The 56,559-nt window shown below is 61.7% G+C and carries 56 protein-coding genes and 3 pseudogenes (2 of these 59 running past the window's edge); 35 read left to right on the forward strand and 24 right to left on the reverse strand.

The features are described from left to right. From P0D73_RS09380 to P0D73_RS09445, 14 genes are all read left to right on the forward strand, one after another. A protein-coding gene (locus P0D73_RS09380) for a bifunctional salicylyl-CoA 5-hydroxylase/oxidoreductase (protein WP_408431053.1) crosses the window boundary here: on the forward strand, positions 1–342 show its final stretch. The gene continues 2,031 nt to the left of window position 1, outside the view; 342 of the gene's 2,373 nt are visible here — the last part of the coding sequence; its start codon lies beyond the left edge, outside the window; its stop codon occupies positions 340–342. Beyond that, positions 339–1,112 carry an SDR family NAD(P)-dependent oxidoreductase gene (locus P0D73_RS09385; protein WP_408431055.1) on the forward strand — a complete coding sequence of 258 codons (774 nt, stop codon included), beginning with the start codon at positions 339–341 and terminating at the stop codon, positions 1,110–1,112. The genes P0D73_RS09380 and P0D73_RS09385 overlap by 4 nt, the downstream gene beginning before the upstream one ends. Then, on the forward strand, positions 1,109–1,669 hold the full coding sequence (locus P0D73_RS09390; RefSeq protein ID WP_408177394.1) for a MarR family winged helix-turn-helix transcriptional regulator: 561 nt from the start codon (positions 1,109–1,111) through the stop codon (positions 1,667–1,669). Before P0D73_RS09385 ends, P0D73_RS09390 begins: the two co-directional genes overlap by 4 nt. A 34-nt stretch (positions 1,670–1,703) precedes the next feature. After that, positions 1,704–2,555 (forward strand): enoyl-CoA hydratase family protein, encoded by an 852-nt coding sequence (locus P0D73_RS09395; RefSeq protein WP_310817080.1) that lies wholly within the window; start codon positions 1,704–1,706, stop codon positions 2,553–2,555. A gap of 1 nt (position 2,556) precedes the next feature. Further along, positions 2,557–3,765, forward strand: a complete 1,209-nt coding sequence (locus tag P0D73_RS09400; protein WP_408431059.1) for an acyl-CoA dehydrogenase family protein — start codon at positions 2,557–2,559, stop codon at positions 3,763–3,765. Beyond that, on the forward strand, positions 3,762–4,205 hold the full coding sequence (locus P0D73_RS09405) for an acyl-CoA thioesterase (protein ID WP_408177396.1): 444 nt from the start codon (positions 3,762–3,764) through the stop codon (positions 4,203–4,205). Before P0D73_RS09400 ends, P0D73_RS09405 begins: the two co-directional genes overlap by 4 nt. Further along, positions 4,202–4,597, forward strand: a complete 396-nt coding sequence (locus P0D73_RS09410) for a RidA family protein (RefSeq protein WP_408177397.1) — start codon at positions 4,202–4,204, stop codon at positions 4,595–4,597. The genes P0D73_RS09405 and P0D73_RS09410 overlap by 4 nt, the downstream gene beginning before the upstream one ends. Before the next feature lie 77 nt (positions 4,598–4,674). Next, complete coding sequence (locus P0D73_RS09415; RefSeq protein ID WP_408286262.1) at positions 4,675–6,315, forward strand: AMP-binding protein; 1,641 nt, start codon at positions 4,675–4,677, stop codon at positions 6,313–6,315. 42 nt (positions 6,316–6,357) lie between these two features. Further along, on the forward strand, positions 6,358–7,581 hold the full coding sequence (locus P0D73_RS09420) for a dienelactone hydrolase family protein (protein WP_408286260.1): 1,224 nt from the start codon (positions 6,358–6,360) through the stop codon (positions 7,579–7,581). A 73-nt stretch (positions 7,582–7,654) separates the two neighbouring features. Continuing rightward, the gene (locus P0D73_RS09425) at positions 7,655–8,332 is read left to right on the forward strand and encodes a glutathione S-transferase (RefSeq protein ID WP_408431062.1); all 678 of its coding nucleotides are present in this window, start codon (positions 7,655–7,657) and stop codon (positions 8,330–8,332) included. Positions 8,333–8,524: 192 nt separating this feature from the next. Beyond that, positions 8,525–10,030: a DHA2 family efflux MFS transporter permease subunit gene (locus P0D73_RS09430; RefSeq protein WP_408286257.1), complete on the forward strand. Its 1,506-nt coding sequence runs from the start codon at positions 8,525–8,527 to the stop codon at positions 10,028–10,030. Between the two features lie 86 nt (positions 10,031–10,116). Continuing rightward, entirely contained in the window at positions 10,117–10,950 is an 834-nt protein-coding gene (locus P0D73_RS09435) for an AraC family transcriptional regulator (protein WP_408431065.1), read from the forward strand. A gap of 479 nt (positions 10,951–11,429) precedes the next feature. Next, complete coding sequence (locus P0D73_RS09440; RefSeq protein ID WP_408431067.1) at positions 11,430–13,823, forward strand: SdiA-regulated domain-containing protein; 2,394 nt, start codon at positions 11,430–11,432, stop codon at positions 13,821–13,823. A gap of 534 nt (positions 13,824–14,357) precedes the next feature. Then, positions 14,358–15,809: a hypothetical protein gene (locus P0D73_RS09445; RefSeq protein ID WP_408286253.1), complete on the forward strand. Its 1,452-nt coding sequence runs from the start codon at positions 14,358–14,360 to the stop codon at positions 15,807–15,809. 422 nt (positions 15,810–16,231) lie between these two features. Here P0D73_RS09445 and P0D73_RS09450 read toward each other — a convergent pair. The 4 genes and pseudogenes from P0D73_RS09450 to P0D73_RS09465 all read right to left on the reverse strand — a co-directional run bounded on the left by P0D73_RS09450 (position 16,232) and on the right by P0D73_RS09465 (position 20,407). Continuing rightward, positions 16,232–16,677: pseudogene (locus tag P0D73_RS09450) on the reverse strand (VOC family protein). A 421-nt stretch (positions 16,678–17,098) separates the two neighbouring features. After that, on the reverse strand, positions 17,099–17,401 hold the full coding sequence (locus P0D73_RS09455; protein WP_408431070.1) for a hypothetical protein: 303 nt from the start codon (positions 17,399–17,401) through the stop codon (positions 17,099–17,101). Positions 17,402–17,620: 219 nt separating this feature from the next. Next, positions 17,621–19,879, reverse strand: a complete 2,259-nt coding sequence (locus P0D73_RS09460) for a xanthine dehydrogenase family protein molybdopterin-binding subunit (protein ID WP_408313486.1) — start codon at positions 19,877–19,879, stop codon at positions 17,621–17,623. Beyond that, entirely contained in the window at positions 19,880–20,407 is a 528-nt protein-coding gene (locus P0D73_RS09465) for a (2Fe-2S)-binding protein (RefSeq protein WP_408313488.1), read from the reverse strand. Between the two features lie 148 nt (positions 20,408–20,555). Between P0D73_RS09465 and P0D73_RS09470 the strand changes: the two genes are divergently transcribed. Continuing rightward, the gene (locus P0D73_RS09470; protein ID WP_408313490.1) at positions 20,556–21,452 is read left to right on the forward strand and encodes a LysR substrate-binding domain-containing protein; all 897 of its coding nucleotides are present in this window, start codon (positions 20,556–20,558) and stop codon (positions 21,450–21,452) included. Here the strand turns inward: P0D73_RS09470 and P0D73_RS09475 are convergent. Further along, positions 21,439–22,326 carry a LysR substrate-binding domain-containing protein gene (locus P0D73_RS09475; protein ID WP_408431073.1) on the reverse strand — a complete coding sequence of 296 codons (888 nt, stop codon included), beginning with the start codon at positions 22,324–22,326 and terminating at the stop codon, positions 21,439–21,441. The two genes, P0D73_RS09470 and P0D73_RS09475, sit on opposite strands and share 14 nt — an antisense overlap. A 241-nt stretch (positions 22,327–22,567) precedes the next feature. On the opposite strand from P0D73_RS09475, the gene P0D73_RS09480 reads away from it, so the two are divergent. The 8 genes from P0D73_RS09480 to P0D73_RS09515 all read left to right on the forward strand — a co-directional run bounded on the left by P0D73_RS09480 (position 22,568) and on the right by P0D73_RS09515 (position 31,282). Then, positions 22,568–23,524, forward strand: a complete 957-nt coding sequence (locus P0D73_RS09480) for an amidohydrolase family protein (RefSeq protein WP_408431076.1) — start codon at positions 22,568–22,570, stop codon at positions 23,522–23,524. Further along, positions 23,524–24,450, forward strand: coding sequence for an amidohydrolase family protein (locus P0D73_RS09485; RefSeq protein WP_012428924.1), 927 nt, complete (start codon positions 23,524–23,526; stop codon positions 24,448–24,450). The genes P0D73_RS09480 and P0D73_RS09485 overlap by 1 nt, the downstream gene beginning before the upstream one ends. A gap of 75 nt (positions 24,451–24,525) precedes the next feature. Next, positions 24,526–25,920: a UbiD family decarboxylase gene (locus tag P0D73_RS09490; RefSeq protein WP_408431078.1), complete on the forward strand. Its 1,395-nt coding sequence runs from the start codon at positions 24,526–24,528 to the stop codon at positions 25,918–25,920. Then, positions 25,917–26,507, forward strand: coding sequence for a UbiX family flavin prenyltransferase (locus P0D73_RS09495; protein WP_408286238.1), 591 nt, complete (start codon positions 25,917–25,919; stop codon positions 26,505–26,507). Before P0D73_RS09490 ends, P0D73_RS09495 begins: the two co-directional genes overlap by 4 nt. Positions 26,508–26,547: 40 nt before the next feature. Beyond that, positions 26,548–27,636 carry a CobW family GTP-binding protein gene (locus P0D73_RS09500; RefSeq protein ID WP_408431081.1) on the forward strand — a complete coding sequence of 363 codons (1,089 nt, stop codon included), beginning with the start codon at positions 26,548–26,550 and terminating at the stop codon, positions 27,634–27,636. Between the two features lie 89 nt (positions 27,637–27,725). Beyond that, positions 27,726–29,066 (forward strand): nucleobase:cation symporter-2 family protein, encoded by a 1,341-nt coding sequence (locus tag P0D73_RS09505; RefSeq protein ID WP_408431084.1) that lies wholly within the window; start codon positions 27,726–27,728, stop codon positions 29,064–29,066. Positions 29,067–29,146: 80 nt separating this feature from the next. Then, complete coding sequence (locus tag P0D73_RS09510; RefSeq protein WP_408431308.1) at positions 29,147–30,526, forward strand: isoxanthopterin deaminase; 1,380 nt, start codon at positions 29,147–29,149, stop codon at positions 30,524–30,526. A gap of 24 nt (positions 30,527–30,550) precedes the next feature. Further along, on the forward strand, positions 30,551–31,282 hold the full coding sequence (locus P0D73_RS09515) for a maleate cis-trans isomerase family protein (protein ID WP_408431087.1): 732 nt from the start codon (positions 30,551–30,553) through the stop codon (positions 31,280–31,282). Positions 31,283–31,487: 205 nt separating this feature from the next. On the opposite strand, the gene P0D73_RS09520 is transcribed toward P0D73_RS09515, so the two are convergent. Next, a complete protein-coding gene (locus P0D73_RS09520) occupies positions 31,488–31,820 on the reverse strand; it encodes a hypothetical protein (RefSeq protein WP_408431089.1) in 333 nt (110 codons plus the stop codon). Between the two features lie 8 nt (positions 31,821–31,828). Then, a complete protein-coding gene (gene thrS / locus P0D73_RS09525) occupies positions 31,829–33,043 on the reverse strand; it encodes a threonine--tRNA ligase (RefSeq protein WP_408431092.1) in 1,215 nt (404 codons plus the stop codon). A gap of 366 nt (positions 33,044–33,409) precedes the next feature. Here thrS and P0D73_RS09530 point away from each other — a divergent pair, with 366 nt between their 5' ends. Together P0D73_RS09530 and P0D73_RS09535 are read left to right on the forward strand one after the other, a co-directional pair. Beyond that, positions 33,410–33,895 (forward strand): GNAT family N-acetyltransferase, encoded by a 486-nt coding sequence (locus P0D73_RS09530; protein WP_408431095.1) that lies wholly within the window; start codon positions 33,410–33,412, stop codon positions 33,893–33,895. A 7-nt stretch (positions 33,896–33,902) separates the two neighbouring features. Beyond that, positions 33,903–33,989 (forward strand): annotated as a pseudogene (locus P0D73_RS09535) (phosphotyrosine protein phosphatase); the annotation flags it as partial. A gap of 16 nt (positions 33,990–34,005) precedes the next feature. Here the strand turns inward: P0D73_RS09535 and P0D73_RS09540 are convergent. Further along, positions 34,006–34,593, reverse strand: a complete 588-nt coding sequence (locus P0D73_RS09540) for a flavin reductase family protein (protein WP_132379140.1) — start codon at positions 34,591–34,593, stop codon at positions 34,006–34,008. Between the two features lie 186 nt (positions 34,594–34,779). On the opposite strand from P0D73_RS09540, the gene P0D73_RS09545 reads away from it, so the two are divergent. Continuing rightward, entirely contained in the window at positions 34,780–35,586 is an 807-nt protein-coding gene (locus tag P0D73_RS09545) for an aminoglycoside phosphotransferase family protein (protein ID WP_408431098.1), read from the forward strand. Positions 35,587–35,635: 49 nt separating this feature from the next. On the opposite strand, the gene P0D73_RS09550 is transcribed toward P0D73_RS09545, so the two are convergent. Both P0D73_RS09550 and pdxR read right to left on the reverse strand, forming a co-directional pair. Further along, a complete protein-coding gene (locus P0D73_RS09550; protein WP_408286362.1) occupies positions 35,636–35,968 on the reverse strand; it encodes a hypothetical protein in 333 nt (110 codons plus the stop codon). A gap of 227 nt (positions 35,969–36,195) precedes the next feature. Further along, on the reverse strand, positions 36,196–37,719 hold the full coding sequence (gene pdxR / locus P0D73_RS09555) for a MocR-like pyridoxine biosynthesis transcription factor PdxR (RefSeq protein WP_408431101.1): 1,524 nt from the start codon (positions 37,717–37,719) through the stop codon (positions 36,196–36,198). A 108-nt stretch (positions 37,720–37,827) separates the two neighbouring features. Between pdxR and P0D73_RS09560 the strand changes: the two genes are divergently transcribed. Beyond that, positions 37,828–38,568 (forward strand): GNAT family N-acetyltransferase, encoded by a 741-nt coding sequence (locus P0D73_RS09560; RefSeq protein ID WP_408431104.1) that lies wholly within the window; start codon positions 37,828–37,830, stop codon positions 38,566–38,568. A 75-nt stretch (positions 38,569–38,643) separates the two neighbouring features. Here the strand turns inward: P0D73_RS09560 and P0D73_RS09565 are convergent, their stop codons facing one another. Next, positions 38,644–39,177 carry a GNAT family N-acetyltransferase gene (locus P0D73_RS09565; RefSeq protein ID WP_408177423.1) on the reverse strand — a complete coding sequence of 178 codons (534 nt, stop codon included), beginning with the start codon at positions 39,175–39,177 and terminating at the stop codon, positions 38,644–38,646. 191 nt (positions 39,178–39,368) lie between these two features. On the opposite strand from P0D73_RS09565, the gene P0D73_RS09570 reads away from it, so the two are divergent. Further along, positions 39,369–40,037, forward strand: coding sequence for a VC0807 family protein (locus P0D73_RS09570; protein ID WP_408313514.1), 669 nt, complete (start codon positions 39,369–39,371; stop codon positions 40,035–40,037). A gap of 9 nt (positions 40,038–40,046) precedes the next feature. On the opposite strand, the gene P0D73_RS09575 is transcribed toward P0D73_RS09570, so the two are convergent. Next, complete coding sequence (locus P0D73_RS09575; protein ID WP_408313516.1) at positions 40,047–40,913, reverse strand: LysR family transcriptional regulator; 867 nt, start codon at positions 40,911–40,913, stop codon at positions 40,047–40,049. A gap of 137 nt (positions 40,914–41,050) precedes the next feature. On the opposite strand from P0D73_RS09575, the gene P0D73_RS09580 reads away from it, so the two are divergent. From P0D73_RS09580 to P0D73_RS09600, 5 genes are all read left to right on the forward strand, one after another. Then, positions 41,051–41,995 (forward strand): AEC family transporter, encoded by a 945-nt coding sequence (locus P0D73_RS09580; RefSeq protein ID WP_408313518.1) that lies wholly within the window; start codon positions 41,051–41,053, stop codon positions 41,993–41,995. A 145-nt stretch (positions 41,996–42,140) separates the two neighbouring features. Further along, complete coding sequence (locus P0D73_RS09585; protein WP_408177425.1) at positions 42,141–42,971, forward strand: AraC family transcriptional regulator; 831 nt, start codon at positions 42,141–42,143, stop codon at positions 42,969–42,971. Between the two features lie 146 nt (positions 42,972–43,117). Then, complete coding sequence (locus P0D73_RS09590; RefSeq protein ID WP_408431108.1) at positions 43,118–44,083, forward strand: quinone oxidoreductase family protein; 966 nt, start codon at positions 43,118–43,120, stop codon at positions 44,081–44,083. Between the two features lie 55 nt (positions 44,084–44,138). Next, on the forward strand, positions 44,139–44,315 hold the full coding sequence (locus P0D73_RS09595) for a DUF1427 family protein (RefSeq protein ID WP_132379154.1): 177 nt from the start codon (positions 44,139–44,141) through the stop codon (positions 44,313–44,315). Between the two features lie 182 nt (positions 44,316–44,497). After that, on the forward strand, positions 44,498–45,076 hold the full coding sequence (locus P0D73_RS09600; protein ID WP_132379156.1) for a DUF4337 domain-containing protein: 579 nt from the start codon (positions 44,498–44,500) through the stop codon (positions 45,074–45,076). Between the two features lie 119 nt (positions 45,077–45,195). Here P0D73_RS09600 and P0D73_RS09605 read toward each other — a convergent pair whose 3' ends face one another. From P0D73_RS09605 to P0D73_RS09645, 9 genes are all read right to left on the reverse strand, one after another. Continuing rightward, a complete protein-coding gene (locus P0D73_RS09605) occupies positions 45,196–46,470 on the reverse strand; it encodes an RNA polymerase sigma factor (RefSeq protein ID WP_408431111.1) in 1,275 nt (424 codons plus the stop codon). A gap of 4 nt (positions 46,471–46,474) precedes the next feature. Then, the gene (locus P0D73_RS09610) at positions 46,475–46,882 is read right to left on the reverse strand and encodes a VOC family protein (protein ID WP_408431114.1); all 408 of its coding nucleotides are present in this window, start codon (positions 46,880–46,882) and stop codon (positions 46,475–46,477) included. 93 nt (positions 46,883–46,975) lie between these two features. Beyond that, positions 46,976–47,503 carry an SRPBCC family protein gene (locus tag P0D73_RS09615; RefSeq protein WP_408431117.1) on the reverse strand — a complete coding sequence of 176 codons (528 nt, stop codon included), beginning with the start codon at positions 47,501–47,503 and terminating at the stop codon, positions 46,976–46,978. A 43-nt stretch (positions 47,504–47,546) separates the two neighbouring features. Further along, positions 47,547–47,960: a YciI family protein gene (locus P0D73_RS09620; protein WP_408286207.1), complete on the reverse strand. Its 414-nt coding sequence runs from the start codon at positions 47,958–47,960 to the stop codon at positions 47,547–47,549. 150 nt (positions 47,961–48,110) lie between these two features. Next, on the reverse strand, positions 48,111–48,464 hold the full coding sequence (locus P0D73_RS09625; protein ID WP_132379166.1) for a YciI family protein: 354 nt from the start codon (positions 48,462–48,464) through the stop codon (positions 48,111–48,113). Positions 48,465–48,771: 307 nt separating this feature from the next. Further along, positions 48,772–49,053 (reverse strand): hypothetical protein, encoded by a 282-nt coding sequence (locus P0D73_RS09630; RefSeq protein WP_408431120.1) that lies wholly within the window; start codon positions 49,051–49,053, stop codon positions 48,772–48,774. Between the two features lie 166 nt (positions 49,054–49,219). Further along, positions 49,220–49,693, reverse strand: coding sequence for a hypothetical protein (locus P0D73_RS09635; RefSeq protein ID WP_132379168.1), 474 nt, complete (start codon positions 49,691–49,693; stop codon positions 49,220–49,222). A 1,028-nt stretch (positions 49,694–50,721) separates the two neighbouring features. Then, positions 50,722–50,994, reverse strand: a complete 273-nt coding sequence (locus P0D73_RS09640; RefSeq protein WP_095421882.1) for a DUF1488 family protein — start codon at positions 50,992–50,994, stop codon at positions 50,722–50,724. Positions 50,995–51,138: 144 nt separating this feature from the next. After that, the gene (locus P0D73_RS09645) at positions 51,139–51,423 is read right to left on the reverse strand and encodes a hypothetical protein (RefSeq protein ID WP_408431123.1); all 285 of its coding nucleotides are present in this window, start codon (positions 51,421–51,423) and stop codon (positions 51,139–51,141) included. A 377-nt stretch (positions 51,424–51,800) separates the two neighbouring features. On the opposite strand from P0D73_RS09645, the pseudogene P0D73_RS09650 reads away from it, so the two are divergent. Together P0D73_RS09650 and P0D73_RS09655 are read left to right on the forward strand one after the other, a co-directional pair. Next, positions 51,801–52,257: pseudogene (locus P0D73_RS09650) on the forward strand (GNAT family N-acetyltransferase). A 35-nt stretch (positions 52,258–52,292) separates the two neighbouring features. Beyond that, positions 52,293–52,643 carry a DOPA 4,5-dioxygenase family protein gene (locus tag P0D73_RS09655; RefSeq protein ID WP_132379172.1) on the forward strand — a complete coding sequence of 117 codons (351 nt, stop codon included), beginning with the start codon at positions 52,293–52,295 and terminating at the stop codon, positions 52,641–52,643. Between the two features lie 35 nt (positions 52,644–52,678). On the opposite strand, the gene P0D73_RS09660 is transcribed toward P0D73_RS09655, so the two are convergent. The 3 genes from P0D73_RS09660 to P0D73_RS09670 form a co-directional block, all read right to left on the reverse strand. Further along, on the reverse strand, positions 52,679–52,990 hold the full coding sequence (locus P0D73_RS09660; RefSeq protein ID WP_408431310.1) for a high-potential iron-sulfur protein: 312 nt from the start codon (positions 52,988–52,990) through the stop codon (positions 52,679–52,681). 51 nt (positions 52,991–53,041) lie between these two features. Next, positions 53,042–53,731, reverse strand: coding sequence for a nitroreductase (locus P0D73_RS09665; protein ID WP_408286202.1), 690 nt, complete (start codon positions 53,729–53,731; stop codon positions 53,042–53,044). Positions 53,732–53,837: 106 nt separating this feature from the next. Continuing rightward, positions 53,838–56,559: the 3' portion of a response regulator gene (locus P0D73_RS09670; RefSeq protein ID WP_408431126.1), read on the reverse strand. Its footprint extends 2,222 nt past the window's final position; 2,722 of the gene's 4,944 nt are visible here — the last part of the coding sequence; its start codon lies beyond the right edge, outside the window; the stop codon is at positions 53,838–53,840.

Genomic DNA, 56,559 nt, shown 5'->3' on the forward strand with positions numbered 1-56,559 from the left:
TTCGGCCGCATGTTCCAGACGCCGTTCGCCGACCGGGTGCGCAACGAAGCCGGCATTGCGACCATCGCGGTCGGCGCGATCTCCGAAGCGGATCACGTGAACAGCATCATCGCGGCAGGCCGTGCGGATCTGTGCGCGATTGCTCGCCCGCATCTGGCGAATCCTTCGTGGACGTTGAACGAAGCGGCCAAGATCGGCTATTTCGATGTGATGTGGCCGAAGCCCTACACGGCGGCGAAGTCCCAACTGGAACGCAACCTCGAACGCGAGCGTGCTCAAGCCGCCGCGAACGCCGGTCTGTCGCCGCAAGAACGCGCGCAACGCGCTGAAGGAACCGTGTGAACACGCTCAATTCCACCCTCGCGGGACAGCACGCGGTCGTCACCGGTGGCGGCAGCGGCATCGGCGCGGCAGTCGCGGAAAGCTTGCTGCGCGCCGGCGCGCGCGTGACCTTGATGGGCCGCAATGCGGAACGTCTCGACATGCAGCGCGAAAAGTGCCGCGCGCTGGGCGACGTGGCGTGCATCAGCGTCGACGTCACGCAGGAAGACTCCGTCGCGAACGCGTTTCATGAGGCTGGCGCAGTCGACATCCTCGTCAACAACGCGGGTCAGGCGCAAGCCGCGCCGTTCACACACACCGACACGGCGCTCTGGCAGCGCATGCTGGACGTGAACCTCACCGGCGTCTTTCTCGGCACGCGCGCGGTATTGCCCGGCATGCTCGAGCGCGGCCATGGACGCATCATCAACGTGGCCAGCACGGCGGGACAGATCGGCTACGCGTACGTCGCTGCCTATTGCGCCGCGAAACATGGCGTGATCGGTCTCACGCGTTCGCTCGCGTTGGAAGTCGCGACGAAAGGCATCACCGTGAACGCCGTGTGTCCAGGCTATACGGAAACGGAACTGCTGCACGCATCGCTTGAACAGATCACCAGCAAGACCTCGCGCACCGAACAACAAGCGCGCGAGACCCTGCTTCGCTCGAATCCGCAACATCGCTTCGTGAGTCCAGCACAGGTCGCCAATGCGGTGCTCTGGCTCTGCCAACCCGGCTCGGACGCCATCACGGGGCAATCCATTTCCATCTCTGGTGGAGAAGTGATGTGACCAAGTCATTGAACATCAAGAAGCCCGCGGCGGCGGCTGAAACGAAACCGCAGCGCAAAGGCGTCCCCAAACCCGCGGAGAACGTCGTGGACCTCGAAATGAGCACCGGCGCGGATAGTCACATGGGCTTGCGGCTATGGCTGCGCATGCTGACCACGACCAACCTCGTGCAAGCCGAATTGCGCAAGCGTCTGCGCAACGAATTCGATACCACGTTGCCGCGTTTCGATCTGATGGCCCAATTAGAGCGACATCCTGAAGGCCTGAAAATGACCGAACTGTCGCGCCGTTTGATGGTGACGGGCGGCAACATCACCGGCATTACGGATCAGCTTGAAAAAGAAGGACTGGTCTTGCGCGACAACGATCCGAACGACCGCCGCTCGATCAGCGTGTGTCTGACACCGGCGGGTCGCAAGGCGTTCGACAAGATGGCGGTCGCGCACGAGCAATGGGTAGTCGAACTGTTCGGCGGTTTGAGCCTCGATGAAAAATCGCGCACCCATCAACGCCTCGGCAAACTCAAGCAACATCTGCTCGACAGTCTGAAAGACTGATCGGCATCGAAACGAGCGGACATAGGAGACATTCATGACACGATCCAACGCCGATGCCCTGCTGGCCGGCAATCGCCTCACGCTAGCCGGCTACGAAGCGCGGCACTTCGGCTGGTCGGTCGCCGACAAGGTCGCGACGATCACGCTGAACCGCCCGGAGCGCAAGAATCCGCTGACTTTCGAGTCGTATGCCGAGTTGCGCGATCTGTTCCGGCAATTGACCTATGCGACCGACGTCAAGGCAGTGGTGATTCACGGCGCCGGCGACAACTTCTGTTCCGGCGGCGACGTGCACGACATCATAGCGCCGCTGATTGATCTGCCGATGCCGGAACTGCTGCTCTTCACGCGCATGACCGGCGATCTGGTCAAAGCCATGCGCCATTGCCCACAACCGGTGATTGCGGCCGTCGACGGCGTCTGCGCCGGCGCCGGTGCGATTCTCGCGATGTCGTCCGACATGCGGCTCGGCACCGCGCGCAGCAAGCTCGCTTTCCTGTTCTCACGCGTCGGTCTCGCGGGCTGCGATATGGGCGCTTGCGCGATTCTGCCGCGCATCATCGGCCAGGGGCGCGCCGCCGAATTGCTCTTCACCGGACGCTCGGCAAGCGGCGACGAAGGCCACGCATGGGGCTTCTACAACCGGCTGTGCGAACCCGCAGCGCTCCTTGAAGAAGCGCACAAGCTCGCCGCCGACCTCGTCGCCGGTCCGACTTTCGCGCACGGCATCACGAAGAAGATGCTGCATCAGGAATGGAGCATGAGCATCGACGAAGCGATCGAGTCCGAGGCGCAAGCCCAAGCGATCTGCATGAGCACACGCGATTTCGAGCGCGCCTACAGTGCGTTTGCCGCGAAGTCGCGTCCGGTGTTCGAAGGAGACTGAGTTGAGCGCCAACACCGAACTGGATCTGCATAGCGCGCTGGCGTGGCCGTTCTTCGAGCCGCGTCATCGCGAACTGGCCGCGGGCATCGAAGCATGGTGCCGCGAGAACCTCTCGCACGAAGACCACAAGGACGTGGATGCGACCTGCCGTCATCTGGTGCGTGAACTCGGCGCCGCGGGCTGGCTGAAGTACGGCGTGGGCGGCGTTGCGTACGGCGGCCACGGCGATACGATCGATACGCGCGCCGTTTGCCTGCTGCGCGAAACGCTGGCCAAACACTCGGGACTCGCGGACTTCGCTTTGGCGATGCAGGGGCTTGGTTCGGGCGCCATCTCGCTCGGCGGCACGCACGAACAGAAGACACGTTACCTGCCGCGCGTCGCCAACGGCACGGTCATCGCAGCGTTCGCGCTGTCCGAGCCTGAGGCGGGCTCAGACGTTGCCGCCATGGCGCTTTCCGCCCGCGAAGACGGCGACGCCTACGTGCTCGACGGCGACAAGACGTGGATCTCCAATGGCGGCATCGCCGATTTCTACGTGGTGTTCGCGAGAACCGGCGAAGCGCCGGGTGCGCGCGGCATTAGCGCATTTATTGTCGATGCGGAAACGCCGGGCCTGGAGATCGCCGAACGCATCGACGTGATCGCGCCGCATCCGCTCGCGCGCCTGCACTTTGCCGGCGCTCGCGTGCCGCGCAGCCAGATGCTCGGCGCGCCCGGTGAAGGGTTCAAGCTCGCCATGCGGACGCTGGATATTTTCCGCACTTCCGTGGCGGCCGCGTCGCTCGGGTTCGCGCGTCATGCAATGGCAGAAGGTCTCGCGCGTGCCGCGTCGCGCAAGATGTTCGGGCAGACGCTCGGCGATTTTCAACTGACGCAGGCCAAACTCGCGCAGATGGCCTTGACCATCGATAGCAGCGCGTTGCTGGTTTATCGCGCCGCGTGGTTGCGCGATCAAGGCGAAAACGTCACGCGTGAAGCCGCAATGGCGAAGTGGCACGCAAGCGAAGGCGCACAACAGGTGATCGACGCCGCGGTGCAACTCTACGGCGGCATGGGCGTGCAAAGCGGTACGGCCGTCGAGATGTTGTATCGCGAGATTCGCGCGCTGCGCATTTACGAAGGCGCGACCGAAGTGCAGCAATTGATTGTTGGACGCGATCTGTTGAAAGCGCATGCTGCCGCGACTGCCGGAGCGAACCTCAAATGAGCGCGTCTTTCGAACGGCCCGTACGCATCCGCTTCTCGCACTGCGATCCGGCGGGCATCGTGTTCTTTCCGCAATATCTGGTGATGACCAACGCGCTGGTCGAAGACTGGTTCAACGAAGGCCTGCATATCGATTACGCGCACATGATCTCGCAACGCCGCCTCGGCTTGCCGATCGTCAAACTCGACTGCGAGTTTTCGCGGCCGAGCCAGATGGGCGAAACGATCACGCTGACACTTAATGTTGCGGCGATCGGGCGGCGCTCGATCAGCATCGAGATCGTCGGCCATTGCAACGGCGAAACCCGTTTCCGCGCGAAACAGGTGCTCGTCACGACGTCGCTCGAACGCGGCACATCCATCGACATTCCCGCCGACATCGCGAGCGCGCTCGCGGCGTTCGCTCCAAAGCCCGACTCCATTGAGGCGCATCGCTCATGAAAAAAGCTCTTCTTCCCGCCGGCTGGGTCAAGCCGCGTGGCTACGCGAACGGCGTCGCGGCAAACGGTACGCAAGTGTTCATTGCCGGCCAGATCGGCTGGGACGAACAGGCGCGTTTCCAGACGACCGACTTCGCCGCGCAAGCCATCCAGGCGCTCAAGAATGTGCTCGCCGTATTGCACGAAGCGGGCGGCAAGCCCGAGCACCTGGTGCGATTGACGTGGTACGTCACCGACAAACGCGAGTACCTCGCTTCGTTGAAAGACATCGGCCGCGCGTTTCGCGAGCTGATCGGCGACTACGACATCGCGATGAGCGCGGTGCAGGTCGTCGCGCTGATTGAAGACGAAGCGAAAGTCGAAATCGAAGGAACCGCTGTGGTCCCGCAGTAACGCACACGCGAAAAAGTCCACGAAACCACCAAGCCAACCGAAGCGCATTTAGCCGGCTCAACGCCCGGGAGACCATGATGGAACCGTCAGCACACGTCGATACCTTCGCGCGCGACAATCTTCCGCCGCAGGATCAATGGCCCGTCTTTCTGCTCGACAACCCCGACGTCGCGTACCCGGCGCGCTTGAACTGCGCGACGGAATTGCTCGATAGAACCATCGATGCAGGCCACCGCGATCATCCCGCGATCTGGTCCGATGTCGACGGCACACCACGCGCCACCACTTACGGTGAACTGCTGGCGCTCGTGAATCGCAGCGCGCACGTGCTGGTCGACGAAATGGGACTGCAGCCCGGCAACCGCGTTTTACTACGCGGTCCGAACACGCTGCACATGGCCGTGACCGCGCTCGCGGCGCTGAAAGTCGGACTCGTCGTGGTGCCGACCATGCCGCTACTGCGAGCCAAGGAACTGAAGCAGATCATCGAAAAAGCGCAGGTCGGCGCGGCGTTGTGCGACGCTCGCCTGACCGCCGAACTGGCACGCTGCACCGATCCAGAAGACGAGTTCTATTGCGCGGGTCTGAAGCAAACGCGACTCTTCCACGACGACGCCGCCGATTCGCTCGATACGCTCGCGATCAACAAGCCCGACCACTTCACCGCGTGCGACACCGCCGCCGACGACGTTTGCCTGATCGCCTTCACCAGCGGCACGACCGGCGCGCCGAAAGGCTGCATGCACTTTCATCGCGATGTCGTGGCCATGTGCGATCTGTTCCCGCGCCACGTGCTCAAGCCCACATCGAGCGATATTTTTTGCGGCACGCCGCCGCTCGCGTTCACGTTCGGGCTCGGCGGCCTGCTGTGTTTTCCGTTGCGATTTGGCGCCTCCACGGTGTTGATCGAGAAGCTCACGCCCGAGACGTTGCTGCAGACCGTCGAGCGTTTTCACGCGACTGTCATGTTCACCGCGCCGACTTTCTATCGGCAAATGGCGCCGCTGGTTGCGCACCACGACGTCTCTTCGCTGAAGAAAACCGTGTCGGCGGGTGAAGCATTGCCGGATTCGACGCGGCGTCTGTGGCGCGACGCGACCGGCATCGACATGATCGACGGCATCGGCGGCACCGAGTTGATCCACATCTTCATTTCGGCGCAAGGCGACGAGATTCGCCCGAACGCCATCGGCCGCGCGGTGCCGGGTTACGTCGTGCAGGCCGTGGATGACGACATGCGACCGGTCGCGCCCGGCACGATCGGCAAACTCGCGGTGCGCGGCCCGACCGGCTGCCGCTATCTCGCCGACGAGCGGCAGAAGAAGTTCGTGCGCGACGGCTGGAACCTGCCCGGGGATTCCGTCTATCTCGACGAAGACGGCTACGTGTTCTACCAGGCACGCGCCGACGACATGATCGTCTCCGCCGGCTACAACATCTCCGGCCCCGAAGTGGAGAGCGTCCTGCTGCAACACGACGCGGTGTCCGAATGCGGCGTGATAGGTGTGCCGGACGAAACCCGCGGACAGATCGTCAAAGCGTTCGTCGTGGTCAATCCCGGTCACGAGCGCGACGACAAATTGGTCGCGCAACTGCAGGATTTCGTGAAAAATAGCGTGGCGCCGTACAAATATCCACGCGTCATCGTTTTCGTCGATTCACTGCCGCGCACCGAAACCGGCAAGCTCAAACGCTTCGAGTTGCGTACGATGGCCTAGCCCACATTTGTCGATCAACGATCGACACAGGAGACACACCGCATGGCCGCCTCTTTCATCGAAGTCGTCGCCCAGGATGGCGGCCGTTTCAATGCGTACGTCGCGCGCCCCGCGCAAGGGTCGGGGCCGGGACTCGTGCTCCTGCAGGAAATTTTCGGCATCAACGACACCATGAAGGCGACGGCGGACCGCTTCGCTGAGGAAGGTTATGTGGTGCTGGTGCCGGATCTGTTCTGGCGGATCAAACCGGGCATCGTGCTCGGATATGGCGAAGCCGACATGAAACAGGCGCTCGCCTATCTCGGCCAGTTCGACACGGACCTCGCGATCGACGATATCGCGGCCACCGTCGCCGCATTGCGCGCCATGCCCGAACAGGCCGGCAAGGTGGGCACAGTGGGTTACTGCCTCGGCGGCAAGCTCGCATTCCTGAGCGGCGCGCGAACCGATGTCGATTGCGCAGTCAGCTACTACGGCGTGGGCCTCGAAGCGTATCTGGACGAAGTGCCCGCGATTCGCTGCCCGATGGTGTTCCACTTCCCCGAAAACGACTCGCATTGTCCGCCGGAAACCCGCGAACGGATCAGCGCAGCGTTGCGCACGCGGCCGCAGATCGAGCAACACGTGTACCCCGGTTGCGATCATGCGTTTGCCGCGCCGTCGCGTCCGCAATACGACAAACCCGCCGCGATGATGGCGTATTCGCGCACGCTCGCGCTGCTGCGCAAGGTGCTGGGTCCGGTCTACGATCTCAACGCGCTGTGGGAAGCGCATTGCTACCACGAGTTCGCCACGCGTGACGTGGATGCGGTCATGCCGACCATGGTCGCGCAACCCTACGTCAATCACGTTCCGACCATGACCGGCGGAGTCGGTCATGACAACCTCAAGCGTTTCTATACGCATCACTTCGTCAACTCGAATCCTGTCGATACGAAGCTGATTCCGATTTCGCGCACCATCGGCGCGGATCGCATCGTCGACGAATTCATTTTCAGCTGCACGCATAGCTGCGAGATCGACTGGTTGCTGCCCGGCGTCGCGCCGACCGGTAAGTATTTCGAGGTGCCGATGCTCGCGGTCGTGTGTTTCCGCGGCGACAAGCTTTATAACGAGCACATCTATTGGGATCAGGCATCCGTGCTGGTGCAGGTGGGCTTGCTGAACCCAGAGGGGCTGCCTGTGGCCGGTATCGAAAGCGCGCGCAAGCTGCTCGACGAAACGCTGCCGTCGAATCAATTGATGGGCGGCAAATCACGCGTGTGAGGTGCGACTAGAGGCCCGCCTCTGCACAACAACCTTATGATGTGACACTCCATTGGCCACCGTCCCTCGACCCATGCTGACCGTCCATCATCTGAACAACTCGCGCTCGCAACGTGTGCTGTGGCTCCTCGAAGAACTCGGCGTTCCTTACGAGATCAAGCGTTACCAGCGCGATCCGAACACGATGCTCGCGCCGCCCGAGTTGCGCGCGGTGCATCCGCTCGGCAAGTCGCCCGTGATTACCGATGACGGCCAGACTGTCGCGGAGTCGGGCGCGATCATTGAGTATCTGATCGGCAAATACGGGCAGGGACGGTTTGCACCGGCGTCGGGCACGCCGGAGCGGCTGCGTTACACGTACTGGCTGCATTACGCGGAAGGTTCCGCGATGCCGCCGCTGCTGCTCAAGCTCGTGGCGCTGCGCATTGCCAGCGCGCCGATGCCGTTCTTCGCCAAGCCGATCGCGCGCAAGATTGCCGGCACGTTGCAGTCGAGCTTCATCGATCCGCAGTTGAAGCTGCACCTCGGCTACATCAACAAGGAACTGAGCGCGACCGGCTGGTTCGTCGGTGACGATTTCACGGCGGCTGACGTGCAGATGAGCTTCCCGCTCGAAGCCGCCACGGCGCGCGGCGGCATGGAAGGCCAGATTCCGGCGGTGGTCGATTTCCTCAAGCGTATTCACGCGAGGCCGGCTTATCAGCGAGCGCTGGAGCGCGGCGGCAAGTACGAATTGCTCGGCGGCGATTGAGGTTTGCGCGGCCCTGGAAATCGTAGTTGTGGGTCCAAACCCGCGGGTGCTAGACTGAAAAATCCCATTGTCGTCAACGAGTTGACAACCGGTTGGACGGTGTTGCGGCCGGTTGCGTTTCTTTCGGCGCAGCGCCTGTTTCAGCGGCGGCGCGTCCGGCATCCGATAGACCGTGCCTAAGGAGCCGCCTGCATGACCCATTCCATCCACGGCAACAAACGCTGGCTCGCACTGATCGTGCTGTGCCTCGGCGTGCTCATGATCGTGCTCGATACGACGATCGTGAACGTTGCGCTGCCGTCCATTGCGGCGGATCTCGGTTTTACCGAGACATCGCTCGTGTGGGTGGTCAATGCGTATATGCTCACCTTCGGCGGTTGCCTGCTGCTTGGCGGGCGGCTCGGCGACCTGTATGGGCATCGCAAGCTGTTTCTTATCGGCATCACGTTGTTTACTCTGGCGTCGCTTGCTTGCGGCATTTCGAACTCGCAAGGGTTGCTGGTGTGCGCGCGGGCCGTTCAGGGCGTGGCGGGTGCCATCGTCTCGGCGGTTTCGTTGTCCCTCATCATGAATCTGTTCACAGAGCCCGGCGAGCGTGCCAAAGCGATGGGCGTGTATGGTTTCGTGTGCGCGGGTGGCGGCAGCATCGGCGTGTTGCTCGGCGGGCTGCTGACCAATCTGCTGAGCTGGCATTGGATCTTTCTCGTCAATCTGCCGATCGGTATTGCCGTGTACGCGCTGTGTGTCGCACTGTTGCCGTCCGCGCGCGGGCATGCGCACGGCGAGCGGCTCGATGTGGCCGGCGCGGTGTCTGTCACTGTTTCGCTGATGCTGGCGGTCTATGCGGTGGTGAATGGCAATGAGGCTGGCTGGACTTCGGCGCAGACGCTCGGTTTGCTGTTTGCCGCGTTGGCGCTGCTTGTCGTGTTCCTTGTGATCGAAGCGCGCGTTCAGCATCCATTGATGCCGCTTGGTCTGTTCCGCTTGCGCAATGTGGCGACGGCGAATGTGGTCGGCGTGTTGTGGGCGGCGGCGATGTTTGCCTGGTTCTTCATCTCTGCGCTGTATTTGCAGCGTGTGCTTGGCTATCGACCGTTGCAGGTCGGGCTTGCATTCCTGCCCGCCAATCTGATCATGGGGTTCTTTTCGCTCGGGCTGTCGGCGCGGGTGGTGATGCGCTTTGGTCTGCGGCTTCCGCTGGCCGTCGGTCTGCTGGTCGCGGCGTGCGGTCTTGCTTTGTTCGCTCGCGCGCCGGTGGGCGGCAGCTTTGTGCTCGATGTCATGCCCGGCATGATTCTGCTCGGCTTCGGCGCCGGTATCGCCTTCAATCCGATGCTGCTCGCCGCCATGAGCGATGTCGATCCGAGTGATTCGGGGCTCGCGTCGGGTATCGTCAATACGTCGTTCATGATGGGTGGCGCGCTTGGGCTTGCGGTGCTGGCGAGTCTTGCCGCGGCGCGGAGTGAGGCGATGCAGGCGTCTGGTGATGCGGTCGCGGCGCTGAACAGTGGGTATCACGTCGCGTTTTTGTTTGGGGCGATCTTTGCGGCAGTGGCGGGGGTGCTTGGGGGGCTGTTGTTGCGGCCGGGGCACGCGGTTGCGGCTGGGGCGCAGGAAGGGGCTCACGGTCACAACGTGACGGCAGCGGATGGACACTCCCCCGCCACGGGCAACAAAGCCGCGACCGAAAACTACTAAACGCCGCCCCCCCAAAACCGCAATCCCGATCAAACGCCCCGGATCGGCGCTCGCTAAGCTGGTTCCATGCTGACATGAGAGCCCATATGAACCCGGTTGGAAAAGCGCTGTGGTTTATCGAAAGCCACTTTGCCCACGAGTTGACGCTCGACGACATCGCCAACTGCGGATGCGTGTCGCGCTTTCACCTGGCGCGCGCCTTCGAAGCGGCCACGGGGTTTTCGGTGATGCGCTATGTGCGCGGGCGGCGCTTGAGCGAGGCGGCACGCCGTCTAGCGAGTGGTGCACCGGACATCCTCGCGGTCGCCATCGACGCCGGCTACGGTTCTCACGAGGCATTCACGCGCGCGTTTCGCGAGCAATTTGGGCTCACGCCCGACGCGCTGCGCGCGCGTGGCCATCTCGACAATCTCGCCCTCGTGGAGCCAATCAAAATGGACGAAACCCTGCTTACCCATCTCGAACCGCCGCGCTTTGAAGACGGCAAAGCGTTTCTTGTTGCGGGCTTGAGCGAGCGCTATACCAGCGAAACCTGCGCTGCAATTCCGTCGCAGTGGCAGCGCTTTGGTGACTACTTCGGCAAAGTGCCTGGGCAGATCGGCAATGTGGCGTATGGCGTCTGCTATAACGCTGACGATGCTGGCAACATTGACTATCTGTGCGGTGTCGAAGTCAGTGACTTTTCAGCATTGCCTGCTGAGTTGAGCCGCTTGCGGATTTCGCCGCAGCGGTATGCGGTGTTTAGCCATCGCGAACATATTTCGACTATCCGGCGTACCTGGAACACGACCTGGAATCAGTGGCTGCCGGCATCGGGACATATTCCTGCTGATGCGCCGAATTTTGAGCGGTATGACCAGAAGTTTGATCCTGTCAGTGGGATGGGCGGGCTTGAGATATGGTTGCCGTTGAAGAGCTGAGGAGCCTCCATTCTCGGTGCGGCGATGCGTGTGGCGGGTGCGTTTCCGGTGACATTGAATAATCACCTGCACAAACGCACGAAGCGCCAGATCTTCGCCATGTGCATTCTTGAATGAGAATGCACACATATCAATCGCGAGATTACCTTGCTCGCGCTGAACGTCTTGATCGAGGCGGCTCATCGCCTTCAACACACGCGTACCGTAGCCGCAGAAGCACCGGCCCCGCGCCTCCTATTGGCCATGCGTCACGGAAGTCCAGGTAGGCTTCGCTACGTCCTTTGGTTTGACCGAGTAACAACGAACCATGTGATCGCAGTAGTCGCACACCGTGTGAACGACAAGCGCACCACTCTCAAGTTTCTCGTTATCACGCGATTCGCCACGTCCCGGATGTCGTCAGGCAATCTGTCGTACTCGTTGCGCTTGAAATCAGGCGGTGGGGCAGCCTGAAAACCGGTCGCAAAATGCATCTCCGGTTGGACAGCGTCGACCGCCAAACCAAAGTTATCGGCTATTCCTGCCCGAGCGCGCTCTCGTACAGTTTTATCGGTCATGAAAATGCAATACACGTCCGATATGGTCGCGAATTCTTCAACCTTTCAAATACTTACCGTACCGTGAAAATAAAACTTTTAATTTCTGCGATTCTCGCAGCCGGTCTTAGTGCATGTGGCGGGGGCGATAATAGCAGCAGCACTGCTGGTGACAATGGCGGCAATGTAGCGCCTGTAGTAGATAGCAAAATTCCTACGCTTGCATTTGCCAATCCGCAAAGCACCTATGATTTGAATAGCTACACGCAGACAGCAATGTTTCCTCTGCAGTTCGCTACGACCGGCACCAATCTGCTGAATGCAGAGGCGTCCGGCGTGACCTATGACAAGGATACCGATTCGCTGTTTGTCATTGGCGACGGTGCGACCTCAGTGGTGCAGGTTGCAAAGAGCGATGGTCACGTTATCGATTCCATGACGCTCAATGCCGGCGACTTCGAGGACACTGAAGGCATCACCTATGTCGGTGGCGGCAAGTTCGTATTGGTGGAAGAGCGTCTCCGTCAAGTCGATCTGTTCACTTACGTTCCTGGTGGAATACTGCACAGAGCAGACGTACAGTCCGTCAAACTGGGGACGACGGTTGCCAACGTCGGTATTGAGGGTGTTACTTTCGATACCAAAACAGGTGGCTACATTGCCGTGCGCCAGTCGCAACCCACCATCATCTTCCAGGCCGCAATCAATTTTGCGAGCGGGTCGGCGACAGCATCGAACGGTACGCCCATCTTGCCGACGACAGACAATCCGCCGGTGCTGTTCGATGCGGCCGTGACGGGCCTTTCTGCGTTCAATGACGTTTTCTCGTTGTCGAATATCGTACCGAGCAGCGCTCCGGATTACGGCAACATCATCATCATCGGCGCGCCGGATGGCAAGATCGTCGAGATGGATCGTACCGGCAAGTTGCTGAGCAGCTTGTATATGAGTGCCACTGCTCAGAACGAGGGTGTGACGATGGGCCCGGACGGGACCATTTATGCGGTTGGTGAACAGGCCGCGGGGCCGAGCCTGCCAGGCCTGACCATCTTCAAGCCAACCACCAGCACAAACAATGTCGGCATTGGCAGCAACCTCTACCTGACGTTCGATCAATCGGTGAAGGCGGGTGCGGGTAATATCGTTCTCAGTAACGGCGCTGACGATACGCGGTCGATTCCCGTAACCGACGCATCGCAAGTGACGTTCAGCGGTAATGTGATGAAGATTCATCCGAAGTTCTACATGGTTGCCGGCACCACCTACCACATCACGTATCCAACGGGGGCGATCAAGACGGCAGCGGGGAACGACACCTCTGCCGTGTCCGACTTATCGACGTTCTCGTTCAAGGCGATTGGTACCGTTGACCACACAGCCCCGACATTGACCAGCACTGCGCCGGTCGATGGCGCGACAGGCATCATCGGCAACCACATGACACTGTCGTTCAGCGAAGTCGTGCAGGCCGGCACAGGTAACATTGTTATCAGCAACGGCTCTGATACGCGTAATGTGTCCGTTGACGACACGACCCAGGTCAAATTCAACGGCGGTCGGGTGAGCATCACCTTGACGACACCATTGCAGGATAGTTCTCGCTACACCGTGCAATTGGCCGGTGGCGTTATCACTGACCTGTATGGCAATGCGTATGCAGGCACGACGCAGAGCTTCACGACTGCAGCAGCAGGTGCGCCAGCGCCGACCGTGCTGATCTCGGAGGTGAACTCGAACGCAGACGGCGGTCAGGATTTCTTTGAAATCTATAACTATGGCAGCACGGCAATTGATCTGACCGGCTGGAAGTGGGGCGACAATCATGCTGACGTCAACGATGCCAACAATAGCGCGGCATTTGTGGCCGGTACGATGCTTGCACCGGGTGAACATCTGGTCGTTGTGCCGGGTGTGCCCGGAACGGACGAAAATACGTTCCGCACAACCTGGGGCCTCGCTGGCACGGTTCCGGTCGTTGCGATGTTGAACGTCAATAACGATGCAGCGAATCCGATCGGTTTGGGTAAAGGCGATGCGGTGGTCGTCTATGATGCGAACGGTAATGTCGCGGCTGCAATGAACTACGGCACACCGATCAATGCAGCGCAGGGAGACGGCACGACGAAAGCGATTCCAACGGCCTCGGGTGCAGATGCCAGCCTCGTTGCCGCCGGAAATCATGCTGGTGCCGTCTTCGCCGGTGGCAATGCGAAGGTTTCCGCAGTATGGGATACGGTTTCGACAACGACGCCAAACTATGTTGAGGCAGTGATTGGCGTGCACGGCGGCATAGCCGAACCGCTCAAACCTGCGTCGATTGGTTCGCCTGGACAGTAATTTCACGTCGCTTTGCGGCATGAGTATGGCGAAGAACCGTCCGACTATGTCGGGCGGTTTTTTTATGGTCTACGAGCCCGAACTCGCACCGAATGTCGGCTGCGGGGTGAATTGAATCACGCCCACGGAGGTCCGCTCGTGGGCGACCTGAGCCGAACGACGATGGGCGCAGTTCGACCCACAAGGGACAGTCACCTTTCCGGATAGCGGCCGCTCAGCTCGGCCGTGAAAACGCTGCGACGTAGATGGGAGTCCTCGGGTGGCAGTTGTAGAGTGCATTACGAGGTCACAACCGTATGCGATGGTCAATGCTTGTAGAGTCGTCGGGTGCTATCGCCTGCCGTCCGCCAGAGGCTTCGGGCGTGAAGCCGATGTCCTCGACTTTGAACTTGAATATTATTTGAAACCCGCGCCACAATACAACCGACCTCGAACAACGCCTTCTCGAAGACATCTTCAGCAGTGCGTTTATTCAAGTGACGAACTCTCTACGGAGCGCACCAGCATCCGTCGTCTTCACCTTATTGGTCTGCCATGATCTTTATCTGTCAAAAAAAACTGATCGCGTCGTTGTTAATGCTCGGTATAAATGCGGCAGTAATGGCACAAACCACACCGAACCCGCTACCAGCCCTCAAGGCCGCCAGATGGCATGAAGCGACACGCGAGATCCTGTTGGAGGCGCGCGAAAATGACCCGAACGAGCCCATGCTCCCGAAGGAGATGGCGTTTGACGGCTTCACGTCGGATGCCCTGGATAGCGCACGGATGCTATGTCGCGCGTGCCAATCCGCTGCCCTTGTCACTGTAGTTTCCGCGCCCTCCAGCATGTCGGTCGAAGAGAAGGAGCATATTCTCAATGAAGCACTTGCAATCTTGCGCAGTGGCTCGCGAGAACCCGTGTGGAGCACCGACACTCTCACCAATGCCGCCTTAATATACTCAGATTTGGGCCTTAAAGCGCAGGCACATTCCATATTTGACGAAGCAATTACCTCGGCAACTTCTGACCCAGCGTCACCTTCCGATTTTGACCGTGCCGCCTTTGCGCTCGCCAACGCGGCTCCCGGCGGCGTTCCGGATTGGATGGTCTCATCGCTTGAAGAGGCTACCCGCAGATGGCCGCCTTCTGCCGACACCGCGTTGGCGTACCGGGATCTGGCGATAATCCGTTTCCAAAAGTCACAGCCGACAGCCGCGCTGGACCTCATGGACAAAGCTTTAGGCGCCTGCAGTTCGATTGCCAACAAAGGTCAAGCGCAGGCGATTCGGGCATCGGTCGGGAGACTTGCACTTGACTCGAATCAGCTCGACTTTGCTCGACATCGGATTCCTGCACCGTTGATAATCGATGCGTATGCGAGTTTTGAAGCGCGTAACGGAAATAAAGATGCGGCTCTAGATTTCCTTCAAGAGTTGCCGGGACCTACGCTTTACGTTGATGTTCGAGATGAGACGTTGAGCCAAATAATCCGTGACGCATCGAATCGCGGAGACTTCTCAACCGCCAAGTTCTTCGCCGGAAAGATAGATCCTCAGAAGACCCATATGCAGATTGAGTTGTGGACATACATCGCTCGGGAGGAACATCTGAAGGGCGACTTGAAGGCGTCTGAGGAGGATTTTCGAAGAATATTGAACATCGTTGATGTTATGCCGATTGAGCAACGTCAGTCATTGATCAGCGAGAAAGGTGTATTGGCTGAGGCGATGGCAAAGTCGGAGATGAGCGCAGAAAGTCTGCGCCTTTCGCGCAGCAACAAGACCTCGGCTCTGATGCTTTCTGAAAGACAGAAAGCAATGAATCTTGATGGCTTGCTCTCGCTCGCCAAGGCGTTTCACGTTGCCGGCGATGAAAGTGAAGCGAAGGAAACTTTAACTATGGCGTATCAAATCGCACATGACTATCAACCGCCCAATCAATATGCAACGACGAAGTCTCAGTTGTTAATGAAGGTCGCATCGACCGCGGCGGCCTTCCAGTAACAGACCGCACTCAGTTGACGTACCGGATAGTTGGAAAAGAAACGAACAGTTGCCTAAATTTGTGTCTATAAGCACGGATATCGATGCAACGTCACGCGCAATATAGAATGCACTGTCCCTAGCCGATCATAGAAACCATGATCTTCGGTGAACGAACAGGCTCAATCTCATCTTGCGTTAAACGATGTCTCCGCTCCCACGCTTCGACCTTTGACGCCAGCCGGTTAGATCCTACTCGAGCACAGTGACACGGAAGTTGATTGTCGACGATTCGCGGCACTTCGCCGAGTGTCCCTTAGTGGCCGCGCGCAGCCCGAGAGCGACCAGGCCGATCGTAACGCTGGAAACCCTTAGCGCTCGAGCAGCGCTCCGAATTTCTCTAGCGGGAAGCAGCGGTCGCTAACGTCCACTCGATGGAAGGGTTAGGCGCCATGCCCAAGCTCTTGAGCGAGCCCGATGAGGATTCCTTCGGGGCCCCGGTTGTAGCAGAGCCGATACGTGTTTTCGTACTGAGCCACTTTGCCGACGAGTTCCGCGCCGCGTTTACCGAGACGGGCGAGCGTATCGTCGATGTCCTCCACGGTAAACATGACGCGTAGGTAACCAAGGGCGTTCACCAGGTGCGACGGTGATCGGCGACCACAGGTGGCGCAAGGAAGCGGGACAGCTCGAGCCGGCTGTGACCGTCCGGCGTACGCATCATGGCAATTTCGACGCGCATGCCGCGCAATCCAGTGACGCCATCTGCCCAGTCTCCTTCGATTGGGGCGCGCCCCTCGAGCTCAAGGCCAAGTTCGGCAAAAAACTCAATGGCGGCATCCATGTCTTCAACCACAATGCCGACGTTGTCCATACGCTTCACCGTCATGATGTCTCCTTGGCGCCTGGCTGAAGCGCCGATCGTAACGCTGCCGACCTGAGCTACCGCTCAAGCCCAGGGGTATCCGCGCGAGTAGCTGCGCGAGAGATTCAGACCACACCAGGCGCACAGGATAGCTGCCATCCGCGATCGTCCGCCCCTATCCGGACCCGATATGACGTCGCACCGGCGTAGTGCTCCGCCGTTGACCGGTCTCCGGAGGGAGGGGCGGTATCCATTCCATCTCGACCCGTTGCAGTCAATTGACCCGCTCGAAACTCGTCACTCAGCGAAACAAGCCCCGCGGCGGATTCCTGAAAGCGAAAACGCGCAGATTTATCTGCGCGTCTCTACGTTATTCCCTCAACAGACCAAGGACGTCTTGGCACCACTCAATCAACGACACAAGGCTGCAATCAATGCGGTCAATTTATGCGCCGCCGAAAAACACGGGCTTCATTCCATCATTCGGGTCCGGGCGAATAGAGCCTTGGATTTTATGTCCCAAGTGGGCGACGGCGGTGCCGAACGAACGCAGTTGATGATGGCTACCCGACGCTGAAGTCCCGTCAGCGACGCCGCCCAAATCGGTCGCAGCGCCACTTCCTGGATTCACGCTAGTTTGTGCGGCCTGAACATTGGTCGGAGCGACCGCTTCGTTCGATTGAGCAAAAGATGAGGCAGCCGGAATTGCAAGAGCAGCTACGACGATGAGCGATTGAACGAGTTTCATGATGCTTACCTCCAGACTTCGTTTGTCCGCAAACGCCCGTTTGCGTTTCAGTACTTGCAGTCTAGGCTGTGGCCTGCTCGCAATTAAGTACTTGCAGAACAAAACAATGTTGAAGAAATAAGTACAAACCCTTGGAACCAAACGCCATGCACGCAGCATCGAAACGGTGCCAAAAAAAGCAGCCCTTGAGATACCACAATGTGACCGCGCACCCGCAGTTCAAGCTTTCCCTTTCCCACCCACCTTCGCGAGATCGAAGGGCGTCTCTCTCAACCGTCGCCCAGCAAGCCTAAACACCGCATTAGCAATCGCCGGCGCCACCGAAGGACTAGACAACTCCCCCACCCCACCAGGCTTCGACGTATCCCCCTGCACAATCAAAATATCAATCTCCGGCATATCACTCATCCGCATCACCCGATACGTATCAAAGTTCTTCTGTTCGACCTGCCCATGCCGAATATCGATGCGATCCGCCGTCGCATGCCCTAACCCCCACATCAACCCGCCATAAAGCTGCTCCTCGACCCCACCCGGCGAAACAGCCAACCCACAATCCGCGACACAGGTCAGCTTCTCGATTACAACACCATCGCCTTTCCGAGCAACACGCGCCACAACAGCAACATAACTGCTATAAGCCTGATTAGTCGCCACGCCCAAAGCAGTCCCAGCAGGCAACGCCTTCCCCCACCCAGCCCGTTTCGCCGCCTCCCGCAAAACAGCCTGATGCCGCGGATCCTTCATATGCGCGAGCCGAAACTCAACCGGATCCCGACGTCCCGCATGCGCGGCCTCATCCATAAACGACTCAACAGCAAACACATTCGGTATATAACTCACCGCCCGATACCACCCAGTCGGCACACCGGTCTCATGCCGAACCCAACCAATATCCACATGCGGCGCCCCATAAGCGAACTCATACTTACTGATCGCTTCAGTCGTGCTGTAGTCCATCCGGTCCGGCCGATCGAAGTACCCGGGCTCCCACTGTTCCGGCGAAGCAGGCATCACCGCCCGCAACTGCAACGTCGCCAGATTCCCGCGCTTATCGAGCCCAGCCTTCGCCCGATGAAAACTCGCCGAGTGGTAATAAAGCGCCCGCATTTCATCTTGACGGCTATTCATCAACTTAACCGGCTTCCCAACTTTCAACGCCAGCCAGGTCACTTCAAAAAGCCAGTACTTCGACTCACGCGACCCAAAGCTGCCACCTGAAACAAGCTCATGCAGCACCACACGATTCGCCGGGATACCGCCGATCACCTCAGCCGCCTCCTGCACCGTTGAAGGCACTTGCAGCCCACCCCAATACTCAATTGCACCGTCCTTCTTAGCCCACGCAGTCACGTTAATCGGCTCAAGCGGACACTGCGCCTTATAAGGCATTGAATAAGAAGCCTCAATCACCCGCGCCCCGTGCGCAAACGCAGTCTTCAAATCCCCACTCTGAACAGTCGGCACCACCCGCGCCGCAGGATCATCGAGCCACGCCGCCTGACGCGCGACCAGCGTGCTGCTATCAAACGTCTCCAGCGGACTGTCTTCCCACTCCACATGCAACTCTGCCTGTCCCTTATGCGCCGACCAATAGTCATCGGCCAACACAGCCACGCCGGCCTGATTGCCACCGAGAATGTCGGGCCGCCCAGGAATCTGCAAAACCTGCCGCACGCCCGGCACGGCCAACGCCGCTTTAGCATCCACGCTGCGCACGCGCGCATCGATCACCGGCGCGCGCGTGACGACAGCGACCAACATGTCCGGCAACGACACGTCGATGCTGTACGGAAACGCGCCTCGCGCCTTCTCCGCAGCGCCGCGTTTCTTCCGTAATTTGCCGATGTATTTGAACTGCGACGGATCTTTCAACGCGACATCTTTCGGCGCGGGCATTTGCGCCGCGACCTGCGCAAGCGATCCATAGTTCGCACGCTTACCGCTAGCCTGATTGACCACGAAGCCGTTCTCCGTTGAACACGTCGCCGGCGCCACATTCCATTGTTTCGCCGCAGCGGCGATCAACATCGCGCGCGCCGTCGCGCCCGCACGTCGCAAGCGCTCGTATTCCAGCGACACGCTCGTACTCCCGCCCGTCGAAAACACCTTCCACAATGGATGAATGTAATCGCCGTAGAACGGATTCTCCGGCGTGATCACATCGACGCGAAACAGATCGACGTCCAGTTCTTCCGCGACCATCGCAGCGAGCGCGGTACGCGTGCCCGTGCCGGAGTCATGTTTGTGGACGACCAGCTTGATCGTATCGTCCGGCAGCACGCGCACCCACGCATTCGGTTCGAACTCACCGGCCTGCGGTTTGGGATCACCGCTTTTGTTGTCGCCCTTGCCGAAGGCATCGGGCAACTGGAAGCCGATCGCGAGACCCGAGGCCAACAGCGCCGAACTCTGCTTGATGAAGCGACGGCGAGCAGCGCCGCGAACGCTGGTCAGCGCTTCTTTGTCGTTGCGCATTCAAGCCTCCTCGTTCGTAACGTGAGACGAGCAGGCGGACGCGCAAGCAGGCATCTCCACAGCCGCCAGCGCAGGATCACCCGACGCCGCCCGCTTGATCGCCTTGCGAATCCGCGAGTACGTGCCGCATCGACAGATGTTGCCGGACATCGCCGTCGTGATGGTTTCGTCGTTGACGGTCGGCTTGTCCTGGAGAAACGCGGCCGCCTGCATCAACTGACCGGACTGGCAGTAGCCGCATTGCGGCACATCCTCGGCGACCCACGCGAGTTGCAGTGGATGCCGGCCGTCCTTCGACAACCCTTCGATCGTCGTGATGCGTTTGCCGGCAACGGCCACAGCAGGCAGCAAACAGGAGCGCACTGCCTCACCTTCCAGATGTACCGTGCACGCGCCGCAAAAGCCGCCGCCGCAGCCAAATTTCGTGCCGGTCAATTTGAGCCGGTCGCGCAATACCCACAACAGGGGCATGTCTTCCGGTACATTGTCGAGCGAGTGCCGCGTGTCGTTGACCACGATCTCGATCATGCGCTGTCTCCTGAATATCGTTGTGCAGCGCGGCGCATTGCAGGAGTGGATACGTGACAAGGGCCGCGTGCTTGCGGTCATTATTGAAAGCCGTTAAGCACAACGCCAGCGACCATTTCTTCTATCATCCGTAAGTCCGGCTAACACCATGTTGAAGCGCTATCCGTCTATCCAGTCGATGCAGGCCTTCCTGCAAGCAGCGCGCGTCGGCAGTTTTTCGAGCGCCGCACGGCAGTTGTCGCTCACGCATAGCGCGATCAGCCAGCAGATCCGCACGCTCGAAGAGTTCGTCGGCCAGCCGCTCTTCGTGCGCGAAAGCGGCCGCGTGGTATTGACCGATGCGGGCGTGCTGTTCGCGAATCAGTTGGCGGATGGCTTCGAGCAAATCGATCGCGCGTTGTCGTCGGTAAAAGAGCGCACGGTCAAGCAGTCCATCACGCTCGACGTCGATCCCGAACTCGCGCAGAGCTGGCTGGTGGCGCGTTTGCCGGCCTTGCTCGGCGCGTTGAGCGGGACATCGCTCACGGTGCTGTCCACACCGCGTCGTGACCGCAGCGCGTTCGAGCGCGTGGATATTGCGTTGCGATATGGGTATGGAGAATGGGACGGCTTCGAAAACGCGCTGATTTGCGGCGACCGTTTGACTGCTGTGGGCGCGCCCTCGCTGTTGCAGGCACGCGGGCTCAGCGTGCCGCTCACGCCCGAGCAGCTACTGGAGCTGCCATTGCTCGGCTATACGAAGCGTTCGTGGATTCCCTGGCTCGCCGCTGCGGGGCTGCCCGAGGTCGAGCCCGACGCCGTCGCGGTTTTCGACAACGCCGCGGGCTTGATCGCCGCCGCCAGCGCAGGCGTGGGGGCGGGTTTGGCGCGTGGCCTGCTCGCCGCCGACGCCCAACGCAACGGCAATCTGGTCGAACTCACGCAAGTGGAAATTCCGACGCACTACAACCTCTACGCCGTATGGCCGCGCGAGAAAGCGGGGCGTGTGGCGCCGCTGATCCAAGTGATCCGCGACCTTGTCGCGCAAACGGTCAGCTCACACTAGCCGCCACTTCCCGCACGGTTTCGAGAAACAGCGACAACACCGGCGAAGGCGTCTCGGCACGATAGCGCGCGTGCAGCGACACTTCGGGGCGCGGCGCAGCCACCGGCACGAACGCGACACCACCCGTCGACAACTGCCGCGCGGACGAAGGCAGCAACGCCACGCCCAATCCTTCGCGCACGAGACACAACAACGTATGCACCTCGACGACTTCCTGTTCGATCCGCGGTGTAAACCCTGCCTCAACACAACAGTCCTGTAGAAAGCGCGCCAATTGCGACTGCCGCAAACCGAACGAGACGAAGCGTTCGGTCTCCAACTCACGCAACGCAATCTCTCCGCGCGACGCCAGCGCGTGCCCCAACGGCAACGCGACCACCGCCGGCTCACGCATCACCACTTCGCTGCGAATCTCCGGGTCTTCATGCGAGACGCGGAAGAAACAGACATCGAGCCGGCGCTCTTTCAACGCGAGAATCTGCGCGGCCGGCGTCATCTCATGCAGCGTCCACCGCACTTGCGGATGCTTCTCCGCGAATACCCGTAGCGCGCGCGGAATGGGCTCGACCATCGCCGAACTGATGATGCCAATCTCGAGGCTCCCTACTTCGCCACGCCCCGCGCAACGCGTCAGATCGATCGCGCGTTCGAACTGCGCGAAGATCAACGGCACCTGTTCTTTAAGTGTTTTCCCTGCCTCGGTGAGTTCGACACGGTGTTGCGAGCGCATGAACAGTGCCGTGCCCATCTCCTCTTCGAGGATGCGAATCTGCTGACTCAGCGGCGGCTGGGAAATGTGCAGCCGCGCGGCTGCCCGGCCGAAATGCAGTTCGTCGGCAAGCACCGCGAAGTAACGCAACAGCCGGATGTCCATATCGCAAACGTATCAAGATCGTGGTTAAAAAATATTGTACAGAGCGTTTTTATCTTGTGAGACTGCATCGCAAGCAGCAGTGCACATCAGTGTGACACTCGATGCCGGCGAGGGGAAGGCGCACGAACACTGCGCCTTGCAAAGGGCCGCATGGGCAAGCCCAACGGGCTGAGTTCCATCGATGCGCCTGCCCGCGATCCGGCAACTGGATACACCAGTTCCTCTCAAGGAGATCGAGTACATGATCATCGACACTAGCTGTTATCCGACCAACCTGGTCGACCTCGCGTGGCGCCATGATGGCGAGCCATTTTCCGGCGAGCGTCTGATCGAGGTGATGGACGGCCCCTACATCATCAACGGCAAGCCTCGCCGCATCGACAAGGCCTTCATTCAGCCGCCGCAAGGCAACACCATCTATACGTGGACCGACGGCGAACGCTCCGGCCGCGAGTCGATCGACGACTACATGGCGTACACCGTGGAATGCGTTCAGAAATACCCGGACCGTCTGCTCGGCTGTTTCGTCTACAACCCGCGTTGCGGTCCGGAGAACGGTGCTGAAGCCATCGAGTTTTACGCGAAGGAACACGGCTTCAAGATGGTCCAGTTGCAGGCCAACATGCATGCATACCGTCCCGACCGCGCGCTCGACTGGCTGCGCCCCGCGTTGCGCAAATGCGCGGACCTCGGTTTGCTCGTGAAGCTGCATACCGGCGACGGCCCGTACAGCATTCCGAGCGAGTGGTATCCGCTGATTCGTGAATTCCCGTCGGTGAATTTCATCATGGCGCACTTCGGCGTGCAGACGGGAGGCGTGTATTGCTTCGAGCCGTATCAAATGGCGCTCGACACACCGAACGTGTATTGCGAATCGAGTTGGTGTCTGCAATCGCGAATCGTCGAATTCGCGAAGGTGCTGCCCACGCACAAGATTCTCTACGGTTCCGACACGCCGCCGAACGAGCCGGGCATGTGGCTGCGTTTGCTCGAAGTGTTGTGTCACGAGCCGCCGCAAGGCCTGAATCTCGACGAAGACACGCTCGAAGACTATCTCGGCAACAACCTCGCCCGCATGATCGGCATCGAGCCGAGCGCGCCGCCGAGAAGCGTCGAAGAAGCGCAAGCCTATTTGAAACACCATGCCGGCACCGCGAAGAAACACGCGGGCCAGGCCGACTACGCAGGAGCCCGCTGATGATCATCGATACCCATCTGCACCCCACCAATCTCGTCGACGAAGCGTGGCGCCATACCGGCGAGCCGTTCACCGGCGAACGCCTGCTGAAGATGATGGACGGTCCGTACATCATCAACGGCAAGCCGCGCCGTATCGACATGGGTTTCATTCAGCCGCCCCCGGGCAACACGGGCTATCGCGATGGCAACCGGCGCGGCCGTGAAGGCATTCGCGATTACATGTCGTATATCGCCGAACTGACGCAGAAGTACCCGGATCGCTTTATCGGCAACTTCACGTACAACCCGCGTTGGGGCCCGGAGAACGGCGCGGCCGAGCTCGAATTCCACGTAAAGGAGTACGGCTTCAAGATGCTCAAGCTGCACGCGAATATGCACGGCTACCGTCCGGATCGCGCGCTCGACTGGTTGCGTCCCGCGATGAAAAAGTGCGCCGAGCTCGGCGTGGTCGTGCTGATTCACACCGGCGACGGACCGTACACGATTCCGACGCAGTTCTATCCGATCATCCGCGAATTCCCGATGGTGAATTTCATCATCGGTCACTTCGGGATTCAGACGGGCGGCAACTACTCGTTCGAAGCCTTCTGGATGGCGATGGATACGCCGAACGTGTACTGCGAATCGGGTTGGTGCTATCAGTCGCGCATCGTCGAATTCGCTCGCGAACTACCGCGCAACAAGATCGTGTTCGGCACGGATTCGCCGCCGAACGAGCCGGGCATGTGGCTGCGCGAACTCGAAATGCTGTGTGGTCCCGCGCCGCAAGGCATGAATCTGGATGAAGATGGCCTCGAAGACTACATGGGCAACAACATCGCCCGTCTGGTCGGAATCGAGCCGACCAAGCCGCCGAAGGATCTCGCCGAAGCGGAGAAGCGTTTGAAGGCGACTTATGTGAATGACGTCACGCAGCCGGCTTAACGCTGACTGGCTGATGTTTTAAAGCAAGCGCGGTCAGTGCCGCGCTTGCCTTGGTTGTCTCACACGGAGTTCACTATGGCGGATAACCTTTTCCGCGCCACGCAAGATTTTCATCGCTTTGCGCATGCGTATCGCGAGCACTATCCCGATGATGTATTGACGCTCTCGCAGCCGCTGTCCGCCGATCAGGACGTCACGGCCGTCGTCGCCGAACTCGCGACGCGCGGGCAGCATCCCATGCTGATCTGCGACAAGGTCGATGGGATCGCAACGCCTCTCGTCACCAATTTCTTTGCTTCACGTACACGCATTGGGCGCCTGTTCGATGTCGATGCGTCCGGCTTATTCGATGCCTATCAACAACGCGCCAACGCGCCTATCGCGCCGGTGTTCTTGGCAAACGGTCACGTGCTGGATCAGGTAATCGAAGGCGATGCCGTCGATCTCGCGCAACTGCCGATGATCCGCCACTTCGAAACCGACCGCGGCCCGTACATTACGAACGCGGTGATCGTCGCCGAAAATCCGGTCACGGGCGTGGCGAACCTCAGCTATCACCGCTCGATGCGACACGCGAAGGACGCTTTGGCCACCAGCCTGCATTCGCGCGGCCACCTCTGGCGCATGTTGCAAGCCGCCCAGGCACGCGGCGACACATTGAAAATCGCGATGGTGATCGGCGCGCATCCGCTGTTCATGTTGGCCGCCGCCGCGCGCGTCCCGTTCGGCACCGACGAACGCGCGATTGCAGGCGGTCTGTTCGGCGCGCCGCTGGAGCTGGTGCGCACACCGCGTTATGGCATCGGCGTGCCCGCTTCCGCCGAGTTCGTGCTGGAAGGCACGATCGATCCTTCAGCTCACGCCGAAGAAGGCCCGTTCGGCGAATTCACCGGTTATTCATCGGACCGCTCGACCAACAACGTGTTGCGCGTCGACACGATGATGCGCCGTAACGATGCATGGCTCGTCGATGTAGTCGGCGGTCCTTACGCAGAACATTTGACTTTAGCCCGTTTGCCGCGCGAAGCGGAGATGAGCGAGAAGCTGAAGGCGCGCTTCCCATCGGTCACCGCGTTGCACTACCCCAACTCCGGTACGCATTTTCACTGCTACGTCGCGTTGAATCAGACGCGCGACGGCGAAGCACGCCAGATCATGCTGGCGCTGCTCGGCTGGGATCCGTACCTCAAGAACGTCGTCGCTGTGGATAGCGACATCGACATCACCAACGACTCGCAGGTGCTGTGGGCTATCGCCACGCATTTTCAGCCGCATCAGGACATGTTTATCGTCGATGGCTTGCCGGGCAGTCCGCTCGACCCTTCGTCGTCCGCAGCAGGCACCACGTCGCGTATGGGTATCGACGCGACACGCGGCTCGCATTTCGACGGCATCCGCGCTCGCATTAGCGAACGCGCTGCACAACAGGCCCGCGACATTCTGGCCCACGCCGCCGGAGTACAGCGATGAGCGCGCGGCGACTCGTAATCGGCATCAGCGGCGCATCCGGCTTTACCTATGGCGTGCGCCTGCTGCAACTGTTGCGTCAACTCGATATCGAAACGCATCTGACCGTTTCACGCAGCGCGCTGCTCACGATGACGCACGAGACCGACTACAAGTTCGCCGACGTCAGCGCGCTCGCCAGCGCCACCTACCGTTGCGACGACATGGCCGCAGCCATCTCCAGCGGCTCGTTTCGTTCGCTAGGCATGATCGTCGCACCCTGCTCCATGAAGACGCTCGCAGAAATTGCCAGCGGCATGTCGTCGAGTCTGATTTCACGCGCCGCCGATGTCACGTTGAAAGAGCGCCGCCCGCTAGTGCTGCTGGCGCGCGAAACGCCGTACACGCTGGCGCATCTGCGCAACATGATTGCAGTAACCGAAATGGGCGCGATCGTCGCGCCACCCGTGCCGGCGTTTTACGCGCGCCCCGCTTCACTCGACCAGATGATCGATCACACGCTAGGCCGCGTGCTCGATCTGTTCGGTCTCGAAGCGGGCACCGTCAAACGCTGGCGAGAAGTCGAAACACAAGAACCGAATATCGCCTGATAGCCGAACCGTAGTACGAACGAAGAAACGGAGACGAGCCATGAATCACATTCACACCACCCACAACGAAGTCGAGAAAATCCCCGTCACGGTGCTGACCGGCTTTCTCGGCGCCGGCAAAACGACGCTGCTCAACTACATCCTGCGCGAGAAGCACGGGCGCAAGATCGCGGTGATCGAAAACGAGTTCGGTGAGATCGGCATCGACGGTGGCCTCGTGCTCGAATCGACCGAAGAGATCTACGAAATGACGAACGGTTGCGTGTGCTGTGTCGGCGCGGTGCGCGAAGATCTGGTGCGAATCGTGCGCATGCTGGTGGAGCGGCCGGACCGGCTCGATCACATCATCGTCGAAACGAGCGGGCTCGCCGATCCGTATCCGGTTGCGCAGACTTTCTTTCTCGATGATCCAATCGCCAAACAAGTGAGCCTCGACGCCGTCGTCACGATGGTGGATGCGAAGCATATCGCCGCGCATCTGGACGATCTGGTGCTCGACGGCAGTGACAACCAGGCCGTCGATCAGATTGTGTGCGCGGACCGTATCGTGATCAACAAGGTCGATCTGGTGGGACCGGACGATATTGCTTCGCTCACGCAACGCATTCGCGGACTCAACGCCACGGCGGAAATCGTCGAGTCGAGCTATGCGCAGATCGATCTCGGCAAGATTCTCGGCGTGGGCGCGAACGAGTTCTCGCAGATTCTCGTCGAGACCGATGGCTTACATGAAGAAGAACACGTGCATGGCCACGAAGAACATGAACATGAGCACGAACATGCCGATCACGACGACGATCACGCCGGTCACCAGCACGATGAAAGCGTGTCCTCTGTCGGTATCGAAGTCGATGCGGATATCGACCTCGACGCGCTGCAAGCGTGGCTCGCCGAGTTGCGCGACTCGGATACCGCGAACCTGTTCCGTATGAAGGGCATTCTCGCCGTGCAAGGCCAGTCCCATCGTTACGTGCTGCAAGGCGTGCACAACGTCATCGAACTGCGCGCGGCGCAAGCGTGGGGCAGTGAGCCGCGTTCGTGCCGAATCGTATTCATCGGACGCGATCTCGATCGCGCCGCGCTGACCGACCGCTTCCATGCCTGTCTTGCCGTGCCGGTTGCGGCCTGACGGGAGATCCGGTCGGCGCGCGAAGTGATGCCGCACGGCGAGATTCGTGCGGCGCGCTCCGATCGAAAACAATAGTCTGGAGACATGTCATGAACACCGCCATACACCCCGTCGATCGGATTCCGCCGAAGCGCCAGATGATCACGCTCGGTTTGCAGCACATGCTAGTGGCTTACATCGGCGCCATTGCGGTGCCGCTGATCGTCGCGTCGGCACTGAAGATGTCGCCGGCCGACACCACCGTGCTCATCAGCACGGCGCTGTTTTGCTCGGGCATCTCGACGATTCTGCAAACCGTCGGCGTCTGGAAGTTCGGTGTGCGCCTGCCGATTCTGCAAGGCGTCGCATTCAGCAGCGTCGGGCCGGTGATCGCGATCGGGACGAGTCCGGGCGTCGGCTTTGCCGGCGTGTGCGGCGCGGTGATTGGCGCGGGTCTGTTCACCATGTTCGCCGCGCCGCTCGTCGGGCGCTTACGAAGGTTCTTTCCACCTGTGGTGACGGGCTGCATCGTGACCGTGATCGGCTTGCAGTTGTTTCCCGTCGCGTATCAATGGGCCGGTGGTGGCGAGGCCGCGCAACAGCAGTTCGGTGCACTGCCTTTCCTGAGCGTCACGCTGTTCGTCGCGTTGGTGATTCTCGCGATCAACCGATTCGCCAATGCGTTCCTGCGCAATCTGTCGGTGCTGATCGGTTTGATTGCGGGTGGCATTCTGGCGTGTTCGCTCGGCATGGGCAACTTCACGAGCGTGGCGCAAGCGCCGTGGTTCACCATGCCGCTGCCTTTCCACTTCGGCACGCCCGTGTTCTCGCTGGTTCCGGTGCTGACGATGATCGTCGTCATGGTGGTGCAGATGGTCGAATCGATGGGCCTGTTCGTCGCGATCGGCGACATCGTCGATAAAGAAGTGAGCGAGGAGGACGTGGTGCGCGGCATGCGTGCCAACGGTCTCGCGAGCGCGATTGCGGGCATGTTCGCGGCTTTTCCGTTCATCGCGTTCATGGAGAACGTCGGGCTCGTCATCCTGACTGGCGTGCGCAGCCGCTGGGTAGTGGCGATCAGCGGCGTGCTGATGTGCGTGGTGGCGCTGGTACCGAAGATCGGCGCGGTGGTTGCCTCGACGCCTTCCGCTGCACTCGGCGGGGCAGGTATCGCCATGTTCGGTGTAGTGGTCGCGGCTGGTGTGCAGACGTTGGCGAAAGTGGACTTCGAGCGCAATCGTTACAACGTGCTGATCGTCGGCTTTACGATCGCCACCGCGCTGATTCCGGTCATGGCTCCGCAGGTCTTCAAGCACATGCCTGACTGGACGCAACCGTTCCTGCATAGCGGCGTAGTGCTGGCATGCCTCGTTTCCGTTGTGTTGAACGCGGTGCTCAACGGCGCGCATGAAGAGGACGTGGTGCCGGCGCACAACATGGTCCGCGAATAAGCGGATGTTGCATGACGGGCGCGGCCGTCTTTGCAGAGGCGGCCGCTTCGCAGTAACTGAAAGGATATCGAATCGTGAGCATGCAAACTGAAGCGTTGCTGATCAAAAACCCTGTCGCGGTGATGAGCGGAATGAGCGGCGAGCGCGCAAGGCTCGGTCAGGTCGATCTGCGGATTCGCCAAGGACGTATCGCAACCATCGCGCCGAATCTCGAACCTCGTGCCGATGAACGCGTGATCGACGCGCGTTCCTGTGTGGTCTATCCGGGTTGGGTGAATACGCATCATCATCTGTTTCAGAACCTCTTGAAGGCCGTGCCGTCCGGTATCAATGCGGATTTGCAGGAATGGCTGGCCGCCGTGCCGTATCCGCGTCTCGCGCGCTTTACGCCGGATCTGGCGCGCGTTGCCGCTCGCCTGGGTCTTGCCGAGCTGCTCCTCTCCGGCGTGACGACCTGCGCCGATCATCACTATCTCTATCACGCGGACGGCAGCACCGAAACCGGCGATCTGCTATTCGACGAAGCGGCTTCGTTCGGCATGCGCTTCGTGTTGTGCCGTGGCGGCGCATTGCAGGCGGCGGGCGATCATCCGGGTTTTTCCAAGGTCGCGCTCAAGCCCGAGACGCTCGATCAGATGCTCGCCGACATCGAACGTTTGAAGTCGCGCTATCACGATGCCGGCGATGCTTCGATGCGTCGCGTTGTAGTCGCGCCGACCACGCCGACGTTCTCCTTGCCGCCCGAGCTACTGCCTGAAGTCGCACGCGCGGCTCGTCGGATGGGTTTGCGCTTGCATACGCATCTGTCCGAGACGACCCGTTATGTCGATTTTTGCAAGGAGCGCTTCAACAAACTGCCGGTCGAATTCGTCGCCGATCACGAATGGCTCGGACCGGATGTGTGGTTCGCGCACCTCGTGCATCTGCAAGCGAGCGAGATCGCGATGCTCGCCGAAACCGGCAGTGGTTGCTCGCATTGCCCTGTCAGTAACGCGCGATTAGGCAGCGGCATCGCACCTGCGCCTCAGATGGCGGCCGCAGGCGTGCCGATGTCGCTGGCCGTGGATGGCGTGGCGTCGAACGAATCGGGCAGCATGACCAACGAAGCGCATTTCGCGTGGCTCGTGCATCGCGCGGCGCAGGGCGCGTCGGCGACCACGGTGGAGGAGACGATCCATTGGGGCAGTGCGGGCGGCGCGGGCGTGCTCGGTCTCGACGCGGTCGGCACACTCGAAGTCGGCATGGCGGCGGACTTCGTGCTCTACGACATCAGCGATCTGCGCTTCAACGGCTTTCACGATGTCGCGGTGGCGCCGGTGACGGCGGGCGAGCCGGCGCGCGTTCGCTACAACGTGGTGAATGGCCGCGTGGTGGTGGATAACGGCGTGATTCCGGGTCTCGATCTCGACGCGCTTCGTTTTGAAGCCGCCGAGGGCGTGAAGTTGCTGCTGGCCGATTAAGCTAAGAGTCAAGGACGCGCTGCGATGCAAAGCAAACGAATCCGGCTCGGTATTCTGACGCCATCGTCGAATACGGCGCTCGAGCCGATTACCGCGGCGATGCTGAGCGAACTGCCGCACGTCAGCGCGCACTTTGCTCGCTTCACGGTGACGGAGATCGCGTTGTCCGAGCAGGCGCTCGGCCAGTTCGACGCGAGTCGGATTCTGACGGCCGCGCGTCAACTGGCCGATGCGCGGGTGGACGTGATCGGCTGGAGCGGCACGTCGGCGGGTTGGCTGGGGTTCGAGCGCGATCAGGCGCTGTGCCGGCAGATTACGGAGGCGACAGGCATTCCTGCGACGACTTCTGTGCTGGCGCTCAACGAGATCTTCGAGAAGACCGGCGTGCGACGATTCGGTCTGGTGTCGCCTTATACCGATGATGTTCAGCAGCGAATCGTCCGGAACTACGAGAAGCTTGGCATTGAATGCGTGGCGGAGCGGCATTTGGGGCTGCAGGATAATTTCAGCTTTGCTGAAGTGCCCGACACCCAGCTCGCGATCATGATGCGCGAGGCCGCGTTCGCGAGACCGGATGCGGTGACGACGTTCTGTACGAATCTGCATGCAGCGCATTTGGTGCGCGCGTTTGAGATGGCTACGGATATTCCTGCGTATGACACGGTGGCGACGGTGGTTTGGAAGGCGTTGAGGATGGCGGGGGTGGATACGGAGCCGCTGGCGCGGTGGGGGCGGTTATTTGCGGAGGTGCGGTAATCACTATGTTCGAATGGTGACGTATCGTGCCCAAGCGCTCCGTTGCGTTAAAGCGCCCGGAGGCGCAGCTCGATGCACCGTCGGAAGCTATGCGAAAGAAACTTTATTCCATCTGCCCACGGGGATCCCGACCGAAAAGCCCTGCAGCACGACACTGACTCCTTTCTCGGAGTCGCTACTTATTGAGGCGCATAGGGCACTCTTTTTACGACATCTGATTCGCATCACCATTGCTGATGATGCCGCTGATTTCGCGCGTTCCCCGTCCGACATTTGAGCTACCTGAACGACCAGCGGCACCCGCCACAAAAGCACCCATTCCGTCCAACTGGATCGTCACCGTCACCTCTTGTCCGATCAGATCGAGCAGGTTAAGGTTGGCCGATTCATCGGCCGTGAGGTTCGCGTCGGGCGACGTGCGCACATTCAGTACATAGCGGAAGATTCTCGACGGATCTTCCTCGCCGCTGATGCTACTCAGAAGCAACAGGGGCTCGCCGTCCGGTCCCGCCGGCAGAGCTGGATACGCGAGCCGCACTCACCACATCAGAGCCTCGACACCATCGCAGGCGTCGGCGCCATCAACATCAACCGTTCCACACCTTCCACAAATGAAACCGTCGCGTGCCGCCCATCCCGCATGCGAATACTGATCGTCCGATCCCGCTCGTCGCGCGAGCCCACCACGACCAGAAGCGGCACCTGCTTCTCGCGCGCATCGAAGATCTTCTTCTCCAGCCGCTCGGGCCGGCTATCGAGCACCGCCCTGACACCCGCGTCGTCAAGCGCCTGCATAACCTCCTGCGCGTAGCCGATATTTGCGTCGCTGATCGTCGCCACGACGACCTGTTCAGGAGCCAGCCACACCGGCAACCATCCCTCATGATGCTCAAGCAGCATCGCGATAAACCGCTCCATACTGCCGAGCACCGCGTGATGAATCATCACGGGCTGCTCACGCTCATTACGCTCGTTGACGAACTCCGCGTCGAGCCGCTCAGGTAGCACGAAGTCGAGCTGAATCGTGCCGCATTGCCAACTCCGCGCGCGGCTGTCCGTCAGATGAAACTCGAGTTTCGGCCCGTAAAAAGCGCCCTCTCCTTCGAGCACATCGAACTCAAGACCAGCGGCACGCGCAGCCTTCGCCAAGGCATCTTCCGCGCGATCCCACGTTTGATCGCTGCCCGCGCGCATGGCCGGCCGCGTCGCTAGCGCGACCTTGAACCCGGGAAAACCAAGGTCCGCATAGACCGTACGCAACAGCGCACAGAAGCGGCCGACTTCCGCTTCGATATGCGCAGGCATACAGAACACATGCGCGTCGTCCTGCACGAAAGCACGCGTGCGCTTCAGTCCTTCGAGCGAACCCGACGGCTCGTCGCGATGACAAGCGCCGAACTCGCTATAACGGACCGGCAACTCTCGATACGACCGCACGCGCTGGTTGAACACCTGCACATGACACGGGCAACTCATCGGCTTCAGACAGAGCGCGCGGCCTTCTTCCGCATCGGCCAACGAATACATGGCGGCGCCGAACTTCTCCCAATGCCCGCTCTTTTCCCACAGCGAACGCGCCAGCAATTGCGGCGTGCGAATCTCGCGAAATCCTGCGCGACGCATGCGCGCACGCACATAATCTTCGAGTACGCGATACAGTTCCCAGCCCCGCGGGTGCCAGAAAACCATGCCCGCGCCTTCTTCCTGTTGATGAAAGAGGTCGAGTTTATTGCCTAATACACGATGGTCGAGGTCGTTCACAGTCTTGCTCCATTTGATCGGTTGCCGCGAATGGATGCCGCAAACGGAGGTCCAGAAACGCCAAAGGCCCCGTCCGTTTCCGGCGGGGCCTTTGGTGGTTTGCCACAGCTTCGTGCTTCTAGCGCGCGCAACCTCCAGACGACCCGCCTGTGAAGGTGGTCGTCGTGGTGGTGACGGCAGCGAAGGGAATCGAGTGGAAGTCCATGGATCGACAGTAAACGATTTTGTGACGAGGCGTCAATCGCATTCTCGTCGCGCTCTGGTCAGAACAGCACGTTAAACGCTACGATGTATGTCTGATCCGAAGCTGACGCGTCCGCGCGAAACTTCGCTCTGCAACTCAACCGATCGATCGAGCATCCAACCTTGACTATCCATATCCGTCCCGCTCACGCCGCCGACTCGGCGCTGATTCTTCGCTTCATCACCGAACTCGCAGTGTACGAAAAGGCGGAGCACGAAGTCGTCGCGACCGTCGGCGACATCGAAGCAAGCCTGTTTTCCGCCGGCTCCAGCGCGAAGGCGCTGATCTGCGAGATGAACGGCGAGCCCATCGGCTTTTGCGTCTACTTTTTTTCGTATTCCACCTGGCTCGGCAAACAGGGGCTTTATCTGGAAGACCTGTACGTGTCGCCGTCATCGCGCGGCAGCGGCGCAGGCAAACAGATGCTGCGCCACCTCGCGCGCATTGCCCGCGATACCGGTTGCGGCCGCTTCGAATGGAGTGTGCTCGACTGGAACGAGCCGGCCATCGGCTTCTATGAATCGATCGGCGCGAGCGCGCAAAGCGAATGGGTGCGGTATCGGTTGGCGGGAGATGCGCTGAAGAAGTTTGCCGAGGGCGACGAGTGAGTGGTGCGACATTCCCGACGACTACGCATTCATGCAGCCGGAAATCGTCGCGCTACTGGAATTGAAGGCGGGCAAATTCCTTCGATGCAAATAGCCGCGCGCGCTGAGCCTCACTCACTCGCCGCGCCATTCGCCACGGCGTCCACCTCGAACGCATCGCCCGTGGCAAAGAACGTCCCGCCAGCCACGTAGTGGCAGGTGCGCAGATCGGGATCGTCGCCGAAATGCCAGCGGTTGTTCGAGTACACGCGGCTATCCGCATACGCCGCGACCACTTCCCCGATGATCAGATCGTGACGCTGGCTATCGTCTGGAATGACTTTGCACTCCATCCACGTGATGCAACCCGCGAGCATGGGCACGTCGATCTGTTGCGCCGGGAACGTCTCCAGGTCGAAGGCGGCAAACTTGTCGAGTTCGGTGCCCGCGTTCGAGCCCACCGCCAGCGTTTGCGCAGCGAATCCCCGGCTCGGCAGTTGCAGTCCGAACACGCCACTCGCCTCGATCAGTTGTCGCGTGAGCGTGCGGCTATCCACCACCACGACCACCTTCGGCGGATTGAAGTCGAGCGGCATCGCCCACGACGCCGCCATCACGTTCGAGCGGCCACCGTGCGCGCTGGTGATGATCGTAACCGGTCCATGATTCAGTAGCTGCGTGGCCCGCGGCAAGGCTACGGGTTCTCGGGTGACTTTCATACGTAGGTTCCGCGTCAGATGAATGAGAGTGATTGTAGCGGCGGGGCTCGATGCGCGCTGCGCGCGCCACTGCGTGTCGATTTAGGCGAGAATGAAAAACCGTCGAACTCATTGGAGAGACCGTGCGCATCGCCTGCCTGCATACCCCTGACAGCAACATCGCCCTGCTCGCGAACTGAAGCTCAAATGTTCACCGAGTACATCGTCAAATGGGATCTGCAGCAGGATGGCGAGCCGATTCGCACGCACAGCAGCCGGCTCCTGCCCGTGCGCCGATACAGCATTCCCGCGATGCTAAAAGTCGCGCAGGAACCCGAAGAGAAATTCGGCGCGCGGCTGATGGTGTGGTGGGACGGCGAAGGCGCGGCCCGCGTACTCGCCCACGATGCCGACGCTCTCCTGCTGGAGCGTGCGCAAAGCAGCCACACGCTAGCGGACCTGGCGCGCACCGGCAACAGCGACGCCGACGACCGCGCCATCGACATTCTCTGCGCCACCGCCGCGCGGCTCCACGCGCCGCGAAACAAACCGCTTCCCGAATTGATCGATTTGCCACGCTGGTTCGCAAGCCTCTGGCCGGCCGCGCGAAAATACGGTGGCTGGTTGCAGAACAGCGCCACGGTCGCGCAAGCCTTGCTCGCCGCGCCGCAAGAACTGGTGGTATTGCACGGTGACATCCACCACGGCAACGTGCTGGATTTCGGCCCGCGCGGCTGGCTGGCCATCGACCCGAAAGGCCTCTTCGGCGAACGCGGATTCGACTACGCGAACATTTTCTGCAATCCGGACGCGGAGTCGGCGTTGCGACTGGGATGGTTCGAGCGTCGCGTCGAAAGAGTGGCGCAACATGCCGGGCTCGATCGGCGCCGTTTGCTGCAATGGATACTGGCGTGGTCCGGTTTGTCCGCGGCGTGGATTCTCGAGACGGGCGAGACGCCCGACATCGATACGGAGATCGGCAAGCTGGCTGCCGAAGCGCTCGAGCGCGGGTAAGGTCAGACAGATCGGGGCGGCAACTCGCGAGCCGCCGCCCGGGCGTACATCAGTGCGGCGCTTTGCCGTTGGGCACGGCGTCCAGTGGCTTGTGCTGTTCCTCGCCGAGTCCCGGGAAGAACGCGTTCCACGCGGCGCGCACGCCTTGGGCCGCGGTGGCCTCGGCGGCAATCGATTCGGTCTCGCCTTCGCCGGCTTTTGATGGATCGGAGGACAAGCCACGCCAGTGTGTAAATACCAGCAACGGTTTCTCGGTCCATACGCCGTCGCCAAACTTCGCAAAAGCCGTGTCCCCGCTCGTCAACTGCACCTCGTACCAGCCTTCACGGACGGGCGTGTGGGCCTCAAGCTCAAACCACGGGGTCGGTTCGATTTCCTTCATGTCGTCTCCGGTCGATAGATCGTCATAGATAACCACAACAAAGGCATTCTTCATGCCCGAGCCAACAGCGACCCGGCGAGCGCTTGCGGCACCGCATATCACGCGATGTTGCAGTGCGGCGCGTGCGGCATGAGCTGCGGGCGATCCGTCGATGACGCACACTCCGAAATCGCCGCGCATAAGCGACACGATAGCGCGACATGGGCCACGCGGACAAACGCAAAAAGTTACACGCGCATCTTCGTGACCGATTGCCTGGCCGGCTGACGCTTCGGCTTGCCGTCCAACTCGGCCACCAGCCCGGCCAGCACACGGATTGCGGGCGCCAGCCGCTCAGCCGGCGTACTGCCGTAGCCGATCACGAGCCCATTCGTCTCCGCGCACGGCTGTAACGCGAAACCGGACAGCGCGCGCGGATTGAGCCCGTGAGCGAGCGCGCGTTCGGCGAGGGTCTGATCGTCGATGCGCGGCGGCAAGCGCAGCGTCAGATGCATGCCGCAATTGCCGCCGAGAATCTGCGACGGCGCGAAATGCGCGCTCAGCGCATCGCGCAACGCCTGCTGGCGCTCGCGATACAGACGCCGCATACGCCCGAGATGGCGCCCGAACTCGCCGCTCTCGATGAACTGCGCCAGCGCCAGTTGCTCCAGCCGATGCCCGCCGCGCAGCATCTCCTGCACAGCGACAGCGGTGTGCGCGGCGATCGGACGCGGCAGCACCACGAAGCCGATGCGCAGCGCGGGAAACATCGTTTTGCTGAACGAGCCGACGTACAACACCGGCGCGTCCTCGACCAGCCCTTGCATGCTGGCGATCGGCTCGCCGGTGTGGCGGAACTCGCCGTCGTAATCGTCCTCGATCAGCCACGCGCCGCTGCGCCTCGCCTGCGCGATCAGCTCCAGACGGCGCGCCACCGACAGCACCGAGCCCGTCGGATACTGATGCGCGGGCGACGTGTAGATCAGCGTGGGTGGCTGCGTGCGCCACGCGTCGGATGGCACCGCCATGCCTTCGGTGTCGACGGGGATCGGCAGCGTGGTCAGGTCGCCCAGATTGAACGCGGCTTTCGCGCCGCGATAGCCGGGGTCCTCGACCCATGCGACGTCGCCGGGATTGGTGAAGAGGCGCACGCACAGGTTCAGCGCCTCCTGCGCGCCCTCGGTGATCACCACTTGCGAGCCTTCGCAGCGCACGCCGCGCGCCATTCGCAAGTGCGCGGCGATGGCGTCGCACAAAGCCGGCTCGCCGGCCGGCGTGCCGTAGCCGAGCGCGAGGGGCAGCGCACGCTCCATCGAGCGTTCAAGTGCGCGCCGCCACGCCGTCACCGGGAAACGGTCCAAGGCGGGCGTGCCGGGCGTCAGAGGCAAAGTGTTGTCGGCGTGGGTGCGCGTGGCCGCGAACTGGCCGACGCGCGCAGCGTAGGCCACCTCCGGCGCGGCAGGGTGCGAGCGCGGCTCGCCGCAGGCGGATGGGCTGGAGAGTGGGCTCACGCGCGTGCCTTTCTTGTCGGCGACCACATAACCGACCGCGGCCAGATGCTCGTACGCGATCACCACCGTGTTGCGCGACACGCCCATTTCCGCAGCCAGCAGGCGCGACGACGGCAGCAGCGATCCCGCCGGCAAACGCCCAGCGAGAATCGCCTGCTGCAAGCGCTCGATTAGTTGTTTTTGCAGCGGCTCGGGCTTTGCGCCGCTGCCGGCGGCCGTCGATGCAGCCGGGCTGGCAAGCGGGCCAATGATCTCGATCATCGCGGCTGGACCTATCAAATGACGTTGACATGGATCTTTTGAACATACCACGTTTGCCGTATCGTTCTCCATCATCGACGATCATTCGTAACCGCCAGGAGAACAGACATGGAACCCAGACGTAACGCGTTCGAGCAGCCGATCGGCGCCCCCGTGCCGGGCTGGAACGGCGCTCAGGCGCCGGGCGGCGAGCCGCTGGTGGGCCGCTATTGCCGGATCGAACCCGTGCAAGTGGAGCGTCACGCCGAGGATCTATACGACGCGTACAGCTCGGCCGCCGATGGCCGCGACTGGACCTACCTGGCAGTCGGTCCGTTCGAAAGTCTCGCCGCCTATCGCGAGCATCTGACGCGCGCCGCCGCGTCCGCCGATCCGCTGCACTACGCGGTGATCGATCTGACGACCGGCAAGGCGGTCGGCACGCTGGCGCTGATACGGATCGACCGCGCGAACGGTGTGATCGAAGTCGGCCACGTCACCTATTCGCCGCGTCTGAAGCGCACGCGCATCGCCACCGAAGCGATGTTTCTGTTGATGACGCAGGTGTTCGACAAACTCGGCTATCGGCGCTTCGAATGGAAGTGCGATTCGTTGAACGGACCGTCGCGCACGGCGGCGCTGCGCTACGGCTTCACGTTCGAGGGGATCTTCCGTCAGGCGATCGTGTATCGCGAACGCAATCGCGACACCGCGTGGTTTTCGATCATCGATAGCGAATGGCCTGCGCTCCGTCCGAGCTATGCGCGTTGGCTCGATGCCGGCAACTTCGATGCGCAAGGGCAACAGGTCGAACGGCTGGTGGATCTGATCGCACAGCAGCGGGCAGTAGCGAGCGGCGACGCGCGGTGAGGTGATTGTCGAGCCGGACGGCGCGCACGGATCGCTCGATGTAACGGGCAACAACGGCGCTCGCCGCGCGTTGGCTCAAACCGCATGTGCCCGCCGACGCAGCACGATGGTCGGCTTGCCTTTATACGTGGTCCGAAGTTGCTCACGATAACCGCATTTATGAGCGACGCGCAGCGACGGCAGATTCTCCGGCGCGACGATGCAGGCCGTTTCCCCATCCGGCCACTGCCGGTCGGCCCACTCCAGCGCGGCACGCACGGCCTCGGTTGCGTAGCCACGGCCATGCACGGCCGGATCCAGCGCCCAGCCGACTTCGGGCGCCAACAAGGACGGCTCGATCTCGCGATGGTAGTCGGCAAAGCCGACTTCACCGAGAAACCGGCCGCTCTCCTTTTCCCGCACGACCCAATAGCCATAGCCCAGCATCGCCCAATGACCGGCGTAACGCAGCAGACGCGCCCAGACTTCTTCGCGCGTGAAGGGCTTGCCGCCGATATAGCGGATCACCTCGGGATCGGACCACATCGCGTAACTCTCGAGGAAATCGTCGCGCGTGTGGGGACGCAGGGTGAGGCGGGAGGTGGTGAGGAGCGGGGGAGCAATCGACATTGCGTAAGAGCAGATAGTGGATGAAATGGCTCGGCAATCAGTGCGCTCGATCATCGCAGATTTTCTGCGCGCCATGTGCGTTGCCAATATCCTGGCCGCCCGCGCCGCAAGCTATGGCATGCGAAGAGACTTCGCCCTACACTCGCCGGATACGTCCGCGCATCGTTGCCACGCTCACCACCGCTCCGTCGATGAAACTTCGCCTGCGCTACCTCACCGCGCTGATCGTGAACGTCGCCTTGCCCTGGCTCGCCTACCGGCTCGCGTTCCCGCACTGGGGCCAGCTCGGCGCGCTGGCCGCGTCGGCGCTGCCGCTGATTGCGTGGATGAGCTGGGACCTGCTGCGCTATCGCCATTTCGACGCGCTCAGCGCGCTCGTGCTGGTCGGCATCGTGCTCTCGCTGCTGGCACTCAGCGTCGGCTTCGGCGGCAACACGCGACTGCGCGAGATCGAAGACCCGATGGTCTCCGGCATGATCGGCGTATCGTTCCTGGTGTCGCTCGCGCTGCCAAAACCGCTAGTGTTTTATCTCGCGCGCTCGACCATGTCACGCGAGGATCATCGCAGCGTCGAGAGCTTCGAAAAGCATTGGCGCGAGCGTCCCTCGCTCGTCGCGTATATCCGCTTGATGACGCTCGTGTGGGGCATCGGCATGACGGGCGAGAACATCTTGCGCAGTCTGATCGTCTGGCAATGGCCCGACGATCCGCGCTCGGCCATCGCGTCCACCGTGCTGAGGTACGGCGTCTATGCCGGCCTGACGGCCTGGACCTTCTGGTGCCGCCGGCTCATCAAGCGAGATGCGCTGCGCTATCCCGACGACACCGTGGAGCAGACAAACCGCCTCGCCGGTTCATAAACGCTGCCCTCACGCCAACTCGAGAAAGCGCGCCAGACACGGATTGCGATTCACCGGCGACCACGCCAGCACCTGTTCGATCAGCGGTGCATCGACCAGCGGCCGGAACACCACGCCCGCGAGTTGCGCTTTGCGCATGGAAGCCGGCACCAGCGCCACGCCCACCCCTTCGTCGACGAGACTCAGCACCGTCTGCTGCAACTGCACTTCGAAACGTATGTCGGGTTCGAAGCCGCCGGAGCGGCAATGCTCGAGGATCGTCGCGCGCAAAGTGGGCGCCACGTCCTCGGATGCAAGCACGAACGGTTCGCCGGCCAGTTGCGCAATTTTCAGACGCCGCGCGCGGGCCCGCGGATGACTGCGCGACAGCGCAACGCACAAGGGCTCGCTGAGAATCGTGCGCGTGGCGAGCCCCTTGTCCGGCACGGTCGGGAACATGATGGCCGCGTCGATCTGACCGACGAGCACCTGCGCGGCGAGATCGTTGGAGACGACCTCACGCAGGTTCAACGCGACTTCGGGATAGGCCGCGCCGAAAGCCCGCGCATAGCCGGGCACGACGTTGTACGCCGCGCACATCGTGAAGCCGATGGCGAGCTTGCCGGCGTCGCCATGCGCGGCGGCTTGCGCGTTGCTGACCGCTTGCTCCACGGAGGCGAGAATCGCTTTCGCATCGGCATAGAAGCGCTCGCCCGCGGCGGTCAAGGTCACGCTGCGCGGGCTACGCTCGACCAGCGTCACGCCTACGCTCGCCTCCAGCGCCGCCAGTTGCCGGCTCAACGGCGGCTGCGACAGATTCAGACGCACCGCCGCCCGGCCGAAATGGCGCGTCTCGGCAAGCGTCACGAAGTAGCGCAGCGGCTTGATATCGATCACGACGGCCTCATGGGAAATGACTCATGGGAAATGACAATGCAAAAAAGGTATTGTTGAGCACAAAAAACAGTATTGGATTGTATCGCCGCTAGCCACTACGCTGGCGGATCGCCATTTCTCCCCACATTTTTGCGCCGATGTTAGCCACCCTCGAAATCCTGCTCCCCGTCTTCGGTCTGATTTTCGCGGGTTTCGCCTGCCGCCGGCGCAATGTGCTCGGGGCGAACTCGGCTTCGGAACTGAACCGTTTCGTGGTCTGGCTGGCGCTGCCGGCGTTGCTGTTCGACATCATGGCCCACGCCACCTGGCAGCAGCTCTATCAGCCGGCGTTCGTCGCCACATTTTCGATTGCGTGTGTCAGCGTGTTCGTCCTGATTCTGGCGATGCGCTTGATGAGCGGCCGGCATCTCGCCGATGCGAGCGTCGATGCGATTGCGGCCTCGTATCCGAACACCGGCTATATCGGTTTCCCGCTGGGCATGATCGCGTTCGGCTCGGCCAGTCTGACGCCGACCACGATCGCCACGATCCTCGTTGCCTGCGTGCTGTTCGCGGTTGCGATCGTACTGATCGAAGTGGGTCTGCAGACCGAGCGCACGCCGCATAAGCTGGGTTTGAAAGTGCTGCGCTCGCTGGCGCGCAATCCGCTGATCGTGTCGCCGATCGTGGGCGTGCTGTTCGCCAGCCTCCATGTCGCGTTGCCGCCCAGCGCGGAAACCTTTCTGAAACTGCTGGGCGGCGCGGCGAGTCCGTGCGCGCTGGTGAGCCTCGGCTTGTTCCTCGCGGAGAAGCGCCCATCCGAGGCCGGGGCGCGAGGCATTTCCTGGCTGCTGACCGGCGTCAAGCTGCTCGTACAGCCCGCGCTGACATGGTGGCTTGCGGCGCGCGTGTTTGGGCTCTCGTCCACGCTGGTCGAAATGGCGGTCATCCTCGCCGCGTTGCCCACCGGCACCGGCCCCTTCATGCTCGCCGAGTTCTACGAACGTGAAGCCCACATCACCTCGCGGACGATCCTGCTGTCGACCGTGGGCTCGATTGTGACCCTCTCGTTGCTGCTGCTGTTGATGGGCCATCGCACGTAAGCGCACCTAAGCGCCTCCAAGCGCATCTGAGCGCGCCGACCGGCGCGCAACATGCACGGGCCCGCGCCTCGCGCTATGCTTCGCAAACGGATCGACACGGTCCGCGATCTTCATCCGCCATGCGCGAAGCCTGAACCGAGCCGCCGTGCCCAAAGCCCGCCCCCCCGAACTCCACGACGACGCCGACGCCCGTTCGCTCGCCCGGCACTATCCGCGCGGGCTGCGTATCGATCCGCACTCGCACTCGTGGGCGCAGGTGCTGTATGCGGTATCAGGCGTGATGTGGGTCGAGGTCGGCCGCGAAGCGCTGGTGGTGCCGCCGCAACGCGCGGTCTGGCTGCCGGCCGGCACGCTGCACTCCATCCACATGATGAGCGAGGTGGAGATGCGCAATCTCTATCTCCACGCGCGCAATGTCGGTCATCTGAGCCGGCGCAGCGACGTGTTCGAGGTGAACGGCCTGCTGCGCGAACTGATCACCTCGATCGCGGAGCATGAAAGCAGAGACTCGCGCGATCAGACCTATCTCGACGCCGCGTACCGTCTCGCCATGCTGGAACTGGGACATGCGCCGCGCTCGTCGCTGCGCATCGCGCTGCCCGATGCCTCGGACCGGCGGCTCGAGGCGTTATGCCGCGCGGTGATCGACAATCCGTCGATCGCGATCAGCTTCGAGCAGCATGCGGCGTCGGTCGGGGCGAGCGTGCGGACGCTGGCGCGCCTCTTCACACGCGAACTGGGCGTCGGCTTTGCCGAATGGCGCCGCCAGGTGCAACTGGCGGTCGCCGTCTCCTGGCTCGCCGAAGGACGGCCGGTGAGCAGCGTCGCGCGCTCGCTCGGTTTTCAGCCGAGCAGCTTCAGCGACATGTTCCGGCGCGAACTGGGCGCGCCGCCGACCGGCTTCGATCCGAGCGGCACGTTGAGCGAGCCGGCGTCCACTGTCGCGCCCGAACCCGCAAAGAGCCAGCAAAGTTGATCCGCTTCGCAGCGCCACGGGCGTGGGTCGCCAACTGCTTGTCCGAATTTCGAAAGTCTTTGTCTCAACACCTGAGTGCCGGTCACCTAGACTAACGTTCAATCTACTGCGCAACGCAGCCCGGAATCCAATTGGAGCGACACACGATGAAAGCCATCCAGTTCAAATCCTTCGGCAGCCCCGAGGTGCTCGACCACATCGATCTGCCGACGCCGCAAGCCGACGCCGACAATGTCGTCGTGCAGGTCAAGGCGGCCTCGGTGAATCCGAGCGACGTCAAGAACGTCTCCGGGCATTTCGGACATACGGTGCTGCCGCGCACGCCGGGGCGTGACTTTAGCGGCGTGGTGGTGGACGGCCCGCAAACCTGGCTCGGCGCCGAAGTGTGGGGCACCGGCGGCGACATCGGCTTCACGCGCGACGGCACGCATGCCGAGTTCATCAAGGTGCCGCTCGCGGCACTGTCGCGCAAACCCAAAACGCTGAGCCATGCCGAAGCCTCCGCGATCGGCGTGAACTTCGTGGTCGCCTGGCTCGGCACGGTCGAGTACGCGCAACTGCAAGCGGATGAAACCATCGCCGTGATCGGCGCGGGTGGCGGCGTGGGCGGTGCGGTGGTGCAGATCGCCAAGGCGCGCGGCGCCCGTGTGATCGCCGTGGACCGTCATCCGCTCGACGCGGATACGCCGGCGGGCCGCCTGATCGACGAGTACGTGCCGTTCGATGAAAACACCACGGACCGTTTGAGGGCGCTGACCGACGGCGCGGGTGCGGACGTGGTGTACGACACGGTCGGCGGCGTGGCGTTCGAGATGGCATTGAGCCTCGTCAAACGCCGTGGCCGCGTGCTCGAAATCAGCGGCACGGGCAAGCGCCGCGTCGAATTCGATCTGATCGACTTCTATCACAACGAGACGCAGTTGCTCGGTGTGGATAGCGCGAAGCTAGGCGTCGCGGAATCGGCGCCGTTGATGACGGCGCTAGTCGAGGGCTTCGAAACCGGCAAGCTGACCGGACCCGCCATCGCGCAGACATTCCCGCTCGAACGCGCTCGCGAAGCCTACGAGGCCGTGGCCGCCGGCACACGCGGCCGGGTCGTCATCACGATGTAATCGCCATTGCGACCGGCGGGCGTGGCAGCCCGTCTCTCATCTGGATAGAACAGTCATGAAAGCGTATTTGATCTCGCTGGCCGCAGGTGTCGTGGTCGGCCTCCTCTACAGCGTGATGGAAGTGAAATCGCCCGCGCCGCCGACCATCGCGCTGGTCGGGCTGCTCGGCATGCTTGGCGGCGAACATATGATTCCGTTGGTGCGGACCTGGCTGGCGTCAGGCATTCATTGACTCGCATCTTGCCGCTGCACTTCGCTCGCGTTGAGTTCCGCGTAGCCGTCGAATAAACGCCCACGCGGCCGCATCTCCAAGAGGCACCTTTTCCGTCACCCTGCGTCACACGCTAAGATTGAGCCCGACGGGCTCGTGCGCCGCCCGCATACGACAAGAAAAGCTTTGCCTCGGAGAATCAGATGCCTGAAGAATATGAAGTGCATGGTCCGCACGACCATGCCGTGGAACACGCCGGTCATCACGACGCGGATCCGTTTGCGAGCCGCATGGCCGTGATCACGGCGATCCTCGCGACGATCGGCGCGCTGTGCGCGTACCAGAGCGGCAACAGTGAAAATCTTGCGCTGTACTACAAGAACGAAGCCGCCATCAAAAAGACCGAAGCGTCGAACCAGTGGAACTACTACCAGGCGAAGGGCGAGAAGCAAAATCTCGCCGAACTCGGCGCGGCGCTGTCCACCGGCAACACGGACGCGCATGCGAAATTCCTCGCCGACGTCGACAAATACAAGCAGCAGAAAGAGCCGATCCGCGCGAAAGCCGAAGCGATCGAAAAGGAAGTCGTCGATAACGACGCCCGCAGCGAAGCGTTGCTACACGGGCATCATCGTTGGGCGCAGGCCACCACGCTGATTCAGGTGGCGATCGCCTTGTGCGCGATCACGTTGCTGACACGCAAGAAGTGGTTGCGCAATCTCTCGTTCGTGGTGGCGGGAGCGGGCGTGATCACCGGCGCGTTGGCGTTTTTCTCGGCTTGATGAGTGAAGCGCCGCGCGGCGCGAAAGAAGGAGTGCAGTGTGATTGATGGGTCCGCGGTTCGTCGCGTTGGGCGTGCGTCAGTTGATCCGGTAGCGGTTACAACGCTAAGACTCAAGGCTCAATGCGCGATGCCGTGCGCGCGTTCGAGCAACAACTCGCGCTCGCGTGCATTGCGCGTCATCCCCGCGGCACGTTCGAACTCGGCGCGCGCTTCTTCCACGCGTCCGAGCTTCGCCAGCAGATCGCCGCGCACGCTCGGCAGCCAGTGGTAGTTCGCCAGCGCGGCATCGCTTGCCAGCGCATCGACGATCTCCAGGCCGGCCGCCGGACCGAACGCCATGCCGACCGCCACCGCGCGATTCAACTCGACCACCGGCGATGGCGCCACTTGCGCCAGCGCGTCATACAACGCGACGATCTGCGTCCAGTCGGTATCGCTCGCGCGACGCGCACGAGCGTGACAGGCGGCGAGCGCTGCCTGCAACGCGTACGGGCCGCTGGCGCCGCCCAGCGCATGCGCGCTGTTGAGCGCGGCCAGCCCGCGACGGATCAGAAGCGGATCCCAGCGGCTTCGATCCTGATCGAGCAGCAGCACCGGACGGCCCTGCGCATCCGTGCGCGCATGCGTGCGCGAGGCCTGGATCTCCATCAGCGCGACGAGGCCGTGCACTTCGCTCTCGTCGGGCACGAGACCGCTCAGCACGCGGCCGAGCCGCAGCGCTTCCTCGCAGAGCGCAGGACGCATCCAGTCGTCGCCGGCCGTGGCCGAATAGCCTTCGTTGAAAATCAGATAGATGACCTGCAGCACCGAGGCAAGCCGCGGCGCGCGTGCGTCCGCCTGCGGCACCTCGAACGGTACCTTGGCCGCCGACAGCGTGCGCTTGGCCCGCACGATCCGCTGGGCGACAGTCGGCTCCGGCACGAGAAACGCGCGCGCGATTTCGTCCGTGGTGAGGCCGCCGAGCAGGCGCAGCGTGAGCGCGACGCGCGCATCGGTCGACAACACCGGGTGGCACGCGGTGAACACGAGCCGCAGCAGGTCGTCGCCGATATCGTCGGCGCGGGCGGCATCGAGGGAATCGACGAAATCGGGCACGAGGTGAGCCTCCATCGCGTCGAGATCGTGACCCAGCTCCAGGCGCTTACGGGCGTGCAGCGCTTCCTGCCGCAAGCGGTCGAGGGCACGGTTCTTTGCGGTCGCCATCAGCCATGCTCCCGGGTTGTCGGGCACGCCGGCGTCGGGCCAATGTTCGAGCGCGGCCACCAGCGCGTCTTGCGCCAGTTCTTCGGCGAGCCCGACGTCGCGCACGATCCGCGCGACGTGGGCGATGACCTTGGCGGATTCGATCCGCCAGACTGCCTCGATGGCACGGTGGGTGGCTGCCGTGGTCACAGCCTCAGCCCGCCGTCTTGGCGTTCGGGTCCATGTGGATGAGCTCCCAGATGTGGCCGTCGATATCCTCGAAGCCGTGCCCATACATGAAACCATAATCCTGCGGCGCGCGCGGCACGGTGCCGCCGGCGGCGAGCGCTTTGGCGACCAGCGCATCGACCTCCGCCCGGCTTTCGCACGACAGCCCCACCAGCGCTTCCGTGCTCTCCTTCGGATCGCACAGCGACTTGCGGGTGAACGACTTGAACAGGTCCTTGACCAGCAGCATCGCGTAGATGTTCTCGCCGACGATCAGACAGGCCGCCTGTTCGTTCGTGAATTGCGGTTCGAAGCTCAAACCGATCGCGCTGAAGAAGGCTTTCGATCGTTCGAGGTTGTCAACCGCGAGATTGACGTAGATCTGCTTATGCATGGTGGAGTCCAGTGATCGGGTTGTGGTTCGGACGGCTTGGGCGCTTCGCGCTCAGTGCGAGCGTTGCGCCGCTCCGGCCGCCATGCGCCGTGTTCAGCTCGCTTCGGCGAGCGTTTTCAGATTGTTCAGGCCGTCTTCGAAATCCTTGCCGACCATTTTGTCCATGTTGAAGAACACCTGAACCAGCTTCGACATGAACGGCGTGGGTCCGTGCATGGCCCAGGTCACTTCCGTCGCGCCCGCTTCAGGCTTCAACGTGAATTCGGCCATGTTGTGCGCTTCGAACGGCTTCAGAAAATCGAGGTTGAACGTCACGCTCGAGGGCACCGCCGTATCGACGATCTCCATTTGCCCCACGCCGACCTTTTCGCTTTGCCACGCATAACGCGCGCCCTTGCCGTTCGGCGTGCCGCTATAGGTGCCTTGGGCCGCGGGGTCTTTGCGCAGAAACGGATTCCACAAGTTGAATTGGTGGAGATTGTCGATCAGCGCATAAATCCGCTCGGGCGGCGCCTGAATGCGCACGCTGCGTTCAATGCGAAAGGTGTCGGGCCGAGTCGCCGCGTAGACCAACAGCAGGCCCACGGCCGCGACCACGGTAATCAGTATGGTCTTGAGCATGATGAATCCTTCGATAAAGCGGAGCGGGCTTCGCGTTCCCGCCTCAGCGCTTGCCCGCGTCCAGTTCACGGAACCGGTCCAACTCGGGGCTCGGTTCGAAGTCGTCGAGTTCGAACAATTGACGCACTTCGATTTCGCCATCCGCTTGCTCGCCGAACGGCGCCGGAAAGCGCCGCGCCCATTCCATGGCTTCTTCACGCGAGCGCACCTGGATCAGCGTGTAGCCGGCAATCAGTTCCTTGGTTTCCGGAAACGGACCGTCGACCACGGAGCGCTTGCCGCCGCTGTAGCGAACCCGCCAGCCTTTCGAACTCGGTTGCAGGCCGGTCGCGTCGAGCAGCACGCCGGCCTTGGCGAGCTCTTCGTGGTACGCGCCCATCGCGGCCATCAGGGACGCTTCCGGCATCTCGCCGGCTTCGCTGGCAGCGGTCGCTTTTACGAGGATCATGAATCGCATCGCCGTTACTCCTTTGTCGTTCTGAGAGGGAGCGCCGCGCCCGTGGGCCGGCTTCTTACTCTCACGACGAGCAACGCACAGCCGGATCGACACACTCGCCGATCCGCCAGGGAAAACCCCGAGAACACATGCTGCCGATGCGCGAATCGGCTAGAGGAAACAAGGTCCGAGCTTGCGGACTTCGACCGTGCACCACGTTGCCGCCGGGCAGGTCTGCGCTATCGCCACGGCTTCTTCACGGGTTTCGCAATTGAGGAGAAAGAACCCGCCGACCATTTCCTTGGCTTCGGCGAACGGGCCATCGAGCAGTTTCGGCTGGCCGTCGCGCACCTGAACGCGCACGGCGTCGTTCAGCGAAGTGAGCGATTCGACCGCGACCAGTTTGCCGCGCTCTTTCAGGTCGGCGGCGAAACGGACCATCTGGTCATAGACTTCGCGGCCCGCAGCTTCACCGCGTTCAATGCGTTGATCCGGGGGTTCGACGATGAGCAGCATATAAGACATGGCGTCTCCGATTTTGATCGCGCCGCAGACGTGAACGCCCTGGAGGCGTATGAAGGCAAAAACGCGCTTGCGGTGAGTTTGCGAGAGGCAGTCTAACAAGCATGAAAGCCTCCGGCAAACCTGACCCGGCGCTGGCGCGGCGGCCAATCGGACGTCTTACGGAGACTCGTAATATCCAAACGGCAGGGGGATTGTTTTTTTGCCGTGCGACACGATATCGCCGCATTGAAATATTCCCGCAATGCGCTGAAGACCGCGGCGAAATTGCCGCTCGTTTTACTGCGTTGACACCGCGAATAATCGGCCTTCAATCTAACGACAATGCACGGTCCAGATTGTGCGTAATCGGCAGCAAAATCCGCCCGCAAAAAGATGCCCGCTTCACAAGCAATCGAATGATCAGAGCAGCGGGGAAAATCATGCATCGATCGTTAGTGCGCACCGGCATTGCCGCCTTCGTGGCCTTGGCCATTTTCCAGTTCAGCGGGTGCGGCGGTGGTGGCTCCAGTTCCAGCTCGGGTCCCGGATCGGGCTCGTCGAGCACGCCGACGGCCCTGGCGACCGTCCTGACCGGCTTCGGGAGGTTCACGGCTGGTGCAATTGAACGGCGGGCAGGACGGGTTCGCCTTCTACGATTTGACGGCGTACAACGATTAGCACTGTTCCTTAGCACGCGCATGCGGCCGAATAAAAAAAACGCCCCACTGGGGCGTTTCATCTGCACGTATGAGAAAGAAGAAACCCGTGCGTGCGGTTCAGACCGCCGCTTCCGCAATCGCCTGGACCTGCGCGGACCGCATCAATCCTTCGATCATTCTCGCTTCCGCACTAGCAATCTCGCTCAACGATGCCACGGAGAGTTGGCCGTCGAGAATCGCTAACGCCGTGCACAGGCGGGCGTATTCGCCGTCTTGCAGGGCCCACGCGCCTTCGTCGTGTTCGCGCGCGTCGAGCTGAACCATCGCCGCATGCGCGCTTTCGATGTCGGACAACACGTCCTCGCCGAGTCCGAGGCGCGCAAGTTCTTGCGACACCAGCAAATGCCGGCTCAAGGTCATATGCAGATTCCGCGAGCCGTGGCCGTGCCGGAATGCATCGAGGGCGGCGTAGCACTGCAGAAGCATCGCCGACGTAACCGGCTCATGGGCAGTGCGGCTATAGGTCAACGCGCGCAACAACGGGGACATGGCCGACTGGTTGTGCTTGCGGACTCGCGATTTACTCGACATATCGGTTCAACCTCCTTCTCTAACTCTCGGCTTCGCCACCGAATTCTTCTGCTCTCCGGTGGCAAACGCCGCCGATACGCCGGCGGCTTGACAGGCCCTGATGTGAGTCTGTGCAGCCATCATCGCAAGCAACTATTAAGACAGACTTAAACGACTTCAAGTCCGGTTTGTATGAAGCATCTCATACTACGCGGCCGGCCGGCTGTTCGATGCCGCCCAAAAGCGCACCGCGTAGCGCAACGGTGGCATATCGGTTCGAACTTGCCAATTGCAAGTCGCGTCGCGTGTCACGACGAAAAAAAACCCTGTTCCCGCGAGGGAACAGGGTCTGACAGGATGGAACAGTCGTACTCGCGCGTGGATGCTTGCCGACCTATACCCACCGCAAACTAAAAAGCTGTTAGTACTTGAACTACATCTGCTAAAGCTGTGTTGCTTGAACTACCACCGCAAATAAAACCGTGCTGCCCATATTGCTGCTGCAAAAAACATTCGTTACGGAACTGCTCACTGCAATCACAGCCGGGTCCTTTGCCTTCAACATCGCCTGGCTGCAACCCCCTGCTGATTCACGCGCAAATTACATGGATCGCGCGCCGTTTGCATTGCTTCGACTACCTACTGCTTTACTGCCCTGCCGCGTTCGACAACCGCGGCAAACTGCCATCAACGGTACGGTTCAAAACAACGCGGGGGGAAGACCGCGTCGATGGGGCTCGGTGATTTGTCGCTCCATGGAAAACAGTGTATTGCGGCACCTGCGAATGCAATTGGGCGAAGCGAAGGGATTTGACAGGCCAGTTTGGCGAATCGGCGTAACAGGCCGATTTCCTCAGAGGTGAGCGGCGCGCAGCCTGCGCCGCCACGGCGATACGCGCGGTTATTTACCGCGCCGATACGTAGTCGGCGTCCTCAGCTGGGCGGCCCAAAAGCGCCGATCGGATCGGCAACGACGCGAGCGACGGCCCCGTCACCGTCGCTCGCTGAACTTTGAGCATATGCGCTTGCAAGACGAGCAGCCTAACTCATCAACCCCGGGCGGCGAAATCGCTGATCGTCAGCAGCACTTTTTCGCCGGGACGCGCCAGCATTTTTCTTTCCGCCACAGCGGTAATGCGTTTGCGCCCGTCCGCGAACGTCTTCAGTACGCGTTCCTCGCCGGCGTCGCGTTGCAACCAGAAATGCTGTTCCAAGGCCTCACGCGTGACGGCGCACTCGAGGTCCCGTCCTCGCGTCGAAAGCTGGAAAATCACCGCGCGTCCGTCTGCCGAGACGCTTGGTTCAAGCTCGATAATCTCCATGGCCCACCTCGCAAAGTTCGTTAAGCCGCTCGCCGTCTTGAACGAACGACACCGAAAAAAACTGAATACAAACGCGAAACCGCGCGTCGAGTTCTTTTGACTGACCAATACACGCTATCGCGCCACAGCCATGCTCACTGTGCGCTAGACCACCGTCGAGTGGGCCGGAGCATGCGCGCTCAACCAGCGCGGACGTTTCGCGCGGAACTCATGCAGCAGTGCGTTCAATCCTTCCGTCATGGCTTGCGTGCCGCGCCGCGCGCCTCGCGACGCGGACGAAAGCGCGAACCAGGAATGCGGCGGCCGAAGCTCGTGGCACGTGCCGCGCGCATCGACAAAGCGCAGACAACCGGTATCGGGATAAAAGACGAGCGTCATCGCGTCGCCGTCGACCCCGTGCGTGACCGTATGTGGTTTCGTATTCAGCATTTTCGTTGTTATGCCAGGTTGGCGTCGTTCCTCGGCGGCTCGACGTTCGAACCCGCACGCGCCAGCAATTCGCGGATAAGGCAAAAGCAAAGCGCATGCCAATGAGCACCAAACACGCCGCGCGAAACGTCGCGAGCGCACCGCAAACCGACGACACGATGCCTCCGGCACGCCGCAAACGCCGACCGCGTCTGAAGCGGCGCGCGCGGCAGCGCGCGAATCCGTCATCGCGCGGACCATCGGCCGGCGGCATCGGCACGACCGGCGAACAGCAAAGTCGAGAGGCGCAAACATAACCGCGTGGTAAAAAAGCGCTGCTGGCGCGACAATTCACGGCCATTCTTACTAGCCGCCGGCACGCCGGAAACGTTACCAACATGTCCGTTCAAGAACCTGTCTTCACCCTGCGTCCGGCGCTGGACACGGACGAGGCCTTTCTATTCGAGCTGCGCAAGGCGACCATGACGGAGCACCTGGCACGCGTCGGCGAACCGTCGGACGATACCGAGCATCGCGCGCGTCTGCTGCACCGTTATGACACGGCGCGGCGCGCCGGCCGGTTTGCTCAAAGCGCATCGCACCGGCGCCGCGTGGGTCGTCGTGCAATTGCAGATCACGCCGGCGCTTCAAGGGCGCGGCATCGGCGAACGCGCGCTGCATACGGTGTTGCGCGCCGCGCAGGCCGACGCATTGCCGGTCACCCTCAAGGTGCTCAAAGGCAATCCCGCGAGGCGCCTATACGAGCGCCTCGGCTTCGAGATCGTCGGCGAAGATGAGAGACAGTTTCACATGAGGCGCGCGCCGCGCGCGCCGGCGGAAATTGAAGCAGAATGAATGTCGGATAAAGACTGATACACAACGGACCTGTTATGACCTTTCGCGACACCTCCGCCATCGCAAGCTGGCACGCCCACGTGTATTTCGATGCGAGCAGCCGCGACGCCGCGTGGACTTTCCGCGAGCAGATCGACGCGCACTGGGGCGACAAATTGCAACTGGGCCGCTTTCACGAGCGCCCGGTGGGACCGCATCCCATGTGGTCGTATCAACTCGCGTTCACGCAGGCGCAATTCGCCGAGCTGGTCGGCTGGCTCACGCTGAATCACGGCACACTGGATATCTTCGTGCACCCCAATACCGGCGACGCGCTACGCGATCACCGCGACGCGGCTGTATGGATCGGCCGATCGCATGAATTGGTGCTGAGCGCGTTGAACTAGGCGCCGCTCGAAGCTCGATCGGCGCCTCTCGCGGTTCACATATTCGAGTACGAACTGCACCAGCCAGGCGCCGCGACCTGCTTGTCGCCGAACAGCGTGCACCCGCCGTATGCGTCGTTGGCTTTGCCCTGGAACAGCGAGCAGTTGGCGCAGGTTTGTCCGGAGGCGTAGCCGGGGAATTTCGCTTTGTCGACCTTGGACGCGTCCTCCTTATAGCCGACGGCTTGCGCCTTTGGATCGGTTTCGCTGAGTTTGTTCGCCGTATCGGCGAAGGCCGCACGGGTGAGCATGAGCGCCGAGCCCGCGCTCATGCTCAGCAGCAGAAAATGGCGACGCGATGTTTTCATATGGGTCCGATGGAAGGTGGGGGAATTTGCCTCGATCGCGATCAAGCGCCGTCAATCGAGAAATCGCGTGAACCGTTCGACTGGTTCGCGCTCAGTGCGTAACGTGTTGACCAATGCGTTTTCGTCGGCGAAACCGAGCGACATGCCGCACACCAGTTGCTCTTGCGACGGCAAGCCGAGATGCTCGGCAATTACCCGATGAAACGGCGTAAACGCGGCCTGCGGACACGTATCGAGACCCCGTCCGCGCGCGGCCGTCATGATCGCCTGCAGGAACATGCCGTAGTCGAGCCAGCTGCCGCGCTCCATCACCCGGTCGATGGTGAAGAACAAACCCACCGGTGCGCCGAAGAAGCGGTAGTTCTGCGCATGCTGCTCATGCATGCGCGCCTTGTCGCCCTTCTCGATGCCAAGCAGGCCATACAGATCCCAGCCGATTTTGCGGCGCCGATCGATATACGGCGACACCCATCGATGCGGATAGTACGGATACTCTTCCTGATACAGCGCGTCGCGTTGCGGGTCGTCGTAAGCGGCAAGCAAGGCTTGCGAGAGACGCGCCAGCGACTCGCCCCTCACCACGTAGACTTTCCACGGCTGCGTATTGGTACCCGAAGGCGCGCGGCTGGCGGCTTCAAGAATGGCTTCGATGTCGGCGCGCGACACCGGCGTGGGCAGAAAGGCGCGAATCGAACGCCGCGTGACGAGCGCGGCGTCGACATCGTTGGCGGGTGTGGTCATCGGCAAATTCCGGCGGAGCCAGCAGTTGTGGCGGTCTGCGAGAATTCTAGCGCGAGCGCCCACTTTCCCGCTGGCGGGCCGGCAACGCCGGCCGCGCGCAGCGGTTTTAGCGCAGCGGCGTTTTCAGTGCATCGATGAGATCGAGCGGATCGTAGGGCTTGCGCAACAGGATCGCGTGCGGCAAGACCGCGCGCTGCTCCGGCGTCAGCACGAGGTCGTAGCCGGTCAGAAAGATCACGCGCAAATCGGGCCGCTCCCGGCACACATCGAGCGCCAGGTCGATGCCCGACTTGCCCGCCAGCCCCACGTCGGTCAACATCACGCTGATCGCGTGTTCGCTGAGAATCTGCTTGGCGTCATGCTCGCCTTCGGCTTCCAGAATGTCGAAGTCAAACGTGCGCAACAATTCGGCGGTGCTCACGCGAATCAGCTCGTCGTCTTCCACCAGCAGAATCCGCAGCCGCGTCTGAGCGACGAAACTATCGGCGCTGTCCGGCATTACGGGCGGATCGATCTCGAGAAGATGCTGTTCGGCCTCGGCGATTTCGGCCGCTTGCGGATTCTGCGCTTGCAGCACGTAGCGGACTTTGCGCGCCAACGCTTCGTGCGTGTACGGCTTGCTGAGCAATTCGATGCCTTCATCGAGTCGCCCCGAATGCACGATCGCGTTGTCCGTATAGCCCGACGTGAACAGCACCGCGATTGCCGGCAACCGTTCGCGCGCCTTGCGGGCGAGTTCGGTGCTGCGCAGCGGACCGGGCATCACCACATCGGTAAACAGCATGTCGATCGGCACGCCGCTTTCGACGATCGCCAGCGCGCTTTGCGCGTCTTTCGCCTTCAGTACGCGGTAGCCGAGATCGGAGAGCATTTCGACCACGGTCGTGCGTACTTCTTCGTCGTCCTCGACCGCCAGAATGGTTTCCGTGCCGCCCTTGGCAGGACCGGCGTCGATGTTCGTTTCGAGGTCTTCTTCCTGGCGCACCCGCGGCAGATAAATGCGGATCGTCGTGCCGTGGCCTTCCTCGCTATAGATCTTCACATGGCCGCCGGATTGCTTGACGAAGCCATACACCATGCTCAGGCCGAGGCCCGTGCCCTGACCTTCAGGCTTGGTCGTGAAGAAAGGCTCGAACACGCGCTCGCGCACTTCCGGCGGCATGCCGGAGCCCGTGTCGGTGACCGCCAGCATCACGTACTGGCCCGGCGTGACGTCTGCGTTGCGCTTGGCGTAGGCGTCATCGAGCGCGGCGTTGCCGGCTTCGATCGTGAGCTTGCCGTGGCCGTTCATCGCGTCGCGCGCGTTGATCGCCAGATTCAGCAGCGCGTTCTCGACCTGGAACGGATCGACCAGCGTATTCCACAAGCCGCCCGACACGATCGTTTCGATTTCGACGCCGTCGCCGAGCGCGCGCCTGAGCATGTCGTCGAGGCCGCGCACGAAGCGGCCGAGATTGACGACCTTCGGCGCGAGCGGCTGACGCCGCCCGAACGCGAGCAGTTGCGAGGCGAGGTTCGCGCCGCGCGCCACGCCCGCCAGCGCATTGCGCACGCGCTGCTCGGGCTTCTCCGAACCGGCCACGTCTTTCGCCAGCAATTGCAGATTGCCGCCGATCACTTGCAGCAGGTTGTTGAAGTCGTGTGCGACGCCGCCCGTGAGCTTGCCGATCGCTTCCATTTTCTGCGCCATCCGGAGCGCTTCTTCGGCGTGCCGCAGCGCCTCGGTGGTTTCCTTGTCGGCGGTGACGTCGCGGCCTACGCCGTGAATGCGCGCCGAGTCGGGATCGAGCGCGAGCGTCCACGCGACCCAGCGCCATGTGCCGTCGATCCGCTTGAAGCGGTTTTCATAACGCACCGGCACGCCCGTTCTGCGCAATTCGGCCAGATGCGTGCGGACAGTCTCTACGTCATCCGGATGAACCAGATCGACATACGAACGCGACATCAGCCAATGCACGTTATGACCGAGCGCCGTGCTCCACGAAGGACTCACACGCTGCAAGCGGCCTTCGATATCGGCCACCACCAGCAGATCCTCGCTCAACTCCCACAGACGGTCGCGGTCCGCCACCGTCTCGATCACGCGGCGCTCCAACGTTTCGTTCAGATCGCGCAACGCGCTTTGCGCCTTGGTGCGCTCGGCGATTTCGCTTTGCGCCGCCTGATACAAGCGCGCGTTGTCGATGGCAATCGCCGCCTGCGCGGCGATGCCGGCCACGATCCGCTCGGCACGCTCGGTGAACACGCCGGGCTCCGGGTGGCCGAAGAACAAGCCGCCGACCACTTCGCCGCTGCGCGACTGCACCGGCGCGGCCAGATAGCTGCGCACCTTCAGATGGCCCTCCGGCATGCCGCGATGCGGCGCGTTGTGGCCATAGCGCGGATCCTGCGTGATGTCGTCGACGCGGACGATGCCTTCGCCCTGGAACGTGGGCGCGAACACCGCAGTGTTGCGCGGCATAGGAAATCGTTCGAACGCTTCCTTCGGCACGCCGGACAGCGTGTACAGCATGTAGCTGCCGCCCTTCTGGTCGAGCACGTTATAGAAGAACGAGCCGAATGCCGCGCCGGTCAGTTCCGTGGCCGCGTCGGTCACGATCTGCACCGCGCGGTTCAGATCGAGTTCGGCCGCCACGGTCGAGCCGACGCGATTGAGAATCTCCAGCGTGCGCGATTCCTCGCGCAGCTTCATCTCCGTCTCGCGGCGCAAGCGCGCGAGTTGCAGGTTGCCCGATACGCGGGCCAGCAGTTCGCGCGCAGAGAAGGGTTTGGTCAGATAGTCGTCGGCGCCATGCTCGATGCCGTCGACGCGCGCTTCCTCTCCCGCA

This window comes from Paraburkholderia sp. RL18-101-BIB-B (assembly GCF_046026985.1).
GTDB lineage: Bacteria > Pseudomonadota > Gammaproteobacteria > Burkholderiales > Burkholderiaceae > Paraburkholderia.

Coding starts and splice junctions, on each gene's coding strand:
- P0D73_RS09395 (WP_310817080.1), top strand. CDS start 1,704: ATGACACGATCCAACGCCGATGCCCTGCTGGCCGGCAATCGCCTCACG.
- P0D73_RS09405 (WP_408177396.1), top strand. CDS start 3,762: ATGAGCGCGTCTTTCGAACGGCCCGTACGCATCCGCTTCTCGCACTGC.
- P0D73_RS09410 (WP_408177397.1), top strand. CDS start 4,202: ATGAAAAAAGCTCTTCTTCCCGCCGGCTGGGTCAAGCCGCGTGGCTAC.
- P0D73_RS09415 (WP_408286262.1), top strand. CDS start 4,675: ATGGAACCGTCAGCACACGTCGATACCTTCGCGCGCGACAATCTTCCG.
- P0D73_RS09420 (WP_408286260.1), top strand. CDS start 6,358: ATGGCCGCCTCTTTCATCGAAGTCGTCGCCCAGGATGGCGGCCGTTTC.
- P0D73_RS09425 (WP_408431062.1), top strand. CDS start 7,655: ATGCTGACCGTCCATCATCTGAACAACTCGCGCTCGCAACGTGTGCTG.
- P0D73_RS09430 (WP_408286257.1), top strand. CDS start 8,525: ATGACCCATTCCATCCACGGCAACAAACGCTGGCTCGCACTGATCGTG.
- P0D73_RS09435 (WP_408431065.1), top strand. CDS start 10,117: ATGAACCCGGTTGGAAAAGCGCTGTGGTTTATCGAAAGCCACTTTGCC.
- P0D73_RS09445 (WP_408286253.1), top strand. CDS start 14,358: ATGATCTTTATCTGTCAAAAAAAACTGATCGCGTCGTTGTTAATGCTC.
- P0D73_RS09455 (WP_408431070.1), bottom strand. CDS start 17,401: ATGAAACTCGTTCAATCGCTCATCGTCGTAGCTGCTCTTGCAATTCCG.
- P0D73_RS09460 (WP_408313486.1), bottom strand. CDS start 19,879: ATGCGCAACGACAAAGAAGCGCTGACCAGCGTTCGCGGCGCTGCTCGC.
- P0D73_RS09465 (WP_408313488.1), bottom strand. CDS start 20,407: ATGATCGAGATCGTGGTCAACGACACGCGGCACTCGCTCGACAATGTA.
- P0D73_RS09470 (WP_408313490.1), top strand. CDS start 20,556: ATGTTGAAGCGCTATCCGTCTATCCAGTCGATGCAGGCCTTCCTGCAA.
- P0D73_RS09475 (WP_408431073.1), bottom strand. CDS start 22,326: ATGGACATCCGGCTGTTGCGTTACTTCGCGGTGCTTGCCGACGAACTG.
- P0D73_RS09480 (WP_408431076.1), top strand. CDS start 22,568: ATGATCATCGACACTAGCTGTTATCCGACCAACCTGGTCGACCTCGCG.
- P0D73_RS09485 (WP_012428924.1), top strand. CDS start 23,524: ATGATCATCGATACCCATCTGCACCCCACCAATCTCGTCGACGAAGCG.
- P0D73_RS09490 (WP_408431078.1), top strand. CDS start 24,526: ATGGCGGATAACCTTTTCCGCGCCACGCAAGATTTTCATCGCTTTGCG.
- P0D73_RS09495 (WP_408286238.1), top strand. CDS start 25,917: ATGAGCGCGCGGCGACTCGTAATCGGCATCAGCGGCGCATCCGGCTTT.
- P0D73_RS09500 (WP_408431081.1), top strand. CDS start 26,548: ATGAATCACATTCACACCACCCACAACGAAGTCGAGAAAATCCCCGTC.
- P0D73_RS09505 (WP_408431084.1), top strand. CDS start 27,726: ATGAACACCGCCATACACCCCGTCGATCGGATTCCGCCGAAGCGCCAG.
- P0D73_RS09510 (WP_408431308.1), top strand. CDS start 29,147: ATGCAAACTGAAGCGTTGCTGATCAAAAACCCTGTCGCGGTGATGAGC.
- P0D73_RS09515 (WP_408431087.1), top strand. CDS start 30,551: ATGCAAAGCAAACGAATCCGGCTCGGTATTCTGACGCCATCGTCGAAT.
- P0D73_RS09540 (WP_132379140.1), bottom strand. CDS start 34,593: ATGAAAGTCACCCGAGAACCCGTAGCCTTGCCGCGGGCCACGCAGCTA.
- P0D73_RS09545 (WP_408431098.1), top strand. CDS start 34,780: ATGTTCACCGAGTACATCGTCAAATGGGATCTGCAGCAGGATGGCGAG.
- P0D73_RS09550 (WP_408286362.1), bottom strand. CDS start 35,968: ATGAAGGAAATCGAACCGACCCCGTGGTTTGAGCTTGAGGCCCACACG.
- pdxR (WP_408431101.1), bottom strand. CDS start 37,719: ATGATCGAGATCATTGGCCCGCTTGCCAGCCCGGCTGCATCGACGGCC.
- P0D73_RS09560 (WP_408431104.1), top strand. CDS start 37,828: ATGGAACCCAGACGTAACGCGTTCGAGCAGCCGATCGGCGCCCCCGTG.
- P0D73_RS09565 (WP_408177423.1), bottom strand. CDS start 39,177: ATGTCGATTGCTCCCCCGCTCCTCACCACCTCCCGCCTCACCCTGCGT.
- P0D73_RS09570 (WP_408313514.1), top strand. CDS start 39,369: ATGAAACTTCGCCTGCGCTACCTCACCGCGCTGATCGTGAACGTCGCC.
- P0D73_RS09580 (WP_408313518.1), top strand. CDS start 41,051: ATGTTAGCCACCCTCGAAATCCTGCTCCCCGTCTTCGGTCTGATTTTC.
- P0D73_RS09590 (WP_408431108.1), top strand. CDS start 43,118: ATGAAAGCCATCCAGTTCAAATCCTTCGGCAGCCCCGAGGTGCTCGAC.
- P0D73_RS09595 (WP_132379154.1), top strand. CDS start 44,139: ATGAAAGCGTATTTGATCTCGCTGGCCGCAGGTGTCGTGGTCGGCCTC.
- P0D73_RS09600 (WP_132379156.1), top strand. CDS start 44,498: ATGCCTGAAGAATATGAAGTGCATGGTCCGCACGACCATGCCGTGGAA.
- P0D73_RS09610 (WP_408431114.1), bottom strand. CDS start 46,882: ATGCATAAGCAGATCTACGTCAATCTCGCGGTTGACAACCTCGAACGA.
- P0D73_RS09615 (WP_408431117.1), bottom strand. CDS start 47,503: ATGCTCAAGACCATACTGATTACCGTGGTCGCGGCCGTGGGCCTGCTG.
- P0D73_RS09620 (WP_408286207.1), bottom strand. CDS start 47,960: ATGCGATTCATGATCCTCGTAAAAGCGACCGCTGCCAGCGAAGCCGGC.
- P0D73_RS09625 (WP_132379166.1), bottom strand. CDS start 48,464: ATGTCTTATATGCTGCTCATCGTCGAACCCCCGGATCAACGCATTGAA.
- P0D73_RS09635 (WP_132379168.1), bottom strand. CDS start 49,693: ATGTCGAGTAAATCGCGAGTCCGCAAGCACAACCAGTCGGCCATGTCC.
- P0D73_RS09640 (WP_095421882.1), bottom strand. CDS start 50,994: ATGGAGATTATCGAGCTTGAACCAAGCGTCTCGGCAGACGGACGCGCG.
- P0D73_RS09645 (WP_408431123.1), bottom strand. CDS start 51,423: ATGCTGAATACGAAACCACATACGGTCACGCACGGGGTCGACGGCGAC.
- P0D73_RS09655 (WP_132379172.1), top strand. CDS start 52,293: ATGACCTTTCGCGACACCTCCGCCATCGCAAGCTGGCACGCCCACGTG.
- P0D73_RS09660 (WP_408431310.1), bottom strand. CDS start 52,990: ATGAAAACATCGCGTCGCCATTTTCTGCTGCTGAGCATGAGCGCGGGC.
- P0D73_RS09665 (WP_408286202.1), bottom strand. CDS start 53,731: ATGACCACACCCGCCAACGATGTCGACGCCGCGCTCGTCACGCGGCGT.